This window comes from Bacillus sp. FJAT-29790 (genome assembly GCF_019039215.1).
Taxonomy (GTDB): domain Bacteria; phylum Bacillota; class Bacilli; order Bacillales; family Cytobacillaceae; genus Cytobacillus.
The window spans coordinates 1,999,044-2,056,714 of the sequence record NZ_JAHNZZ010000001.1; the positions used below are offsets into that span (position 1 = coordinate 1,999,044).

The window sequence follows — 57,671 nt, forward strand, 5'->3', positions numbered from 1 at the left end:
TTGGATACGAGTGCCTTAAAGTCAGCATCATTGGGATTAGCAGGATTGGATACGAGTGCCTTGAAAGCATCAACAATGGGATTAGCAGCAATAAGTTCAAATTGGATTCTATCCGATTCAGTGGTTAATGCAATGTCTTTAGTAAATAAAGATCAGGATGCAAAATATATATTTAGTAAAATACCAAAAGATGACTATCAAATATCTCAAAGTTTTGATGATGATAGGAAAGAATTAGAATTTGTTCTTGCAGACAAAGAAAATATTAAATCTATACCAGTGAGGGATATACCAAGGGTATTGGCAGTTACAGATATTGTCACAAGTCTTACAGCTAAAGATGTTTTTAATCTTTATAGACACTTAGTGGAGTTTCCAATGCTGGGTTTGGAACATCCAGTAGGAAGAAAAATTTTTGATAAAATCAATATGAACTTAATAAAAGTCGAGAAATTAAATTTATTCCGTGCAAGAAGTCGAGATATAAAAACAAGAAAGTTACCTTTTACCGATATTGAGATGTTTAAAGCCCCACACGGTGTATCTAGCCAAGGAAGATTTAATTTTTTTGGTCAAGGAGAATTGTATACTTGCGATACAAAAGAAGTGGCACTAAGCGAAATTGTTTCAGATAATCCTAATTTAAGGTACGACATAATTGAATGGCAGCTAATGCAACCAGTAGGGTTGCTAGATTTATCAGACTCTGAATCTCCTCTTGTGCAATACTGCAGTTTTGAAAAGAAGACTCCAAATAGGCAAGAGTACTTACTACCTAACTTTTTAGCACAATGTGCAAAGTACTATGGAATATATGGAATCATTTATAAGAGTGTAGCTCATCCGTATGCATTAAATTATGTCTTCTTTGATTATGAACAAAGATGGTTTAATACTGTAGATATGGAGATTGACAAAACATGCAATTAACTACAATAAAATGATTTTGAATTATAAAGAGCATCTCGTTCTATGGGACTTTTTAGATGTACCACAAGCTATTTCAACAGACCAAGGGTCGGAGAATTAGTAACTAAATAATAATGCTTAAAATGTTACTTAACCAGCCAGCGTTAATAATGCGGTGAAATTAGAAAAAGGGATAAGTGAAGCAATTGGCCAGACTAAAAGTATGTAACAAAACCATTTGAAAAGAGCTGGCTTACTTTATATTATGGAAGTCAGCTTATTTTTTATAATGTGTCATTCGTCAAAGATAGAATTCATCTGTATTTCTCCATCAAAAGAGATAGCCTTATCGCCTTCGGGAATATCTACCATAAGGTAGGAAAAAGGTTTTAATGCTTCTTTTTATATTTCATTTTCATTAACTGCTAATCTTTCCAATTGCCAATTCTGATACATCTAATCAATCCCTCCCAATAATAGGAATTCTTGCACTGCAGTAAAAATGCAGTGTGAGCCAGCCTTTAAGAAGTGAGTTCTCTGGATGATACTAAAGTAAAAAAAGAATTGGAACCCCTGTACATTTTATATCCATAGCATATATTAAGCGAAAAGCTTGTCCACAGTTGGGCTGGTAAATCCTTTTCCTCCAAAGATTTGTAAGTTGAAACAAATATGAGGAACGTTAAGATGAAGATCTCGTATAACAAGTGAAGATATGATAATTCAAGGAGTAATTAAGGGGTACGTTTCAAGTTTATTTGGAGAAGGAGATTTAGAAATGAATCAAGTTGTTAATCTGGGTGTAGCCAAAATAGAAAACTAGGTTCAAGCATATTTGAATTAGGATAAACTTATCATGCAGTCCTTGAGTTACAAAGCCTAAATAGCTACCTTATATAATGGCTATCAAGGCTTACTAGCGTCTGTTAGCATCATAATGAAGTGTGCAATTGTATTCCTACTCTCTAAAAACCTTTGTATTAAAAACCTTTATATCTTTTTATTTAATTTCCTTATCATAGTCATAAGTTTCAAAAATTTCTTTTGTTATTTTATAAATAAGTCTTGATTCATTTAAGTTTCTTTCATTTAATAAATCCACAATTGAGTCAATGATTTCCTTTTTACTATAATATTCATCTGCAATTAAATTTTGAACACTAAATAATGTTTTTACATCTACTTCTAATCCATTTAATATTTTTTCTAAAGTTTCTAAGGTAATATTTCTTTCTCCCCTCTCTACTCCTGCCAAGAATGAGGTTTGAAAATCAGCTTTTTCAGATAACCCCTCTATTGTTAATTCTTTCATTTTCCTTAGTTCGCGAATATTTTTTCCAACCAATTTTGCTAAGTTTTCCATTTTATCACCTCTACTTAAGAGTAGGTGAGGCACTTAGCTATAAACAGATACATATGAGTACATTTTCCATTGATTATTGTACTCATAAGTACTATTTTAGAATAGTTAACAAAAAAATAGAGAGGTGCATAACTATGAATGATTATTTACCATCAAATATAGTAATTGAGAATGTTATACAATTTAAAATGAGAGGAAGAGTAGCATACCAAGGATATGTATCTTCTCAGATTGCGGTTAATTTTTCTTATTCTAAACCTTATAATCACCCTTCTGGAAAAGGATATCAAAGACCAATCAATAAAGTAAGAAGTAAAGATTTTGCCAACTATTTATCTAAAGGAGAAGACTCTTTATATACACCCATTCTACTTAATGCTGCTGGTAATTGGGAATTTCAAGCTTATTCTAAAGACCGTCCACTTTTTGGTAGATTGGTTTCCAAGAAAAAAGCTTCTTTAATGGATGGTCAACATAGATTAGCCGGAATTGAAGAATATGTTAAGAAAACTGATACTACACTTAATATTCCATTCTTAGCATTTCATTACCTTGATGAAGATGAAGAAATTAAGCTATTTGATGTAATCAATACTAAAGCAAAAGGTATAGGTACTTCTTTAAGTCGATATCTAAACAGAAATAACGACGATCTAAGTTGGGTTGCAACCAATCTAATACTCAGACCTGAAAGTCCTTTTCATAGTAAAGGAACACTTATCGGTAAAAGAACAAAAGAAAAACATATAACTCTTCAAAATCTTTATAATATCGTTACTTTATTGATTAAAAAATCGGACTTAGAAGACCTTTCAAAAGAAAAAATATTGGGCCTCTCATTGTTTTACTTTAATGCAATAAAAGATATTCTCCCAGGGGAATGGGAAGATTTTAAATCTTATAGATTAACACATATCATCGCTTTAAATGCTTTAGCAATGGCCGGAAACGAAATTATCTCAAATAATTTCTTGTATAAGAGCCAACAGCCTAATTCTAGTAAAATTTTATCTATGTTAGGAAATCTGAAACAAATTGATTGGTCAATAAATGGAGATTTACAGTATCTAAAAGGAGTAAGTGGTTCAAGAATTTTATCCCAAGATATACTAAATTGCATAAGATAGGTTAAACAAATTAAGACCTAAATAAAAAAAACAATTAAATTAAAGGACATTACATATATTATATGACTAATATGTAATGTCCTTTCTTATTCCACAATCGCCCGATTGTTGAATTAGCTACTTCAATATCCACCGAACAATATATTACCTTTTTAAATTATCTTCTAGTTCTTTCTCGATTTCTTCATCGCTTACTCTCTGTTTCCAACATCTTGGATATTAAGATGATTTGAAATCTGTTTTAATTGATATTTAATAGTCGAAAGGCTAAATACGACATATAAGATAAATAATACAGCTACAATGCTCCAAAACATTGATTTCCCCCTCATAAACCTACTAATGGATAGATTTCTTTTCCTTCCTTATGTTCCGTTAAATGGCCCTTAAATCGAAAATTTGCGCTTATCCTTCTTCTTCAAGGATAGCGCCCTTTAATGGAATAACTCACTTAATTCTTCTTTAACTAACGACCCCGTTAGCAAAATTATAAAGGCAGCTTGTGAATATTTCTCAAGCTGCTTTTTATTACTAAAATATTATTAAGATCTTATATTTTAAGATTCTGGATCAAAAATACCTCTGTTAATAAATACATCCGATATTAAGTAATTGATAATTTGTCCATTCATATACTTACAATATTGATGATAATCATCATTTTTATTATTATCAGCAAAGTCTGATACAATTTTAAACGCAATAAACTTCGGAACAGGATGTTTAGATAAATAGCATGCACGATACAATCCATAAATCTCCATATCTACCCCAAGTAATTTTCTCTCGTTCCTAATTAAACCTTTTAAAATCTTATCATTCGCAATCACCGCATTACCACTACTCATTGGACCAATATGGATGCTAGGCGGATTATTGGGTTTATTTCCTGTATAAGAACAATAAAACTTACTAAAGATTTCATTTTCGAACTTCATTTCTTTTGCTATAGATACTAGATTTGAACTTGCATTAACATGAGAAGTTGTTGGTAAAAATACTGTTTCACCGTTTTCTTCTATATATTTACCAGTTTCATGAGAATAACAAGTACTTGCAAAAATAATGTCCCCTAAATTCACTTGATTCTCTATACCCGCAGTTATTCCAAACATCACTATAACCTTAGGTTTATAATAGTCAATCATTTTTGAAGTCACAATAGCAGTGTCAGTAGTTCCCATATGATCAGGGGTATTACAAATTATTTTAATTTCTTCACCATCAACATCTAACTTACTTTTAAAGAAAAACACACTAGAATCTGTATGATTTCTTTCACTTACTAAATCCCAGCCTAAAGAAAATAATACCGATAGTTCGCTTTCTAAAGCACATATAATCCCTAAATCATAATCATACTCTTTTAGTTTGGTTGCTGCCATTTGTTTATTAGTGATTAAATGTTCCAAAGAATGGACCAATGGTGCATGCCAACTATCAGATATCCCATCATATTTAGCTACTTTAAATATTGTTTGTTGGAAACGTCTCTCAAAACTTTTATAACTGTTGTCATGAGCTGTTAATACTAATACATACGTTGGAGACTTTATACCGTTTCTTCGCTGTCTATGAGCTGTTATAGTTGCTTGAATCTCTTGTAATAAAGATAACCCTGCGTCCTCTTTAACACCTTGATTTTCAAATTCAGGAAGCTGAATATCTAGTATAAGTAAATCATAGTATTCGTTAATCAATTCTCCACGAGCACTATTCAAATAAGTACACTGTTTTATTGTTACTTCAGAATAATGAGTTTGAATGAAACCAGACACTTTAGTATATTTTTCCTCATTATCCTCAACAATTAATACTTTAATCATTAAAGTTTTCTTCTAAAATACTTTTCAACTGATTTTCCCAATCTGATTTTCCAGTGTCATAATAAATCATATCGATTAGATTAGTAGAGTATTCCTTAGCTAAGTCTTCATGTAATTCGTCAAAGCTTTTTAAGTTGTCACTTTCTCCAAAATTTGCATATTGTGTAATAACAATTACTGGAGTTTTGATTCGTTTTCTTTTCATATCACTTAATATAACTTTACCTGCAAATTGTACTGGTTTCCCGCCACTAGATGATGAATTCTTATCAAAATTAGGCATTGTCATATCAAGTAAAATTAAATCGTATTCTCCTTTTAATATTTTTCTAATTCCACTGTTAAAAGAATTAGCGAAATCTAAATTTATGTTTTCTATTTGGCTTTTTAAATAAGACTCTATTTTAAAAATTTTATTTGGATCATCTTCAACTATTAATATCTTCAAAAATAATCCCCCTTGTGTCTAGAGAAATATAAATAAAGTAGTTCTCATCATCGTCAATTCCAAAATCTAGATTGAATGTAGGGGTTTTAATATCGTATCTTAAAACCTTTACAATTTTGTATAAACCAGAACCGCCTTCTTCAGAAGCTCTTGCTAGAATATTTGACTCTTCATGAGTTGAGATATAATTTATTTCAGACAATTTATCTTTTAATACTTCTCTTCTATTCAAAATTTCTTGAGCATCTAAATTAATAGGGTTAATACACTCAATTTTCAAGAATGGACTTTCATACTTAATTTCCAATTCAAATTTAAATTCATTATGAAAACCACTTCTCTTAACAATATTGTCAAAAATTGCATAAAATAGTTCATTAAACCACTTTAGATACTTTCCTTGTACTTTTAATTTGTTTGTATTTATTTCTATTGTTGAATCAATAGATATATTAAAGTTAGAGCTCTTAATATATTCTAAAGCAATATTTACAGGCAGTTCTAAAGTAAAATTATCAATATCTACTATATTTTCTTTAGTAAACCAGTTTGAAACATGCTTAATTTGATATTCAATTTCAGTCCTTAAATCAATAATCTTATTGTTAAACTCTTGAAGGTTTAATTGCATACCAGTCATTTTATTAATTTCTTCAATTTCAATAATAAAACTATTTATCGCATCTAATAAATTATATTTAAAATCAGTATTTAAATACTCTCTAACAACATTAAGATTGCGCTCAGTATATTCCCAAAGCATTTCTATTATTTGATCAATAAATGTATCGATAGTTAAATTTTCTGTATTTACATGTTTAGCATATAAAATTATTAATTCAACCTGCTTGATATAATAATTAAATAATGCAATAGTATCGTTTAAATCTGTTGAAATTTGTAATTTAGCATCTTTTAATAAATTTAATAAATCATCAATATTCTTATTAAAAGAATTAAATGCACTAATCACATGATTTCTATTACTTTGGTTTACATTTAATTTTTCTAACCAATATTGATTAACTTTATACTTATTTTCGTATGAATTAAATAGAGTTAAAAAGTAATCCTTTTCAAAAAGTTTCCTAAATTGCGCAATAATTGTTCCATGTCTAATACCCAAACTCAAATAAACATTCAATCCATACTGTTTACTAAAAATGAATGTATCTCTTAATTGAAAAATCATTTCATTGTAAATCTCAGAATAACTGTTTCTTTTAAAAGTATTTCCATCCTTCTCATTTTCACCATTAAAATAGAACTCAACTGGTAATCCTTTTGACTTCGAGCTACTAAAATATTCAGTGATTCTGTTGAAATTATTATCTATTAACGATAATGCTTGTTTTTTGATTCCCTCAGTATCAACATAGATTTTACTTTTTTCAAGAGCTGCTGTATGAACTCTTATTTGAGATTTTTCATTTAAATCTCGAATTTCTTCTGAATAATCATTTTTATTATCAGGATCTATTTGAGTTAGAATTCTACAAATTTTTATTCTTTCTTCTTCAACCTGCTCATATGTCTCAAAATAGTAATATTGTGACATATTATCAATTGTACAATATTCTTTTAAAACAAAGATTAACTTCTCTTTAGGATATTTACCTAGGTCAAAAGTCATTTCACTTATAAGATTCACATCATTTTCTACAAGGAAATCTTCTAAAAAGTTGTGTTTTCTTATTTCTAAATTGTGGTCGGTATACCTGGTTAACAGCTCAACAAAAATTAAGATATTTATATTTGAATATGAATATTCCTCTTCAAGTAAAGATTCATACATGAAAATTAAATCAATATCGTGAATTACCTCGTATTCTTCTAGGTATGAATCGATCAATAGATTGAGAGCTACTTCAAAATTCTCAAGACCTATATAGGAATTTATTTTACCTTTAAAAATTTCTGGCTTATATATAAATGAATCTGAACTTATTTTATTGAAAGATTTTAATGCTTCCTGATAGTCTTTCTTTAATAGATATATATTTCCTAATAATCTATGCTTTCTATTTTCCTCTATATCCAAACTTTCAATTTGATTTAAATCTAGCTGACTATAAGCCTTGTGTATTTTATAAGTAATACTTTCAGGATAAAAGTTTAATTCTATGTACTGATCCTGATAATAACTTTCTTTAAAAAGAGAAGATAAAATCTGAGGTTTTAAGAAACTTGAATATTTAAAACCTTTTTTAAAGATTGGAATAGATTCAAATATCTTCATTCCATATTTTTGATTTGTAATTAAGCTTAGTAATTTCCATGCCCATTTATTTGTGTTATGGGCAATACAAATTTTTAATATTTCATCAATTTTTTCCTCAGAAACTTCCCTATTTTTTGTACTATAAATTTCCAGTAACAAATTAATTATTCTTATATAAAATTTAGCTTCAGAATCCTCTAAATTATTTATATCTTTAACTAAAAGCGATTTAGCATAAATCTCATAAACACCTATTTCATAAGGTAATGTTTGTAGTATCTCCTCACATATTGCTATTGAATCATCATAATTTCCTTGAGAATATGAATTTAGAGCTAAGATTAACATTGCATTTTCTTCATTTGTTGTTTCAGTATAATCATTTTTTAAAATACGATAATATGGAGATAAATTATTTGGATAAATAGAATACAAAATATTATAGGCTTTATTTAATACAGCATCATCCACTTTTTTTATATCACTATCAATTAGGTTTTCAGTGATTTTTAGTAAAGTAAAATATCTGTCGATTAAAGATAAATTCTCTAGTACATTTAACAATGAGTTTAAATCGATATCTTCAAAATCCTCTGCTATTGAAAAATGGAATAGCAAGAAGTCAGATAAGTTATATTTCTTAACCCAAGACCAAGTTTGAACCATTCTTTGTAATTCAATTTCAAAGCGAGCAGGTGAAACAAGTTCATCTGACTTAATATGTAATATCCAATTAAGAAACTTATAAAACGAGTTTAGTTCGCTATTTTGAAGAGTCTCATAATAACCTTCAGACGTCTCCTTGTCTGTAACATTGAATAAATTGATTTTATTTTCTATCAACCAAATACTATTTCCATAAACCGATTCAATTTCAATAAGTAATTGGTTACAATAGCTATAATTGGCTTTAAAGTATTCTCTAGAGTACTCATCTGTTTTAGCTAGAAAATCAGATAATGTATCTTTATACATTGAGATTATCTCCAATTGCCATAGCATTTCAACAGTATAGTTATTAATGTTCTCTACAAGATACTGAAAAATATGAATATTCCTTTGTGGAAACAATGTATTATTATAAATTTTTCTTAATTTTGGATTTTTACTGATCATTAGTAATTTCGATTTGATATTACTCTTATTTAATCGATATTTTAGCTGCTTTATATTCAAATAGCTATTTGTTCTTTTAAAGTTTTTTGTCATAAAATATCCCCAATCTTATTAAGGAGTGTAAAATGATTATTGATTTTATTGATTTTTCAAACGCACAACATATATCTCTAGTAACAACCTCAATAACTGCAGTAATAACGCTTACTACTTTATTTTTTACAATTAGAAATAATAAATCAAATAACTTCGTTAATTCAGTAAATAAAGAACGAATTGATTCTTTAAAAAATCTAAAAGTAAATGTAGCTGAATTTAATAGCCTTTTATTTTCAATTATATATGAAAATGGTTCTAAGGAAACAAGTTACATAATTAAATTAAAATGTTTAATTGAATTTCAATTAAATTCAAAGAAATCATTTGAACTAGAAATTATCTCACATCTTAACAACATTGTTAAACTTCATACTGTGTTACGTAATCCAAAAGATCATTCTAAAGAAGAATTATTATCTATTTTCAGTGATTTAAAAATCAATATTCCTGCAAACTTGATTTATCTTAATAATAAGCAATTTATAACAAGTCTATTAAAGATAGAGCAAAATTTATTTGAAGACTTGATAAATAAGCATATTAAAAATGAATGGGAAAGAATAAAAAAAGATAGTAGAGCGTGAATATTTCCTAATATTTAATTCAAATTTAAAAGCATAGATTTCAGTTCCATGATATCTATGCTATGTTTACTTCTAAGTAAAGTACTCAGTTCGTTTTCAACTTCTTTCACCGCATCTTGAATCTGAGTACTCCATTGTTCGTAGGTAACAGTTAATGTAATGGTATCAAGCCATGATTTTGTAAATGAAGGTTTACCTGCTATGGGAATAGAAACCTTTATATCAGGGTTATTTGTCGATATATAAAATGATGCATAGCCCCCCATTGAAAAACCAGATATGCCAATTTTAATTGTAATAATTCTCTCTTAATCCTTAAAGTATTCACTTAAGTTCTGTATATTGATTGCTGATTGTTCAATAACTTCGTGCATATGGACGTAGGTATTCAAGCCAGTATCTCGTGGAAAAACTTGAGGAAATTTGTTGCTCTCATTTTTTCCCTTTATTTCCCTTTCTTTCCCCATGTCCTTTACAATCCATGCTTATGTAATAAAATCCTTTCATTGCAAGCATATATCCAAAATCGATAGCTTGTTCACGATGCCCCGTGAATAAAAAATACCAACGGACAACTATATATTTTCTCCTAAAAAATATTTAAAATTGGAATATCATTTACTACACTTGTCTCCTTTATTATTTTTTTCATAAGTAATCATCTATATCGCCTTTATTATTTCATGAACCAGCTATTTTTCACAAAGTTATTCCGTTAAATGGCCCTTTAATTGAACAATACAGCTGAAGTTTAAGGGTTGAAAGTAAAACCCTATCAATACAAGGAATTATTAAAGTTTGTTAAATTTCGAACTTTATTTCAAAGTCACAATTAAATCGTGTTTTGATCTATCTTTTTTAAAACACGATTTTTCAATTTGTTCTTTTATCAACACTTATGGAGTTAATCACTTTTTTCAAGCCAACACTATTTTCCAGTACTAAACGAACATACTTTCGTATATAATAAATACGAAGGTATGTTCTTTTTTTAGGAAAAGGTGATAACATGATGAAGGAAAAAGTGATTTTCCTTGCAGATATCCAGTCGTTTTATGCTTCTGTTGAAAAGGTTAAGAATGATGCTTATAGAAATCAACCTCTAGTAGTAGCTGGAGATCCAGAAAGAAGATCAGGAATTATTCTAGCAGCATGTCCTTTAGCAAAGAACTTTGGGATTAAAACTGCGGAACCATTATGGCAAGCCCAAAATAAATGTCCAGAATTAGTTATTGTTAAACCTCATATGCAAGACTATATAAATGTCTCATTGGCTATAAGTCAGATTATGGAGCAATTTACCGATTTAGTAGAACCATTTTCAATTGATGAGCAATTTTTGGATATTTCCGGTAGCTTAAAAATATTTGGAAATGAATATATTATTGCTCATAAGTTACAGCAAAAAATACTAAATGAAACTGGATTATATGCGAGGGTTGGAATTGGTAAAAATAAAATCCTTGCGAAAATGGCATGTGACAATTTTGCCAAAAAAAATGAAAATGGAATATTTAAATTAGATGGAACAAATATGGATGAGCTTTGGAAATTGCCTATTGGCAAAATGTTTGGGGTTGGAAGACGAATGGAAAAGCATTTGCAAGGAATGGGCATCTTTACAATTGGTCAATTAGCAAATTCCCCCATTAAAATTTTAAAAAAACGTTGGGGAATTAATGGAGAGGTACTTTGGCAGACGGCAAATGGGATTGATTATTCTCCTGTTACTGTAAAAACATTCGATCAACAAAAAGCAATTGGTCATCAAATGACCTTACCAAGAGATTATTCAGAACTAGAAGAAATCAAAATCGTTTTATTAGAACTTTGTACTGAAGTAGCTAGAAGATGTCGAGTTAAAGGATATATGGGAACCACTGTTTCATTTGGCGTTAGAGGAGCTGATTTTGACTTTCCTACTGGTTTCAATAGACAAATATCCCTTCCAATTCCGACGAGTTTTGACTTAGATATTTTCAAGGCGGCATATGATTTATTACTTAAACATTGGGATAAACAGCCTATAAGAAGTTTGGGTGTCTCATTAAGTAACTTACAAACCTCCGATTGCTATCAGATTGACTTGTTCGATAACTATTTAGATCGGGAAAAGTTAAATCGTGCGTTAGACGCTATATGGGACAAATATGGGCGTACAGCCATATATAGAGCCTCCTCATTAACCAAATCGGGTCAGGCTTCTGAGCGTGCAAAAAAAATAGGTGGACATTACAAATAGAGGTGATTATAAATGGCAGTAAATAAATTGAGCAAAGGGTATAATTTACGCTGGGAATCGAGTCGAATGATGCTACCTGAACATAGGGAGCAGCTATTAGGGGAAAAACGAAAACAACAAGAGTTTAAACCTCCTTTACTAGATAATGATCAACTACAGGAGATCAACTGTATAATTATTAAATCCATTGAACAGAAGCGAGCAATTACGATTACCTATGCAGAAAAATACGGACCTGCAGAGTTCTGGGGATGGATCCAAAAGGTAGATACAATTGAAGGTTGGTTAAAAATTATCAATGAGGAAGATATCCTAATCCTTTCCTTTAAGAGAATCTTACAAGTTGAAATCAGCTAACATGGAAGACACCAATTCTAATCGGTGTCTTCCATGTTAAGATCGCTTGTGTCTACACCATGAAGATGAAGCTTTCGAAGAATACGAAGATTATGATGAAGAAGTTTTTGATGGCGCTCCTTCATCTCCTCAAAATCCTGCCGATAAACACTGGAACGCGCTTTCTCATTATTCAATGCTTTTGTTAGTCGCGAAATCTCAAGTTCACTTTTTTGTATCCTTCGATCTAAAAGAGAAATTTCGATCTGAAGCTTTTCTTTATCCTTATGGTGATGATCTATCTCTTGCTGAATTTTGCTTTCCTTTTGCGATATAGCCCAATTCTCATCCCATAAAGATCGCAGATGAGGTTTATACAGTGCCGCTCGGCTAAGACCCGAAATATCAACAAGTTTAACGGCAGTAATTCGACAATTCTGCCCCTCTAAATCATGAAGATACTGAATGGCCCATTTTACGCGCTCTATACTTTCTTCTCGCTTTTTTTGCTGAAGCTCTCGTAATCCATCATTCGCCATATTATCACACCCAATCGGGTGATTTTGTAAGATTATTCAGTTTTGCCTCAAGTTTGTTGTCCTTAAATTGAGCAATTCCCTTTTCGCAAATAGATAATATTCTTTCAAGATAGCTCAAATTCCTAACGGCATTTTCAAAATGAGCAGATCGGCGGGGATCTTTGGCAGTGCGGTCTATTATTTCTTGCCAATAAGCATGTTCGGTTTTGTAATCATCATAATACTCAAGTTTCGGAACAAACCAATCACAAGCATAGCATTCAAAATGGACAGAGGTTCCTTTAGGATTGCAGCCAGAAATGTCACTACAGATCCCGACACCTTTTTTTCCATTAGCTTCCCATGTAAGATAACGTCTTGAATCTTTAGAAAGCTGCTTTATTGTTCGATCATCCAGATTCAATATTTTTCCGCGGAATTCAACAGGACTATCATTCGGGTTACGGAGTCCAGAAATACCGAGATGAATTGCCTTGTGTTGCTCTACAAGTTGATGGGTGTAGTGTTTCGTCATTACCTCATTTTTGTGCCCAGTTAGCCGTCGAACTTGTTCAGTGGTATAACCTACAGTGTATAAACGGTCAGTAACTGTATTATGACGAAATTGATGGGTTGTCGGAATAACTAATAAGCCGCTTTCATCACGAAAATCAAAAATTAAAGCTAATTGACATAAAAGCAAGTTTATTTTAGGTCGTTGCCAATTTGTTATATTAGTACTTGACCGAGAGGAAAACTTAACTTCAAGATTCCCATTTTTCCCCTTAAAACTCCAATTTCGAATAACAAATAAGTAATCTGTTTTAGCCCCTTGAACAGTTGGGTATTCCACAAGCAGCTTTTCGGTTTGCTTCTGAAGGTCTCGAATTAAATCAACTACATATTTACCATGACCCGTATAAGCTACAGGAATCATCTTTACTTCCTCACGATCAAATCCTCCACTCTGTTTAAAAGTCGGAATCTGAATAACATATTCACCATAGAATGATTTCAAACAATCTCGTTGCATAGATAATATTTCGGTAATTCGATTCGGAAAGGATCGTAAAAGCCAGTAAACTGTACGGAACTCTATAGGAATGTTGTTACTCTCATTTTTCATGACCAGATCCCAAGAGCGAAGTACTTTTTTTGATAAAGGTTTTCTTTTGCTTTTTTCTTTAATAAACGGAAACGGATTTTTATTCTTTGTTGGTACTATATTTGGCATTTCATCAAAATCCGTTAATTTCATAAAAAAGTCTTGGAGAGCAGCATAATGTTTTTGCTGATTAACTATTGATGAATTGTCTTGCCTCAAGAAATATTCGTATGCATTCACATGATCGCGGTTAATTTCCGCTAAAGGTATACCGGAATGGTATTGAACAATATATTTAAGAAATCGGGAAATTCTTAAGCATTTTTGAAAAGTATCATATATTGAGGTTTCTGAGAATAATGCATAATATTTAACCCACTCTTTGTATTGACTTGGAGCTTGATAAAAAGTAATTGTGTAACTTGCTTTTGGTAAAGAATCTTTATGCTTTTTACTGAAATACCAAGAATCATCTGAAAAATTGAAATGTCCAAATTGTTCAATTCTCCCTATAAGAAGTTCCTTTAGATTTTTAGTATTGCCTTCAAGGTATTGCTGATTATGAATACTTTTCTGCATTTTTCGGAATCCTTTTCTCTATGAATTTTTCGATTTTTACTATGGTTTCCTTATACAAGGAAAGTAGGTGAGACTCAGCTTGATAGTCGCGATATTCTTCGTAATTTTCAATTCTTTGTTGCTTCATTAATAGAATCATGTCATTGACATAAGATTGTTGCTCAGAGTATAGCTTTTTCCACATTGGAAGTTTTTGAGGGCCAGTCAATAGGAGGGAACACCCCACACATGAGCGTTTATGACAGGGACCGAATGAGACATGTTTTACACAACTACCGTGACCTTCTGGTGTTTCTCGCGCACCAGTCAAAATTTCTTTTTTGAGTTGCTCCAATTCAGAAGATGTATAAGAACGTTGAATATCTTTATCGATCGAGTTAAAAAGTTCCTCAAATAGTTCACGATCTAATTCAGCTATCTTTTTTGCATCAACATCTTGATAATACTGACGTGTGGTATTCTCAGACATGTGACCAAGAATTTCCCCAACCTCTGAAATAGAGCTTCCTTCAGTTAAGAGTTTAACGGCTAATGTCTTTCGACATTGATGGTTAGAATAATGCCATAACTCTCCTGATTTATCTTTAATGTTATGCCGTTTAATACAACGGTTAATAGAGTTCGCAATTGTCGAACCTGCATGCCCAGCAATTAATAGGTCTTTATCATGCCTGCGACTGTTTGCATATTTAATAAAGATATAACTAGTGTTACCTTTCCGACGAAGAATTTCCGTTTCCTTAATCTGTGCTTTGATAACATCAACAACTTCTTCACTTAACAGTGGAACACTATGATATTCATCTAGACCCATTTTCCTGCGTCTTCTAAGTATTTTATATGTAACAAATCTCAAATAATAGATAGCCTCAGTTTCGTTATATGTTAAACAGTCTTCTTCGAGTTTAAGTACTTCCGAAGCTCTCATCCCAGTATTCATCATAATAAGCCATGTTCGATAAACATGGAGGGGACATTCATGTATAACATCTGATAATTTATCCGCAACTTCATCAGGAATGTATTCACTATTTTTTACAAAACCACTGATATTTCGATATTTGAAACGGCGAAATGGATTCCTAAGATTTTCCTTGTTTTCTTTAGACTTTAGCCAATCGTAATATATTCGAATCGAAGAAAAGGACAGAAAAATAGTTGTCAATGCATACTTTCTATTCCCGTTTTCCTTTTTCTCTTGTTGAAGGATATCAAAAATTTGTAAAGCATCAATATAAGTAGTCTGAAGAACCGATTTATAGCTTGGACATACTTTTTGAAGCGTAATACAAACACGTATGATGTTTGAAAATCTTCTAAAAAGAGCTTTGGCATCTTCACCTTTTTCATACCAAAAGAGTAGATAATACTGAAACTCTTTTTTAATTGGGTTATTCAAACCAATAAAATTAAATTTCATTAAACGTTTTGTTTGTACATCCATATAAGGTATAGCCCATGAATCAGCACCTATATTTATTATTTCTTGTTTTTTTACTTTCTTAGCTCGCCAGTTGTTTATAATTGTTAAGAAAAATTCTTGTTGCTCTTTATCCAACGATGCAAATTCAATTCTAACTAAAAATGCAGCCTTGACAAGTCGATGAAAACTAATTTCTTCGCCTTCTTCAGCAAGACTTTCAATACAATAAGATAAATATGAACGAAACTCGTCAGGTAGTTCTCCAATAGCAAGAATCATAAATCTTTTAAAAGTAAGTGTTTTACCAATTTTATAGACCTGATGACTGGATCGTTGTTGAAAAACTTCTTTTAAAATAGTAATAACATTTTCATAAAATTGATCTATCGCCTTAATTAATAGCGGCATTCTTTTTAGGCTCCGAAACCCTAAATAATCAGATTCATGAATATAGTTACAGAATGCTGATCCAGTGAAATACTTACCTCGAGCTACAAATTCTAATCCGCATGAAATAACGAGATCAACAAATAAATCTCGAAAAACATTCTCGGCTAAAAGATAAAGAACGTATCCTGATGTTTCACCATATTTTTCAGGCAAGTTACGAATATATTGAACATCTTTTGTAATTAAAGCATTTTCCCATTCTTGTATATATTGCTTTAGTAAATCAAATGATTTACTCCATTTAACCTCTAACTTAACACCATTAACTGCTAATAAATAACGAATGGAACCCCTCGTATCAATAAGTTCAATCTTTGTCATGTATTTTGTCACCTTTAGTTAAATGACCTGTAATTGATGCAATAACAGGTTTAATTCGTTCCATAATTTTTCGTTTTTGCGTCATGCTATAACCTTTCTCATAAGGTTTAATACTTCTCTCACTTCGCCATCCCATTTCTTCATCAATGAAAGTTTTTGTGATCCTTAGTTCAGGGTTTTCTCTCATTAATTCAACAAGTTGCTGAGCCCGAGTACTGCGTCCACTATGTGTCCGAATTTCGCTTTTGACCAAACCAGCCCTTTCACCGGCACCTTTTAAAATACGGAGAAAATTACGTGTTTTAAGAGGGCTTCCTTTATATTTACCTTGATTATTAAGAAAAAGATAATCATATCCTAATATATCTGCTTCAGCTCGTTCAGTAGTTATGTATGTTTGAATCATTTCAGCAAGATGCGTATATATATATAGTTTACGTTCAGTAGTTTTTGCCCTTGCACGGTTCTCAATATTTTGTTCCCTCACGATATCAAGAGAAGGTTCAAAAGGATCAAATTGATCAAGCTTTAGACCCAACAGCTCTCCAATACGCATTCCAGTCTCTACACTAATGGTGAACACCGTTTTATCTCTAAGAGTGCGGAATTCTTTGCAAATAGCTGTGATTTCTTGTTCAGTGTACCACTTAAGATGGTTTCTTTTTTTTTGGTATTTCACTCTTGAAAGTACGGTTTCATCGATATCAAAATTCCATATTTGACCATAAAGGAGTTTCGTATTCACCAGAGGAGCTTGCTTGGTTCTTTTGCTACTGTAAAGAACGGGATTCATTGTAACTTTTCGTTCGTCTTCTAACCAATGGTAAAAAGACTTCAATACAGTTATGTAAGTACTCAGAGCTTTAAAGGTCATTTGGCCTTCAAAGTTAATGACTTTATCCCCTAAACCTAAAAGATCTTTAATATATTCCTCAATAACCCTTTTATTCGTTACCTCATAATAATGCAAACCATTCGCTCTTAGGTAACGAAAGTATCTTAAGAGCGCGTAAGCATAGCGTTCTCCTGTTAAATAACTATTCATACTTACTAGATCAAGCCATAAACAAGGATCTTGAATAGGGATGCCGTTTTCAGTGATCATGTATCTTAAATCATTTTGATTTCTTGCAATCTCAACTTGAATACCGTAATGTTGTTGACTCTTACCCAATAAAAACTCCCCCACTATAATAGTAAATTAAATAGTTTACAATTATATTTTTGTCTATTATTCTTGCCTTCTCTAACTATCAGTAATAAAGTAATTCTTGTAAACTATTAATTATCGTTGACAAGATGATAACAGAACATATCCACGCACAATATTTGATTTTCTGGCATCGTACAGTAATTGAACATGACAGCCTCCTTCTAAAAAACACTAAACTGAATAAGAGAAAGCACAGGGCGCAAGAGCTAGACAATTATCTAACTCGAAAAAATTTTTTACAATCAAAAGAACACCCGTTCTATTTATGTATATCCATTATGATAAACGAATATACGTTCGTTTTCAATGGCAATTTTACGACCCTTTTACAAAATTAGGGTTTCCATCATTATGTCCAGCCTAAATAGCCGTAGGTCCGCCCCATTTCCCCCTCAAAACCGTTATAATACAAATGAGGTGGAACCGCATGGATCGAAAATTAATTTTTAAAATGGTGGAAAATTGCTTAAAACAATATAATCAAAACGGATTGTTCTCAGCAGACAGCAAAGAATATGACGAAATTTATCATAAAATCCTTGCCCTTAAAAGCAAAGAAAAGGAAAGTACTTTGCATGATATTGTCAATGACGTGGTTTATGGCTTTTTGACGGACTCTCCATACTTTTAGAGGCTTCTTATGAGGTTGATTAGGAAGAGAAGAATAAAATGCACCTTTTCCGCCAACGAACAGCTGGCAGGAAAGGTGCATTTTCACCTATTTTTGATTAAACATCCGTCTCCCTAACCGCTCAAACAAGCGCGGAAAAAGAGTATAAACGATACTCCCCGCATTCATCCAGCGGGGCAAATTGATTTCCCGGATAGGCGTCAGCATCGCATCGACCACTTTTCTGGCCACATACTCCGGTTTCAGCATATATTTTTGCACATTTTTTACGTATGTTCCTTTTTCATCGGCAATCGTAAAAAAATTCGTTTCAATCGGTCCGGGGTTAACAGCTGTCACATAAACATGATGTCCAGAAAGCTCCATCCGAAGGCTGTTTGTGTATCCGAGAACCGCATGTTTTGTTGCCGAGTAAGCGCTCGATTTTGGGGTCGCGATCTTCCCGGCCTGTGAGGCAATATTAATAATATGGCCGCTTCCCTGTTGCCTCATTCCGGGCAAAACCATGCTCGTACAAGCCATTAAGCCAACAACATTGACAGCAAACATCCCTTTGATTTCATCGATTTGGGCCTCATATGCTTCCCGGAAAATCCCGAACCCAGCATTGTTAACAAGTACATCAATATGGCCTCTTTGAAGGAGTATTTCCGAAAATACGGCCTGAATATCATCCGTATTAGAAACATCTAACTTATACACATCCACTTCTACCTGATAACGGGATTGCAGCTTTTCTTTCAACAAATTCAGCTTCTCAAGGTTTCGGGCGAGAAGTACAAGATTTGCGCCCCTCTCCGCACAAAGAGATGCCATTTCCGCTCCGATTCCCCCTGAAGCCCCTGTAATAATGATATTTTTATTTTTTAAACGATCTGCCAATATGTCACCTCATTTGACTGCCGTATAGACAAACGCTTTCTGCTCTTTATTTATATAAATCTCGCCTAATGAATGTAAATAGTCTAGCTGGGCGATGGTTTCCGAGATTGTCAGAGATAGCTCCCGTTCATACACGGCTGGAAAAAGACGCTGACAGATTTCAAAAACCGTTAGGGCCTCTGTTTCCAGCCATTTTCGTACATGCATCGCCCGGTCATGCTGACGGGCCAGCCTTTTCTCGATCAGCTCATTGACATCATAAATTTCATCACCATGACCTGTATAAACAAGCTGAATAGGGAGCGGCAGCAGCTTTTTCAATGATTCATTGTATTGCAATTGAGGCTTAGGGCGCTCTATTTTCCCAGGTAAGGGTGGTTCTAATAAGGGATTAGGCGAGATGTGGGCAAGTAGATGGTCCCCGGCAATATAAACCCCATCCTTTTCACGAAATAAACCAATATGGCTCTGGGCATGCCCAGGTGTTTCAATAACCGTCCAATTATCAAGGCCAGGTGGCTTATCCCCTTCTGTCAGTTCCCCTGTAAGAGATCGGTTGCAGGAATAACGCAGCGACTTTTTTAACAATGGGATCAACGCTAAATATTGTTCAGGAATCCCTAATTTAGTAAAAAGCTCATAGTAAAAGGCATCATGTGCTTTCAAAAATGCCTCTGTACGGAATAACCATCTTTCATTTAACCAATGGCCATACACATCTATAGACGACGGAAAAAATTCCAAAAGACCTGCGTGATCAGGATGGTGGTGGGTCAGCACGACCTGTTCAATATCATTGATTGTTAATTCCAAGTCTTTCAGCTGTATATTTAGCGCCTCCCACGCCTCCTCCGTTTTTGGTCCAACATCGACGAGCGTCAGCCGATCTCCTTTTACAACAAAAACATTTACATCCCCAACAGCAAAAGGGGTCGGAAGAACGATTTTAGCTATACCGTCTTTCCACTCTGCCATTTTTTCAACTCCTTAAAAGATTGCTATGAATGGACAAATTTATATCCATACATTTCTAATCACTCTCATATAATAGAATAAGTGTAACTTTCTTTTTGGTAACTGTCATTATTTTCACATAGCTTTCTTTCGATACAGGCATTATAGGAATCATTGTTACATTTCAATAGTAGTGTATTTTTCCAAAATGCAGGGGGAGGAAAAGTGAGAGCACAAAAAAATAAAAGGATCTGGCCGCGAATAACAGCAATGATTGCTCTATTCATTTTGATCGGCACAGGCATATATGGCTATGCTGTATACCATTCTTTAACAGATGTAGTTGCAACGATGCATCAACCAATTAAAAGGGAAAAATCAGAAAAGCGAATGGAAAAAATAACCTTAGAGAAACAAGATGCCTTCTCCATTCTTATGCTTGGAATCGATGAAAGTGAGGGAGATCGGGGCAGATCAGATTCGATCATCGTTTTAACTGTCAACCCTGATCAAGCTTCTGTCAAAATGCTTAGTATCCCGCGTGATACAAGAACGGAGATTGTCGGACGTGGAAAGGATGACAAAATTAACCACGCCTATGCATATGGTGGAGTAGAGATGTCAATTGCAACAGTGGAACATTTTTTAGACATTCCAATTGACTACTATATGCAAATAAACATGGAAGGTTTTCAAGAGATTGTTGATTCGATTGGCGGGGTTACTGTCAATAATGATTTAGACTTTACCGTTGACGGCGTTCATTTTCCTCAGGGAGAATTAACGTTAAATGGGGAAAATGCTTTAATGTTTTCCCGTATGAGGTACGATGACCCTAGAGGTGATTTTGGCCGTCAGCTTAGACAGCGTGAGGTTCTTAAAGCTGTTATTAAGGAGGGGGCAAGCCTCTCATCATTAACAAATTATCAAGAAATATTTAGTGCATTAGGTAAGAATATCAAAACAAACCTAACGTTTGATGATATGGTTCGTATACAGAAAAATTATCGCGGGGCAGCGAAAACGATCGAACAGATTTCCATAGAGGGCAGTGACGCCACTATCGATCACATTTACTATTTAATTGTTCCAGACAAAGAAAAGCAACGTGTTCAAACTGAATTGATAAGTCATTTAGAACTGAATAAATAAAGACTGAAAAATATGTTTATATGTATATTTTATTCTAAAATAGTTATAAATAAAGGCTGTTTTCGCATATATTGTTGTTTTAGCCTACAAAGTTTGCCCGTTGATTTCCGCTGCGGGCACTCAACTCAGATTATTAAATAAAAATCGCATTATAAAAGCAACAAACCTTATGAAAACAGCCTAAATAAAAAAGATCAGGCAACTACAGCCGCAAAGCAAGCGGCTAACCAACGATTGCTGATTACAAAAAGAAGTAACCACCCATTATCCTTGGTGAGGGAGGGAAGGTTACTTCTTTTTGTTTACGGTTTCTTCCAAAGTTTTAAAGAAGCCCTTCTTTTTCCAAATATTCTTTAGCTACTTCTGCAGCGTTAATGCCCTCCACATTGACTTTATAATTCATTTCACGCATTTCATCGTCATTTATTTTTCCTGCCAGCTTATTTAAGGCCTCTTCTATTTCCGGATATTTTTCTATTGTTTCTTTTCTAAGCATTGGTGCCCCTTGATAAGGAGGAAATAGATGCCTATCATCTTCAAGGACAATCAGTTTATGCTGCCTTAATTCACTGTCTGTTGAGTAGGCATCAACTAGGTTAATGTCTCCAGTTTTTATGGCACTGTATCGCAGCTTCGGTTCCATTGTGATTATGTTTGAAAATGAAATTCCATAAAGCTTCTGGATACCACGGTAGCCATCTTCCCGGTCAGCAAATTCTAGAGTAAAGCCTGCTTTGATGTTATCCTGGGCATTCTTTAAATCAGAAATGGTCCTTAAGTGATAATTCTTAGCCGTTTGCTCAGGTACTGCTAAAGCATATGTGTTGTTATAGATCATTGGTTTCAGCATTTCCATTTTGAACTTCATTCGCATTCCTGTTCTTGCTTGTTCATACACTTGCTCGCTATCAGTACTTACAGCCGTTTCCTTTAAAAACTCTGAGATGGCTGTTCCAGTAAACTCAGGGTAAATATCGATACTGCCGGATTTCAATGCATTAAACACAAATGAGGTTTTCCCAAGGCCCGGTTTTAGTTCGACATTCAAATCAGTATCATTTTCAATAAGGAGTTTGTACATATTAATCAATATTTCCGGCTCTGAACCAAGTTTACCGGCAATGACAATATCTCTTTGTTCTTCCCTATTTACAAGCGGAATAACGATAATCAGTACACCCACTACTGCAAAAACTCCTATAGTGGTTAGCGAATTCTTAAATGTTAATCGCTCGAACCCCCGAAGCAAAACGTCAAATAGGATCGCTAGTAAGGCTGCCGGGATCGCGCCAAGAATGATGAGCGTTGTATTGTTTCGGTCAATACCAAGCAAGATGATATCCCCTAACCCACCAGCTCCAATAAGTGCAGCTAATGTTGCCGTACCAACAATCAATACCATCGCTGTGCGGATACCCGCCATAATAACAGGCATAGCGAGAGGAAGCTCTACTTTTAATAATCTTTTTCTCGAGTTCATTCCCATTGCCCTAGCAGCTTCGGTTAATGAGGGATCCACTTCCTTAATACCTGTATATGTATTTCTCAAAATAGGAAGGAGTGCATAAACGACAAGGGCTATAATGGCAGGAATCTTACCAATCCCAAATAGAGGAATCAAAAGCCCGAGAAGTGCTAATGATGGGATCGTTTGCAAAACGGCTGTTATTCCAATGATTCCTTCAGCTATTTTTTTCTTTTTCGTTAAATAAATTCCAAGGGGAATAGCGATTATGACTGCAAAAAAGAGGGCAATAAAGGAAATCTGAATATGTTCAAGCAACGAACCAACAAGCTCGCCTTGTCTTTCCGCAAAAATAGCTGCAAACTCACCCATTGGCATTGTCCCCTTCCTGCAAACGATCAGCTAAAAATTGAATGACTGCTTGTCTGTTTATTGTTCCGATAATCTCACCATCTTTTTCAACAGCCAATTGATCTTGGTGTGATAAAAGCGCCAATGTCTCTTTTAATGAAGCTGACGCAGCAATTACTTCATTCTGATTTAAGTCTTCCAATATTGGCTTCATCATTTTTACAAGGTTAATGTCCCCATTTAATAAGTCTTGCCGATTTCCAACGAAATCTCTTACAAACTCATTTTCAGGATTTTGAAGTATATCTTTTGGTGTACCTATTTGTACAATTTCACCATCTTTCATAACACATATTCGGTCCCCTAGCTTTAATGCTTCCTGCATGTCATGTGTGACGAATACAATGGTTTTCTTAATCCTATTCTGAAGGTCCAACATATCATCCTGCAATTTTTCCCTAGTGATGGGGTCAAGGGCACTAAACGGCTCGTCCATTAAAATAATTTCAGGATCTGCAGCTAAGGCCCGAATAACACCAACTCTTTGTTGCTGACCTCCAGAAAGTTCTTTAGGTTTCCTGCTGCGGTATATTTTCGAATCTAATCCGACCATTTCTAAAAGCTCATCAATCCTTTGGTGAATCATTTTACGGCTCCATTTTCGTAGCTCCGGAACAATTGCTATGTTCTCTTCAATCGTCATATGCGGAAATAGCGCAATTTGCTGAAGGACATACCCAATATTCCAACGCAATTCATGAATGTCATATTCGCTTATCTTCCTTCCATTGATAAGAATCGTCCCATCAGACAAATCAATTAAACGGTTAATCATTTTAAGTGTCGTTGTTTTACCGCACCCACTAGGACCGATAATGACAAAGAATTCCCCCCTTTTTATATCGAAATTCAGGGATTTTACAACTTTCGTATCGTCTTGGTATCGCTTAGATACATTTTCAAATCGAATCATAATCTCTCTCCTTAATCCCTAAGATTTGACAGGGTTCATTCTTTTTATTTCCGTCTCAAAATTCTAGCTGGCTAAACCAGTGATGTTCATTAATTATTTATTCTTAGATTAGAAATTTTACCACATTTTAGATAAAAGAATCATTTAATATGCAATGAGAATCAATCGGAATGAGTATGACTCCTAGATATTCGGTAAGGATGTGCCATGCTATGAGCTATGAGCGATGTCCATGTAATCAAATTTAAAAGGCCAAGGATAAATTTCCTTGACCTTTATTAAAGAAATAATTAAAGAAACCCTTTAACATCCACCTATTCCTCAGACGTTAAATCAAGTGAGAATGTTGCAAACCCTTCGCTAGATGGCCCAATATATTTTATGTTTTTAAATTGCTTTACGAAGTCTTGTGCTTTCGGTGATGATTCAAACACAGTTTTCGCTTTGCCTTTGATTTTCGCGATTGACCAGTTTTGGTCGGCTGATGGGTTTATTGTTTTATTCTCCTGGATATAGTTGGTGATGATTTGGCGATTTTCATCAGGTGCTTTCAGAATCACTTCGCCCTTACTGACACCAGGGAAACTTGCACTCGATGCTCGGTAGTTATTGGTTGCGACGATAAACATTTGATCATCTATAACGGGCTTACCTTGATAAGTTAGATTAACGATTCGACTTGATTCTGGATGAATTAACTTCTCTTTTGGATCATACTTGGCTGGCTTGGTGACATCGATTTGGTATTGAACTCCATCAATAATATCAAAATTATAGGATCTAAAATCAGGGTTGATCAGCTGCTGCTCTCCACCTCTAGATGGATCAATTTGATTAAATTGCCCAGCGCTCATTTCCAGCCATTCTTTGAGCTGTGCCCCTTTAATCAATACAGCCTGAGGCGTATTCGGGTACAAATACAAATCCGCGACATTTTTTATCGCCAATGTTCCAGAAGGAATATTCGTATAGTAATCCGGACCCATACGCCCACCTGCTTTAAATGGTGCTGCCGCTGAGAGAACAGGTATACCTGTATACTTACTATAGGCTGGGTCTTTTAGTTTGCCTACTAAATATTCAGTTTGCGCGTTATTCACAATTTGCACAGAAGGATCATCTTGGACGAGCGCAAAGTAGCTGAAAATGGGCGCTGTTGTTTCACCAACCGGTTGATTTACATATTTAATAGTTGCCTCATGTTCTGGTAAAATGGCTTTCATTAATTTCTCGTCTGTTTGAACGAGAGAGTTTCCATTTTCATCCGCGATCGGCCTAACGGAACTTTTACTGCGGGTTACGCTCCATTTTCCACTTTTCTTCTGTAATTGCAGGTCAATCAAGCCAAGATGGCTACCGAATGCGCCAGCCATTACAACAGGTTTCCCATTTATCGTTCCTTGTTCAAGATTTGTATTAGGTAAGTCTTTATATAAAGGGCCGGGGAATAGATTATGTGAATGCCCAGTTAATACAGCATCAATGCCTTTAACTTGAGTCAAATAGTAAGCAGCATTTTCCATGTCAGGTTGATATGGTTCGGCGCTTATTCCCGTATGAGCAAGGGCAACAATTACATCGGCGCCTTTCTTTTTCATAATCGGAACACATTTTTTTGCTGACTCCACAATTGATTTTGTTACCACTTTTCCTTCTAAATTGGCTTTATCCCATTCCATGATTTGTGAGGGAACAAAGCCAATAACTCCTACTTTGATTGTTTGTGTTTTTCCGTGATCATCTACAACCCTTTTATTAAAAATGGCATAAGGTTCAAAATAAGGTTTATCTTTTTTGGCATGGTATACATTTGCATTCACAATAGGCATTTTTGCGCCTTTAATTGCACGCTTTAGAAAATCTAAGCCATAATTAAATTCGTGGTTACCTAATGTTGTGGCATCATACCGCAACATATTGAAAGCACGATAGATAGGATGTACTTCGCCCCTTTTTAAACCAACTTTCGCAACATAATCACCTAAAGGATTACCTTGGATCTCGTCCCCATTATCAAACAACATCGAGTTTTTCACTTCACTTCGTGCTTGTTTGATGAGGGTGGCTGTTTTTACCAAACCTACTTTATCGTCCTCTTTTGTCTGATAATAATCATAATTAGCTAAGTACATATGCAAATCTGTTGTTTCAAGCAAACGCAGCTGAACAGTATCTTTTTCCCTTGCTGCATATGTTAGTGAAGGAAAGAGCTGTCCTAAAATGACGAATAATACGAGGAAAAAGAAAGAAAACTGTTTAGTCAATAGAAAGACCTCCTTTTTGGGAACATATCCATATAAACGAATGTAGTATTTGTTTAAATTATCTAGAATATGATTTTACAAAGGGATTTTTAAACTCAGAAGGGGGTATTCTTTAGATATTTCAGCAAAAACAATCACTTTTCGAATTTCATGAATTAGAAGGTAAGAATCAATATTATTAGGAGTATGGGTATGGGAAAACAAAACACAAGTCACTCCGCTTGGATTGGTTTTTATTATCTATAGGACTGCGCAAAAAGTCCCCGCGGAGATTAAATATCCACGAGGACTGCTATTTTTCAACAAGAACCGCTACATATATCGTGTAGTTCTAGGCTCTTGGCGGCTATTCATCAGAACATCGGTTAACTTCATCCTGCCCAGTGCTTGACACCGAATTTTCGTAGTCAGCTATTTTTTGAACACGAATATGGTGTCGGCCACCTTCGTATTCGGTTTCGAGCCAGATTTTTGCAATTTCTCTTGCTAAACCATGACCCAGTACACGCTGACCCAATGCTAGTACGTTGCTGTCATTGTGCAGTCTTGTGTATTTTGCGCTAAATGTATCTTGTACATGAGCGCATCGAATGCCTTTCACTTTATTTGCCATAATCGACATCCCGATTCCTGTTCCGCATATTAATATTCCGCGATCCACTTCCCCTGAAACTACTTTTTCTGAAACTGCTAAAGCATAGTCCGGATAATGGACTCTTTCTTCGGTGAATGCACCTAGGTCCACATATTCAATCCCTAACTCTTCTAGTTCTTGAATGATTTCCGCTTTCATTGGTAATGCCGTATGATCGCATGCAATTGCAACTTTCATCTTTAGTTCCTCCAGCTTCATTGATTAATCGATTAATCATAGGGGAATAATTGGTGCTCCAATTAAGAACACCCTATTTATCAGATAGTGTTTTACTCGTTAACAAAGTTGATTCGCGTTTAACAAGCTCTACTGGTATCTTGATGATATTATTCGCATGTAAAATACCGCTATCAATCATCTCAATTAGTTCTTCAGCAGCACGTTTCCCAAGTAATTCTTTATTTTGATTAATTGACGTGAGAGATGTGTATTTTGCAATACTAATATTGTCATAGCCAACGATTTTCACATCGTTTGGTACTTCGATTCTATTTTCATTTAATGCTAAAAATGCGCCGAAAGCAAGCCAATCCGTTGTCGCAAATATACCATCATACAAAAGTTTCCCATTCTCTATTAAGGATTCGATTGCTTGTTTTGCCTGGTCAATACCGACTTCTAATTTTAAAATATTATCCTCTGTTACATCCATTCCGTGTTCAGCCAATGCTTTCACATAACCATTTATTCTTTCTTCAGTTGAAAACACATTGCGATAGTCTCTTATTAATAGGATGTTTTCACAACCTTTTTCGATTAGCTCCTTACCCGCTAAATAGCCGCCACGATGATTATCAGAAGTCACAATCGAAACACGATGAAGTTTTGGCTTCCGGTCGATACATACAATCGGCAACCGGGTTCTATTTTGCAAAAGCTGGTCACTTCCTGATAAATAGATTAAACCGTCGACTCCTTTAATCTCTAAATCCTTAAAATATTGCAGTTCCTTTTCCTCGTTCTCAGCAGAGTTGCAAATAAAAACTGAATATCCTTTTGGGTCACAATAATTTTCGATTGCCAAAACTATTTGGGCAAAAAATTCATTTGTAATGTCCGGCACAATAACCCCTATCGTTTTTGATTTACGGGTTCTTAAACTTTTAGCAACAGCATTTGGCCGATAATCATATTTATCAACAAGATCAAGAACCTTTTTCTTCGTTTCCTCAGAGTATCTCCCGGTATTGTTCAACACTTTTGAAACAGTTGCACTTGAAACCCCCGCAAGTTCTGCGATTTTCTTGATGGTGATTTTTTTATCCATGATCTCATGCCCCGTCACTATATTATTTTATCATTTAAATAAAATTATATAGCGCTATCATTACAAAATCAAATGGTCCTTATCGCTCACCCGATCTTAATGACGTTTTCCCTCTTTAGTTGATCGTAAATATGACTTGCTGCACCGAGAACTCCTGCTGCATTTACGTCTTCTGCGTATTCAAAGTTTAACCCTCCGGCTGGAAACGGTCTCCTGCACGATTGGATTACTTTTTCCTCAAGCCGCTCCTTTGGAAAATTCTTCATTCCAACGACTCCCCCACCAAGGATGACAAGATGAGGATCGAATATATTAATCTCGGTTGCAATCGGAATTGCCAACGCATGAATAAAATCTTCAATAATTTTTTCATGAGCGCATTTAGTGAAAATCTCTTCAAACGGAACATCGGAAAAATGCTCTTGATGAAGGGCAACTAATCTTTTCCCTGAAGCGATTACTTCTACACATCCAATATTCCCGCAGCCACACACATCCCCATTTTGATAAACTGGAATATGCCCTAATTCCGCAGCAGCCCCATTTTTCCCACTTAAAAACTGATCGTGCAAATAAATTGCATTTCCAAACCCTGTTCCAATGTAAAACCCTAATACGATGTCGTCCTTCATTACATTTCGTTTGGAAATTTCATATTTTAATAGATGATTTACATCATTATCAATATAAACTGGAATTTTTAAATAATCTTGCAATGGGTCCACGATATTCACATTGCATAACGATTCCATAGTTGTTGTCGTTAATATTCGTTTTTTATCCTTGCTTACTACAGACGGGAAGCCCATTCCAACCGCAAGAACTTTCTTTCCACTAACATATAATTCGATATATTCGTATAAAAAACGTTTAAGCGATTCAATTGGATCCTTCACATCTACAATATCTTTTGTCTTTCTTTTCAAAAAGAAATGAAGTGTTCCGTCTGAAGTAACCGCTCCAATTCTTGTATGAGTTCCCCCAATATCTACACCAATTACATATGTTTGCTGTTCAATGTCCATGTCAAGATTCCTCTCTAAATTTGCTTCACTCTAGTCGGTGAGAGACTTTAACCTTGCATAAGATCCTTTACTTCATTCCCAAAAGTATCCATCATTTTATCCCAAGCTTTATCAACATCTTTATCCAGATTAAACAGTCCCGAGCTACCAATGATTAGCACCTCAGCACCAGCATCAACGAGTTCTTTAAATGTATTTTTATTACATGAACCATCGATCGTAATTAAATATTTATAGTTATTCTCTTCTTTAAGCTGTTTTGCCTTTTGGATTTTCTCTATCATTTCTGGAATATATTTTTGTCCAGCAAACCCTGGATCAACAGTCATGATCGTTAATTTATCAATATGGTGAATATATGTCTCAATCGCTTCGATTGGCGTTTCTGGATTTAAAACAACTCCGAACTTCTTTCCTCTTTCTTTAATCTTTTGAATCGCTCTAAAAGCTTTTCCATTAATCGTTTCCGCATGAAGACTAATATAATCAGCTCCAGCATCAATCGTCATTTCCACAAAGTCTTCCGGCTTTTCAACCATTAAGTGCGCATCAATCGGCAATGTGGAGATTTTTTTTAACTCTTGAATAAAAAACGGTGATAACGTAATATTTTTCACAAAATGTCCATCCATAATATCTACATGGTAAAAATCGGCTCTTTCATTTAAAATCTCTACTTGCTCTTTAAAGTTCGTTAAATCCATACACATTAATGACGGAGAAAATTTTTGCATGTTGATTTAGCCTCACTTTTTCTATTATCTCTTATGCTTTCTTTCCACCAAATAACCGATCCAATGCAACAGCACCGATAATAAGCGATCCCATTACGATTTGTTGATAGTAAGTAGATACGTTCAAAATGTTCAAACCATTATTGATAACACCAATAATAAGTGCTCCCATGACAACACCGATAATTTTACCTTTCCCACCAAAGAAGCTTGTTCCACCAATGATGGCTGCTGCAATTGCAAATAGTTCGAAACCAGTTCCTGCAAGTGGTTCTGCCGCTCCAATTCTGGCAGTTAAGACAACACCTGCGATACCCGCACAAATTCCTGAAATTATGAACACAACAATCGTATGCAGCTTAATATTTATTCCTGAGAACCAAGCAGCTTGCGAGTTCCCGCCAAGTGCGTAAATATTTCTTCCCATCCGTGTTTTGTTTGTCACAAACGTTAATACTAAAGCTATAAGGATAGCAATGATTACAGGAATTGGAACAAACCAAAGCCAACCGGCAATCCCTTGTGTAAATTCACTTGGCAATCCATACACAGGGCGAGCATCTGAAATAATAAGTGTTAACCCTCTGAAAATCGATAATGTTCCTAAAGTAATAATAAACGGATGCAAATTTGTTTTTACAACGAGGAATCCATTGATAAATCCTAGTAAAGCACCTACAATGATTCCACCAATAATAATCGAAAGTACAACGGGAACTCCTGCTACGAGCAATTTGGCGGTAATCATTCCGGTCAACGCCATAATCGAACCTACTGAAAGGTCAATTCCTGCTATTAAAATTGTAAAGAACTCACCAGCACCAACGATAATATTAATCGAACTTTGTAAAATGACTTGCGTTAAATTCGATACCGTGAAAAAATACTTCGGTGAGAGGATTCCTAGGACTAGTATGATCAACACTAGAATTCCGAATGTTCCATAGTTCTGCCATATTTTATTAAACTTGTTCTGCATGTCTTCCCTCTCCTTAAGATGTTGCTTTCGCCATAATTTTCTCTTCGGTAGCCTCATCACTTGTTAAGATGCCATTGAGTTTACCCTCTTGGAACACAGCAATTCGATCACAAATCGCTAGCAATTCAGGTAATTCTGACGAAACAACTAAGACACCTTTACCGTTATCCGCTAGATCACGCATAATTTTGTAAATATCACTTTTCGCTCCAACATCAATTCCTCTTGTTGGTTCGTCAAAAATGAATAAGCTTGATCCTGCTGCCAACCATCTTCCAATGATAACCTTTTGTTGGTTACCACCTGATAACTCGGTAATGTTTTGGTGAACCGAGGAACACTTAATCGATAAGTTTTTCTTCTGTTGCTCAGCCCATTCCATTTCTTGAGTTTTTTTCACTAAACCAGATAATCCTCCAAATTTTGAATCGTTAATTAAATTCGAAATGGAGATGTTTTTCCAAATTCCAAAATTTGGAAAAAAACCAGTTTCTCTTCGATTTTCAGTAATATAAGCAATTTTATTTTTTACTGCGTCATATGGATTTTTTAAATTTAAGGATTTACCATTTAAGGTGATTTCACCTGTTTTCATAGGATCCGACCCAACGATTGCATTCATTAATTCTGTACGTCCAGAACCAATCAATCCTGCAAATCCTAAAATCTCACCCTTCTTTAATTGAAAACTAATATCTTTAACTTTTTCATCTTTTCTTGTTAAATTTTTCACTTCAAAAACAACTTCATTTTTCCCGCTATGGCTCTGATTTTTAGTGAGGTACCTTGATTGCAGCTCTCGGCCAACCATTAACGTAATAAGTTCATCAATTTCTGTAGTGGCTAAGTCTTTCGTTGCAACGAATGTTCCATCTTTAAGAATCGTAATCCGGTCACCAATTATCTTGATTTCTTTTAATTTGTGAGAGATGTAGACAATGCCTACACCCTCACTTTTTAGTTGGCGAATAATCTCAAATAATTTTTCAATTTCTCCATCTGTTAGAGACGATGTCGGTTCATCCATAACCAATACTTTCGTGTCAGCAGCAAGTGCTTTTGCGATCTCCACTTGCTGCTTTTCAGAAATTGAAAGTTCACCAACGATTTCGTCTGGGCGTCGATTCAATCCAACGCGTTCTAATAGATTCGTAGTTGTCGTTTTCATATACTCGTAATCTACGGTTGAAATTCCAAAGGTTTTCTTTGTTGGAATTTTTCCAACAAATATATTTTCAGCAATTGACAAATCATCAATGACACTCAATTCTTGATAAATGATGCCAATTCCATTACTAGCAGCCACTTTCGGAGTAACCTTTGAAAATTTATTTCCTTGAATAATGATGCTACCTTCAGTAGGCTCATAAATCCCACATAATATTTTCATTAGCGTAGATTTCCCCGCCCCGTTTTCTCCTAACAAAACATGAACTTCACCAGGTAGCAGGTTAAAATCTACATCTTGTAATGCAGGGATTCCAGAAAACTCTTTCGTGATTTTTTCCATTTTTACCATGTAATCCATGATAGACACTTCCTAAATTAATTTTTCAGCTTATTCACTTACAACATAAGAAGGAACCGTGACAAGTTCTGCTGCTTCATCTAGGGATAGTACTTTATTATCTTTAATTGCCTTCACAAGCAATCTTAAGCTCTCTTTTCCAATCTCAGCAGAATCTTGTGCAATTGTAGCAGTTAGGTTTCCAGCTTTCACAGAGTCAATTGCTTCTGGGGCACCGTCTGTTCCGACAACAATAATTTGATCTTTCTTACCTGCATTAATAACAGCTTGAAGAGCACCAAGGGCCATTGTGTCGTTAGCAGCATAGATTGCAGTTAAATCAGGATATCTTTGAATCATATTCGTTACAACGTCAAGTGCTTTATTACGATCCCAATCTGCTGGTTGGCTAGCAACTAGTTCGATCCCATCTGTTGATTCAAATACACCTTTTGCACCATTTTTCCTTGCTTCACCTGAAGCGTTACCGGATTTTCCTTCAACGATCGCCACTTGCCCTTTTTGAATCTTTTCTACAATAAAGTTTGCAGCTTGCTCACCGACTTGTACGTTGTCGGTTGTAACAAACGCGTTCACGTTACCGCCAGATTTCACAAGCTCATCCATATCTAATTTTTCATCAATATTAACTGTTGGTATTTCCTTTTTATATGCATTGACCGCTTGAGGAATTAGGTTTACTGGTGATAAAGGAGCAAAACCGATTCCATCGTAGTCTTTATTTAGCAAGTCTTCAAACATTCTCAATTGACCTTGCATGTCATCTTCAGATTGTGCTGCAAGTATTTCAACTTTTACTCCAAGTTCTTCAGCTTCTTCTTTAATACCTTCTTCCATTTTTGTCCAGAATGGATTTGACAATGTTTTCAAAATAATTGCAACTTTTATCTCATCATTATCTTTAGCATCATTTGATTTCGGAGCTGAAGTCGGCCCTGAATTACATCCAACTAACAAAACAAGGCTTAGTAAAAAAGCGAATGACATAACAAATATTTTTTTCATTTATATGTACCCCTTCTCTATTCAATATTTTTTTGAAAAATAATGTAATCAAAAGACAAGTTAAAATTTCCATAAGTTCTTCTTTAATGCTAATTGTTTTACTCATTCACCTCCTTTAATTTGAATAAAGAACTTTGCTAAAAGTTAGAAATAGCTGAAGACACCGCTTACAAATTTGATTAATCGATTAACCATTGGTGACAGTTATAGCAATTGTAGTGCAGAATACGGATTGCTACGGATTGCCTACTACTAAACTAGGAAACTTTCTTAAAAAAATAATTGGTTAAACGATTAATCAAAGTGCCCACATAAGGAATATTATTCGCTACAAATTAACCAATGTTAGGAAATCGATTAACCAGAGTAAGTAATAGCGGAAAGCCCTTACAAAAATAATAATAAACAATTTTCAGATTTATGTCAACGAGTATTTTTGTCTTTTGCAATGGAGCATTTTTGATGGTGTTAACTGATGATAACCGGTTTTCCCTGCTTTTCAAGGCCGGAATTTTTTTTGCTAGAAGAGTTTTTAAGCCAGCGTGCCTGTCCTCCGAGGTTTAAATGTAGCAGTTAATAAGCACCCACATCCGGTTAGCCTTAAAATATACCAGCATTACTCTAAATTTTAGAGTCAGGCACTATTCGTGTACACTTTTTGGTTTGATACACATGGAATGGATATTTAAAAAGGATAATAGAAAAGGAACCAAGCATTTAAAACCTTGGTTCTCTTCATAAAGAGAAATTTATTCTCTACCGATCTAAAATCATAGTAATGTCGCAAAATTACAGTGGTGTTAGGCACCAAACGCTCTAGGCAATGTCTCTTTAAGGAGTTTAGTAGATTTCTTTACCGCCGTTAATTGATCCATTGTTTGATCCTCATTTTCAAGACTAATTGGTCCATCGTAACCCATCATCCCAACCACAGAAAAGAATTCACTCCACCAAAGGGAATCGTGTCCACATCCCAGAGCTACAAAATTCCATGTACGATCAGAAAAACGATCAGTGGTTTTTGTATCAAGAAGGCCATCCATTCCAACTAATCCTCTTTCAACTCGCACATCTTTTGCATGAATATGATAGATAGCATCCCCTAAATGCCTAGCCGCTAAAATGGGATCTCCACCCATCCAAAACAAGTGGCTTGGATCAAGGTTCATTCCAATCATTTCCCCAACCTGGCTTCTTAATTGGAACAAAGTAGCTGGATTATAAACTAATTGGCACCCATGATTCTCTAAAGCAATCTTGTCAATCCCATATTCTTTTGCTTGTTTAACCGTTTTCTCCCAATATGGAAAGGCGACTTCATTCCACTGCCAGTTCAGAATTTTCGTCGTTTCTGGAGGCCAGCTTGTGGTGATCCAGTTTGGCAATTTTTCATCGGGTCCTCCACCGGGAAGTCCGGACATCATGACAATTTTCTTTACCCCTAACAGCTCTGCAAGCCTGAATGTTTTATCTACTATTGCCTGATGTTCTTTTCCTTCTTCATTTGGGGCTAACTGATTTCCAGAACAATTTAGTGCTTCTATTTCAAGTCCCTTATTTTTTATTGCATTTACAAAATCCGCTCTTTTTAAAGAACTTGCCAGTAATTCATCTACATCCAGATGAGGGACCGCGGACCAATTACCACATCCAAATTCTAAAGATTCATAGCCTAATGATGCAGATGTATTAAGCATTTCTTTGAAAGATAGAGACCCTAAAGAATCGGTTACAAGACAAAGTCGCATCGTTATCAAAAACTCCCCTGCTAAATTAATATTTTTCCACTAGGGTTCGTTAGTTAAACTTTATTTCTAAGAAACTAAGAGTTTTGAAGTGAAAAGGACTCTAGATTGTCCCCTCAATCCCCTTGATTTATATTTACAGCCCTGAAATCATCGAATGACCTGAAGATACGTTAACGAATGTTTCTTTTTCAATGGATTCAAAACATGCATCGATCACTTTCAAATTCCGAACCGTATTTTCCACCATTTGGTTAGGCATGCCCCCGTCTAGCACACATTGTGAGAAATATTCGACTTCAAGGACATATTGATGTCCAATCAACTTCTCCTCCCTCTGAATTCCATCCATTGTATTGATCACGATAGGTGCTTCACCATTAAACATTTGTGGTACAAAGGCTCTGGGCACTCGTAAGCTGCCTTGTGTACCAATAATCTCATAATAATCGATCCTTGTTCGATCCATGGCAGCATCGAATAAGGCAGTAATACCATTTTCAAACTCCATTATCCCTGCTACAGACATATCCACTTGACCTTCAGGATCCTTTTGGTTCGAGGCAAAAACCCTTCTAGGTTCAGCGTCTAAAATATTTCTGATAGAGTGAATACAGTAACACCCTACATCATACAGACTGCCACCGCCTAATTCCGTTTTCATACGGATATTCCCAGCCCGATTTTCAAGAAAAAATGAAAGGCTAACCTTCATTATTTTCACATCACCAATTTCCCCTGAAGCAATTATTTCTTTTACTCGTTGGTGTTGCGGATGAAATTGATACATAAAAGCTTCCATAAAAATAACGCCGTTTTTCTTACATACTTCTATCATTTCCTCCGCTTCATTTGCGGTTAATGCTGCTGGTTTCTCACATAGTACATGCTTCCCTTTTTCTGCGGCTTTCTTTACCCATTGCGAATGAAGTGCATTTGGCAGCGGAATATACACAGCATCGATAGCTGGATCATCTAACAATTCATCATAGGATTCGTAAATAGCAGGAATTCCGAATTTCATTGAAATATCCTTTACTTTCGGATTAGAACTAGCGATGGCAACGACTTCTGCGTTAGCGGCATCTATAAATGCAGGTAATAATTCTTCTTGGGCAATTTGCGCGGTACTCAGGATTCCCCAACGAACTAATTTTGTCATTTATATCAACTCCTTAATATTTGTTCTTCTAGCGTTAAATAACTTATTTAGTTGTAAGATTAAGAGAATTTAACTTTACCTTTTTACCTGTTTTGAAAGATTCAGTGGCAGCCACAGCAATTTCTAATGCTGCTTTCCCATCCATCTCATTGCAGGACGTACCTCTTAAATTCATAATGGAATGAACAAACTCATTAAGCTCCATTTTAAATGCCTCATTTAAGGATGGAGGAAAATTAGGGCCCAAATCATGTTTGCCCATCGCATCTAATAAAGTAACTTCCTGTTGGCGAATTGTAGGGATTTGAATGGCCCCTTCAGTTCCGATTATTTCACAGCCGATATCAAATCCATACGGGGAATTTCGGCTTGACTCGATATCGCCAGCTGCGCCAGACGAAAATTGTAAATACGTAATGGCTTGGTCAACATCGCCATACTCTTCCATAAAAGTGTTTACAACAATACTACCCGTAGATAATACAGTGGTAACTTCAGATCCCATCAGGTACCTAGCTATATCAAAATCATGGATAGCAAGATCCAAGAATATTCCTCCACTATGTTTTAGAAATTCAATTTGAGGAGAAATAGCATATTTACCTGGAGGATTATCTCTAGTAAATCCCTTGAAATAGATAGGCTTTCCGATATCTCCCGCTTCAATTCGCTTTTTCGCTTCTATGAAAGCGGGATGAAATCTTCTCATAAAGCCTACTTGGCAGAGCACATTATTTTCTTTGATTGTTTCAATCACTTCTGTCGTTTCCTCAATTGTTTCGGTAATGGGTTTTTCTACGAATATATGCTTCTTATTTAGTGCAGCTAGTTTTACCATTTCCGCATGCGTTTTGGTAGGTGTTGCAATAATGACTGCGTCAAGGTCAGGATCCTCAAGCACTTCCATCGGATTTTTCGCCCATCGTTCTACTCCTAGTTCTTTGGCTACCTGTTCCGCTCGACCCTCAAATGGATCTACAACATATTGCAATTGCACCCCGTTAATATGATTAGCAAGATTTTCTGCGTGGATCGAACCAAGTCGACCTAACCCGATAACCGCTACACGAATATTCTCTGTCATTCTTCATCTATCCCTTCATCGACCTAAACAAATTTGAATTCAATTATTTAATGTTCTAACAATAAGTTATCACTTAGCCAGCCCTAGAAACATACCGTTCTGTTAGACGTTTTTGCATAATTGTTACATTTAGATTGGAAAAAATATATTTTTTTGTTTTAATTAGATTATATGTTGGTAATTTTCCGAAAAACATTTGGTTATCTTTCGAAAAATGATCCTGCTTTTTTACACGATGGCTATAAATAACAGTTACTAAATGAAGAAAGGAGTGAGAGTAGATGAACCTCTATAATCTTTCGTCTTTATATAGTGCGTTACGAATAATGGATATCCAATTAGATATAGTTGAAAAAGGATGGTCATACCCAAATCATCAACACTCTTATTTTGAATTTATTTACTGCATTTCCGGAGAATTCGAACAATGGGTCAATGGTGAAGTTTATTTATTAAAACCTGGTGACGCTATTTTAGTGAAACCTGATTTGTATCATCACTCCTTAACCCATATAGAAGCAGAATATTTAGTCTTTCACTTTGATATTGAGATGAAAGAAGTCCACTCTGTATTTCAGTTAGTAAAGAATCCACGTATTTTTTCTGAGGAAATGGTGAATGATCGGGAATCTATTACTCACTGGGTTACTAATTTCATTGAAGAGTTTAAAATAAAGCCACAAAAAAAAGCACCTAACTTAATGCAGGAGGATTACCTTGAAAACATGCATTCAGCTGTTAGTATCTTACGTCTTCATTCGAGAGTAATCGAATTAATTAGTGTTTTAGCTCAACATTTCCTTTCTAAAGAACGTCTACAAGACAGTGATATACCGCCCTCTCAAATAAAGATTGCTCACGAAGTAGCTAACTGGCTTGAAAAGAATTTAAGTAATAAAGTTAAGATAGAGGATCTAGCTAAAGAGCTGAATTTACATCGTTCTTACCTAAGCCAATGTTTTAAAAAGACTTACGGAATGTCACCTTCGAATTACCTCATTCGTATTCGAATACGTGAAGCAAGACGACTTTTGCTGGAAACAGATATGCCAATTGAATTAATCAGTTACCAATTGGCCTTTTATTCCGCAGGGCATTTTAGCCGTACATTTCGTTCTTTAATGGGTTTGTCACCTCTACAATTCAGAAAAGATAAAAAAATCACTATGAAAAAAATGAAGAAGTCCTTAGTGAAGAATGAACCGAGGAGAATAAATCATTGTTTGTTCTCCTCGGATCAATCGTTTTAGTGAATTTTAACTATATAAAAATAACCTTTTGCTGAAAAATAATTTTCAATGACTATTGATACTCCACCCATACAGCACCATTATCAGCGGAACGGACACAGTTCTCTATCCAACGGACACCTTCCACACCAGCTTCAATTCCTGGATACCAAATATCGTTCAAGGTTTCACCACGATCAAATGCTTCCATCGCCATCGCAAAACGAGAATACAGATTTGACCATGCTTCAAACAATCCCTCCGTATGCCCGCCACTAATGCGGTCATCTGCTAATGCTTCCGGATAGAGATAGTCCATTCCGCGTTCTAAAATCTGTGCTGGTTTACCCTGTATTTCATAGCGAAGCTGATTAGGCTGCTCATCCCACCATTCAATACTAGCTTTAGAACCGGTGACACGGATCTTTTGTCCATGCATGGAACCAGCATTTACACAAGAAGACCACACTGTCCCAATGGCACCGTTATCATATTCCATTATGGTATAGGCATTGTCCTCCAGTGGTGCACGGCTCTTAACGAAGCTCTGGCGAGTACACATCAGTTTTTTAATTTTCATTTCTGGCATCATTACCTCAGACAAATAAAATGTGTGTGTTCCTAAATCACCTAGTACATAACTCGGGCCTGCAACTTTTGGATCAACACGCCATTTCGTGCTTGGATTATTCAATTCAACAGCTCCAGAGTGAAAACCGTGCGCAAACTGCATGTTAACAATGCGTATTTCACCCAAATCTCCATTTGCGATCATCTGTCTCGCCTGTTCAATCGCCTGATGGCCTGAATAACCGTATGTAATGCCAACGACACGATTTCTCTTCTTTGCAAGAGTTTCTAGTTCTTTTGCCTGTTCGGATGTAAAACACAGCGGTTTCTCACAAACTACATGTAAACCAGCGTTTAGCGCCGCCTTGCAGATTTCAAAGTGTGTGCTATTTGGGGTTGCAATAGAAACAGCTTGAATGCCATCTTCACGTTTATTCTCTTCTTCAAACATCGTTATGTAATCAGGATAACACCGCTCAGGAGCAACATGTATATTCATTCCAAAGTCTTTACCACGTTCGGGATCAATGTCAAATGCACCAGCAACCAATTGAAAATTATGATCACGAAGTGCGGATGAACGATGAATGTAGCCAATTTGACTTCCTCGTCCACCGCCTACCATTGCCCAACGGATTGGATTCCCTATCGTTTTTTCACCATTAATCATTCATAGTCCCCCTGTTGAATCTATTATTTTATGCTTAATAACCAACACTTTTTAAATAGGCGATACTCTGACTAACATCTCGTAGACTAGTATCGGAATTTCTAGGATCACGCTCTTGCTCAATTGTGATATATCCATGATAATTAATTTCCTTCAGTGTTCTATTAATAGAATCATAGTCAATAATACCTTGCCCAATCGGGCACATAACACCCTTGCCACAAGCATCGAAAAAGCGAATATGCTCCCCCATCACTTGCTGATAAATATCTAAATCAATATCCTTAAAGTGGACATAATCCAGTCGATCTGCACAGTCTCTCAGCCACTGCACCGGATCCATTTTTGAGTAATACAGGTGCCCCGTATCGAGGCAAAGTCCAGCCGTATCATACGGAATATCCTGCAAAAGTTTCTTAATTTCGTCTTCAAATTCAATATATCCACCTGCATGAGGATGAATGACAGATCGCACTCCATATTTTGTCCATGCTCGCTCTGCAAGTGTCCGAATGTGTGCCATCATATTATTCCAATCTAGTGCAGATAAACGCTTCGCTTTATCAGGGTGGCCAGCATTATAATCCCTCTCTTCATGGCCCCAGTCAATTAATACCAAATAAGGGGTTGAAAAGTGTTGTCCATTTTCCTGTGACGAGGGCGGAAGTTTGGTAATCAGTGAACAGATATCATCCACCTGATGCAATAAGTTTTCCATGTTTGATTCTCTTACTAAATCATCAAAAATCGTTCCAGCAATAATTGACAGATTATTCTTTGAGAGTTCTGATTGTACCCGTTTGATGTCCATTGGAATATAACCATAGGGTCCCAATTCAATGCCTTTATAACCAGCTTGTGATGCCTCTTGTAATACCCGCTCCCATGGCGGAAGATAGGGGTTTTTAGGATCATCCACGCCCCAGGAACAAGGGGCTCCTGCAATTTTAATTGTCATGTCAAACACCACCAAAGAATGTTAAATTTTTTTGTTATCACGACAGCTTAAACCTTAATACACAGATCCCACGAATGATTCTACAAATAGCCATTTCATCAAGTTAAGCTTTTTTATTTTTACGAGAATCAATTAATACAGCGCTTACAATGATAGCGCCCTTTAAAATTTGCTGCCAATAAGACGATACCCCTAATAAATCTAAGCTATTATTCAAAACACCAATTATCAATGCACCAATAATCGTCCCAGGAATTGTTCCAACACCGCCAGAAAGACTTGTTCCGCCAATCACCGCAGCTGCGATAGCATCTAACTCAAAAGAGATACCCATGCTTGGCTGACCTACACTAACCCTTGCCGTTAACATCATCCCTGCAATAGCTGATAGCAAACCTGCATAAGCATAAATTAAGATTAAGTATCGATCCACATTGATCCCACAAATTTTAGCCGCATGAACATTGCCACCAATTGCATAGGTGTATTTACCAAACTTTGTTTTGCTGAGTAAAATATGTGAAATGATACCAATTGCAAGAAACACGATTATCGGGAACGGAATGCCCGCAATTTCCCCTTTACCTAAAAACATGAAAGATTCAGATAAATCCGGGACAGGTCTCCCATCACTGTACAACAAAGCCAAGCCTCTCGCGGCAGTCATCATCCCAAGAGTTGCTATAAATGGCGGTATCTTTCCTTTTGCGGTAATGATTCCATTTATGCCTCCACACGCAATCCCGATTCCAACACCGAGTGCTAATGCCCCTATAAGTGAATCACCTGGGTGAGCAAAACTTGCCACCATTACTGATGTTAAAGCAATAACAGAGCCAGAAGATAAGTCAATCCCTGTTGTTATAATTACGATTGTGACACCCATTGCCACAATACCGATGAAGGAAATTTGACGAACGATATTTAGCAGATTCTGAGTTTTAAGAAATGCGGGTGACAGAAAAGACATAAGAATAACCATCGCAAGCAAAATAAAGACGATACCATACTTCCCAAGAAACGGAAACACCTTATCTTGCCAGACATTTTTATTGCTACTTTCTTTAATTGGTGAAACTGGGCTACTTATTGGATTACTCAAATGAAAACCCTCCCTATTATTTTTCTAATAAACACTAACTATATGCTAGTTCTAAGATTCTTTCCTGGTTTGCTTCTTCTCGTGCTAATTCTCCTTTTTTTTGCCCTTCATGCATAACAATTACTCGATCGCTCATTCCTAATACTTCTGGCATTTCAGACGAAATCATTATAATAGCTTTTCCTTCTTGTGCTAATTTGGACATCAGCTTGTGAATTTCTGATTTAGCCCCGACATCCACACCCCTTGTCGGTTCATCTAAAATAAGGATGTCTGGATCATTTAACAGCCATCTTGCCAACAACACTTTCTGTTGATTTCCACCGCTCAAATTCATAATGAGCTGATTAATATGTGGTGTTTTAATATTTAATAACTTCACCTGTTCATTGCATTTTTCATTGATTAATTTTCTATTAATATATCCAAACCGTAAAAACTGATTAATATTTGAGATAATCATATTTTCCTTAATGGAAATGGGGAGAAAGGCACCCGTTAACTTCCGATCTTCTGTTAATAGGGCCATCTTGTGCTTGATCGCTTCTTGTGGGGATTTCATCTTTACTTTTTCACCATATATGTAAATCTCGCCAGAATCTGGAGGATCTATACCGAATATACTTTCAATTACTTCTGTTCTACCTGACCCCATTAGCCCAGCGACTCCTAGAATTTCGCCTTTTTTTAATTCAAAACTAACATCTTTAAACTTACCTTTTTTAGTTAAGTTTTTAACTTCTAAAACAACTTCTTTGATTTCTGCCTTTTCTTTATGAAAAACTTGTTTAATCTCTCTGCCGACCATCATTTGAATTAACATGTCCTGATCTAATTCATTTGCACCTTTCGTTCCGATATATTGTCCGTCTCTAAAAACCGTTAATTCATCACAAATTTGAAAAATCTCATCCATTTTATGTGAAATATAAATGATAGAAACTCCCTTTTCTTGCAAAGAACGAATAATTCCAAATAATTGCTCAACCTCTTTATCTGTTATCGCTGATGTCGGTTCATCCATAATAATTAAATCAGCATTATATGAAACTGCCGTAGCGATCTCTACCATTTGCATATTCGCGATGCTCAAGTCCTTCATCTTGGTGCTAGGGTCAATTTTAATATTAAGTGTTTCAAATAACTTCCTTACCTCTTCTATCATTTTTTTATTGTTAACCCATCCTGTTTTACCAAACGAATACTCTCTACCTAAAAAAATATTCTCTGCCACCGTCATGTGTGGGATTGGGCTTAATTCCTGGTGAATCATTGAAATACCGTTTTTAACGGCTTCTTTCGGACCAGATACTTTTAATTCCTTTCCTTTAAACTTAATTGTCCCTTTGTCTGGGGTATAGATACCGAATATTATTTTCATTAAGGTAGATTTTCCTGCACCGTTTTCACCCATTAAGGCATGGACAGACCCTTTTTTAATTTTTAATCGAATATTATCTAACGCTTTTACTCCAGGAAATTCCTTTGTTATGTTCTCAAGTTCTAAAATATACTCAGTCACTTCTTTCACCGCCTAAATCATATTTTCAGTAAAGGTTGCTCAGTAATAATCTGAGCAACCTTCATAACTTGATTACTTTTCCCACTTTTTGATATATTCATCAACATTATCCTTAGTAACTAATCCAAATGGGATATTTATGAATTTCTCATCAACCTTTTCACCATTTATTGCTTTAATAGCTGTTTCAATTGCACCTTTGCCTTGACCATATGCATCCTGAAAAGCAGTGACATTTAATTTGCCATCTTTAACATATTGTAGAGCGTCAATTGTACCATCAATACCAGCAACAATAATGTCTCCACGCTTTCCGGCATCATCTAAGGCCATTATAGCGCCAATAGCCATTTCATCATTATTCGCAACGATGGCATCAAAATGTTCACCTGATTGAATCCAGTTCTCCATCAATGTGATCCCCTCAGCTCTTTGCCAATCAGCTGTAGCTTCCCGTACAATATGGATATCCGGGTGATTCTTAGCAACATCTTTATTCCCTTGAGTTCTCTTAACGACTGCCTCTTGTCCCAAGGCACCATTCATAATTCCGATATTCCCCTTATTTCCTAATAGTTCTACCACTTTTTCCATTTGAATAGTGCCTGCCTCTAGAGATTCAGAACCAACATAAGCGTAGATCTTTTTCATCACCTTTTCATCAGGTGCTCTGTTAACAATGATTACTGGGATATTCGCTTCATTCGCAGCGTCAACCATTGGTTCAATTGCATCTGTATCTACTGGGTTTATAATAATGGCATCGACTAATTGAGTTATAAAAGTGTCAACCTGTGAAAGTTGTAGGCTGGAATCATTCTTCGCATCCACCATTTTAACTTCTACACCATCAAGTTCCTTAACATATTCGTTAATCCCATCATATAAGTAGGAAAGCCATTTATCATCAAATACAGGCATTGCTGCCCCGATGACAATTTTCGTCTTTTCTTTACCCCCTGAGGTCTGATCGTTACTTCCTGAAGTTTTATCTGATCCACACCCCGCTAGTAAACCTGCTAGCAAAACAAAAGTCATTAACAAACCCATTAATTTCTTACTCATAATCATTTCTCCCCCTTAAATTTCTTCCCTTGTATGTAAACATCTATGAAGTCATCCAATAGTTCCATTTCTTTAAAAAGTGGTTTTAAAAAAATCCATCCCTTGGTAGACCAATACTCCTATATTCTTTAATTTCCTATTCCCAATTACTAGAAAATTAGATTAAATTAATAGGGAAGGTTGAATTTCCGAAAATTATTCACCTCCTTTCATGATTTGACTAATCTTTTGTTCTTACACCTCTCCTTGATAAAAATTGTAATATTTTGATCGTATATTCAAAATTTTCTTGCTACCAAGATAATTAAAGCGGTTTCATTTGAGTTACAAAACTAACTTACCCTTACTTTAATCATTAAACTTGTGATCTTTTGAATACATGTTGGTAATATTATGATACTTTCAAAAACACTTTCAGTCAATTAGTTTTTTATGTTTTCTAATAATTTTATATAGTAAAATATTTGACCTGAAAAGCTCGCCGATTAGCGAGCTTGATAAAAGCGCAGATAAAGGGTGATTGTTAATAATTAATAATAGAGATATAAGGCGTTCTGAAAGTTATAACAAGGGTTCATTAAGTTTTTCAATGTGCAAAAGTTAGGTTAGATTATTTTAAAAAATGCAGCACACTACTATATTCATTCGTTCGATGCCATATTTACTCAAAATCAATCCATACGGAGCCTTTGTCAGCTGAACGCACACAATTTTCTACCCAGCGAACCCCTTCCAATCCCGCATCAATATCCGGATAAATCAGTTTACTTAAGGCTTCTTCATCTCCGCGGTTTTTTGCATCAATGGCTATAGCAAACTTAAGATAAATATTTGCCCATGCTTCTGATAGACCTTCTACGTGTAAAGCCCCTAATCGTTCATCTGCATTACAAATATCATCTAAGTATGGCATGGCTCGAATCAAGGTTTGGCTCGGTTCGCCTTGAATTTCGTAAGTTAGTTCTCCCGGCTTACTATCCCACCATTCTAAGCTGGCCTTTGAACCCACAATGCGAATCCTATGACCATCCATACAACCAGCGTTGATAGAAGATGTCCACAGTCTTCCTACAGCACCATTTTCATAGTGCATTAAAACATAGGCATTGTCCTCTAACGGTGCACGACTATGGATAAAGCTTTGCCGATCACATAGTAGCTTTTTAATTTTCATTTTTGGCATAATTAACTGTGACATGTAATATGTATGTGTGGAAAGATCCCCCAAAACAAAACTAGGCCCTGCAATCTTAGGATCAACACGCCACTTCTGTGCAGCATTGGTTTTATCTCCATCATCTTTTGCATTAAACCCGTGGGTATACTGCAAGTCTACCACTCGTATTTCACCAATTTTGTCTTGCTCAATCATTGCCCGCATTTGAAGAAGCATTTGATTACCAGAGAAACCGTATGTTACACCAACAATTTTACCTTTCTCCTCTGCCAATGCTTTAATTTCCCGTACCTCATCTGTAGTAAAAAACAAGGGTTTTTCACAAATGACATGTAAATCAGCATGCAGCGCTGCTTTACAGATTTCATAATGTGTACCATTAGGAGTTGCAATAGATATTACCTCAATGCCGTCTTCTCGTTTTGACTCCTCAGCAAACATAGTTTTATAATCCGGATAGCAACGATCCTCAGCAACACCAATATTGATTCCAAAGTCCTTTCCCCTAGCATATTCAATATCAAATGCTCCAGCCACTAATTGGAAGGCTGTGTTGTCTCTTAGTGCTCCGATTCTGTGTTTATAACCAACCTGCCCAAGTCTTCCCCCGCCAACCATGGCCCAACGCAGCGGTCTTTCAATTTTTCTCTCTCCATTTAACATAATAAAACTCCTCTCATTCGAATATATTTCATTTGAAAATTCATTCTCTTTTTGTAATATAATTATAGGTAGACCCAGCTTTGAAAGATGATTTCTCTAATAGATATAAAATCCTACCGAAAGATCCCATCAATTTCCCCAATTTCATCACGTGTTAGTTCCACATTCAACGTATTTAAGTTGTTTAATACTTGTGCACCCCGCTTCGCACCTGGAATAACAACATCAATTGAATCACGCGTTAAATACCAGGCAAGAACGATATGTGCCACTTCGGCATTTTTTGCAGCAGCAATCTTGCGTAATTGTTCCACCTTTTCTAAGTTTCGTGTAAATGCCTCTCCTTGGAAGTGCGGCATATCACTGCGCAGGTCTTTGGCATCGAACTTCGTACCTTTCGTATATTTTCCTGCAAGTAGTCCGGATGCCAACGGGAAAAACGGCACGAATGAGATATTATTTTCCTTTGTATACGGTAGAAACTCTTTCTCCGCCCCGCGTTCTAGTAAGTGATATCCACCTTGAAAAACATCTACATAGCCATCCTTATTTGCTTCCTTCAACTGTTCGATTGAAAAGTTGGAAACACCAATTGCTCTGATTTTTCCTTCGTCTTTTAATTCTTTTAAAGCTCCCACTGCTTCGTCTTTTGGTGTCTGTTCATCAGGAAAGTGAATGTAGAACAAATCGATATAATCCGTTTGAAGTCGTTTCAAGCTATCTTCTACAGCTTGCTTCAAAAATATAGGTGAATTATCCATCACAATATCTTCCCCGACGAATTTATGTGCTGCTTTAGTCGCGAGGATGATGTTCTGGCGCATACTCGATTCTTTTAATACTTCACCAATTAATTCCTCAGATCGCTTAGGGCCATAGATATAGGCCGTATCTAAAAAATCAACACCGTTATGAAGCGCAGTACGCACTAGTTCTTTTCCAGCCTCTTCATTTAAATTTGGGTAAAGATTATGTCCACCAACCGCATTCGTCCCTAGTCCTATCGGAGTAATCGAAAAGCCTGTCTTTCCCAGTTGTACTTTTTTCACCATTTTACTACCATCCTCTCTATGTAAATGAACTTTTCCAAGTGTTAAATACGGCAGTGTTAAACCCATCAGGTACCTATTGATTTATTTCTAAACCCACTTGAACTGAGTCTTTTCGTCTCCAATTGGTAATAAAAATTGTCGCTATTAATCCTAATGCTGCAACAAAATAAAATCCTGCTGCAATTCCCATTTGCGAATTCAGCATTCCAGCAAAAAATGGTCCAGCGAAGATGCCAAGTGCATACAACGCCTGGTACAACCCCATCGCTGTGGCCTTTTTTTTATGTGGAATCGATTCTATCGACATTCCTAACAGTAATGGAAAAATGATTCCGAGAGCAAAGCCATTAATGCTCTGAAAGATACACAGCCAACTTTTTGACGTGACTAATGGGGTAGCCAGCGTAAAAAATGAGGTCAGAAAAAACAAAATTTCCAATGTTCTCCATTTACCAAAAAATGAGACAAATACCTTACTCATAAATAGAGTGGCAAAGGCGTGAGGTATCATAAATGAAAAGATTACTAGACTAAGATCATTAGACTGAAAACCGATTTTTAATGCGTAGGTAGGGATAAAACCAAACATCGTCGTAAAAATAATGCTGTGAGCTAAAATTGATAATAAAGAAGTTTTTAATAGCTGTGGTTCCTGAAAAACGGATATAAGATCTTTCATTTTCACAGGTTCTCTCACTATTCCTTCTTTCGGTTCAAAAATAAAGAAGGACATTATTGTACCAAAGACACCAAAACCTAAGCCAATCCAAAAAGGAACATGCCATCCCCACTCGTTTACAATATAACCACTTAGAGCCATACCCAGAGATTGCGCTAAGACAATAATAAATGAAATACTACTCATCGCCCGATGAACTTCTTGATTTACAAAATAACTAGCGTATAACACGGTAAAAACAACCCATGTCGCTGCGGCAACTCCAGCAAAACAGCGGGCAATAAGGATCCATATTAAACTATCTGTTACTGAATATATCAAACAACTTATGGTACTAATTAACATCCCAATGATAATAAATGGTTTTCTTAATTTAATAACATCCGAAAAGATTCCAATTGGAAGCCGTAATAAAAATTGCATAAGCCCATAACTGCTTAAAACAATCCCAATAAACGTATATTTCCCCCCAAGCGATTCCATATAAGGGGACAAGGTAGGTATATAAATAAAATGCGAAAACCAAAAAATAAAGGATACTAATAAAAAAATATTTTTATCTTTAGTAGGATTAAACATATTCTAACGACCACTTCCATCGCAACGTTGCCTTTAAAGCTAAACAAAATTAAATCGACTCATCGGCAATGACAAGCTGAATTTCATTCTTTTTAGCGTATTCTTGATAATCCTCGCTTGGTATTTTATCAGTAATAAGGTAATCAATTTCATCTAATCCGCAATAGGTCATTAAACCATATTTGCCAAATTTCCCATGGTCCACTAATAAAAATACTTTTGAGCTTCTTTCAACCGCTGTTTGTTTTATTTCACTTTCCAGGGGAGATGCATTTGTCACATTATACGATGACGAGATACCCGTTGAAGCCATGAATGCTTTGTTAATATTATACGATTTTAATAAATCGTTTTTCTTAAAGCTGACAAATGAATTTGTTTTGCGTTCAAGAACGCCGCCAGTCGAAATAACATTTAAATTCTCATATGGGCGCGCATTGAGAATAAAGTCGAGATTATTTGTAATAATCGTCAAATTTTTAACCTTAATAAATTCAATCATTTCTAAAGTTGTTGTCCCAGAATCAATGAAAATAACATCTCCATCTTCAACATATGTTGCTGCGGATTTAGCAATTAATTCTTTTTGTTTTTGATTACGTGATTTTCGATCACTAAATGATACTAGTGTTGTATCATTCACAGCTACTCCGCCATAAACCTTTTTAATTTCTCCAAGTTCAACTAGCTCTTGAATGTCCCGTCTAATCGTGTTTTTGGATACATCAAAAACTTTAACAAGCTCATCCAAAGATACGGTTTGATGTTCAAAAACATAATCTTCAATTTGTTGAATGCGTTTTGTCTTGATCATTTCTACACACCTTTGTTTAGTTTCCATGTAATAAATTTTGTAAGGTGAAATAGGGAATGCCTTACTTTTCGACTCACCTAAGACATCCCCTTCTATTACACCTTATGACTTGTCTTAAATAACCTCATCTTCTCTTTAACAGTTTCAATAATTGCCTTTTTACCCGGTGTAAGAATGGTCCTTGGATCGTAAACTTGGATGTCATTAGCTAATACTTGACGAACAGCTTGTGCCCACGCTTGCAAACATTCTGTATTTACATTTATTTTCGCGTGACCGAGTTCAATTGCTTTCTCAATTTGATAATCAGGTATGCCTGAGCCACCATGCAACACGAGTGGAATACCTGTCAAATCTGAAATTTGTCTCATCTCATCAAAGCCTAGTTTAGGTTCCCCTTGATATGGTCCGTGAACAGAACCAAGAGCTGCCGCTAATGCGTCGATCCCTGTTTCTTTTACAAGTCGGAAACATTCATCAGGATCTGCATACTTGATTCCACCTACAAGTCCATCTTCCATCCCGCCAACTGTTCCAACTTCTGCTTCAACGGATATTTGTTTAGTATGTGCATATTCAACAACTTGTTTCGTCATAGCAATATTTTCATCAATTGAAAGATGAGAGCCATCAATCATAACAGAGCTAAATCCAGCATCAATCGCCTGTTTACATCTTTCAACGTTCATGCCATGATCCAAATGCAATGCAACTGGAACAGTTATTGACATTTCTTTAACAAGTCCTTTAACCATTGCAACAATGGTATGGAATCCACCTAAATAATCAACGAGTCTGTCGGAAGCTGCTAAAATGACTGGCGCACGTTCTATTTCAGCGGCCTGTAAAATAGCTTGTGTCCACTGTAAGCTGTTAATGTTGTATTGCCCAACCGCGTAGCCGTCTTCTCTAGCTTTTAAAAGCATTTCCTTCATTGATACTAAATTTACTTCTTTCATCGTTACTAAAGCCACTTTTTTAGCACCTCCCCTTCCCAAAGTTAGCTACCATTCATTTATTTTACTTGTAATTGACAATCGTAATACTTTGATACGACTTTGAGTGTTGTATCTTTAGCTGTTTTGATTGCTTCTTCCGCATCTAATTTATAATATTCTGGCCGGAATAATTCAACAGATACAACATCTGAATAACCAATATCCTTCAGTGTTGATAAAATACTACCTAAGTCGATCGCACCTAATCCAGGCCAAACCCGGTCTTCATCTGTTAAAAAGCCAATTGGGAAATCTTCCGTATCATCAATATGCAAAATAAAGATTTTTGATCCCTCAGCTTTTTTCAAATCCTCCAAGTCGGAGCCCATGGCATGGAAGTGGAAACAGTCAAGGACCAGTCCTACATTTTCACGATTTACCATTTCGATAATATCATACGCTTGACCGAATGTATTGACTGTACATTGTGGATGTCCAACAAATTCAACGGCAATTTTAATCCCATACGGCTCAGCAATATCTGATAACTCTTTTAACACTTCAACACAACTGGTTTTAATATCTTGTTTCAATATCTTTTCTTCTGTTACAAGTGGAACAGCCACGACATATTTAATACCTAATTTCTGACCCGTTTCCATCATCTCTTTAAATTCATTAATAATTTCCTTATATCCAGCTTCATCTCGATTATTAAAAAAGACTAAAGCGTTAAATGCTAACGGTTTAATGTGGTGCGTTTGAAAGTAGTCCACTAAATCATCAATTGATTTATCTTTCAAATACTCAGGTAATTTGTCCATTGTACGTATTTCAATATAATCGTACCCATGTTTTTCACAATACTCTAAGTCTTTCACGAGATTAGAGTTTTCAAGTGTAGTAGCCTGATTAAAACATAATTGCATAAGTAACACTCCGTTCCATTATTTCATATTCCCGATCGTGTATATCATATAATTGAAAATTTTTAGAGTAAGCATTGTTATCATTGCTTTTAAAAATACAAGACTACGGAAGAATAAGGTTATACATATAATCCTTCTTTAATGGATTTCAACGTTACTTCATTTGACCATTCTGGTTTATCAGGATAAGCAAATACTGCATTTGTTACAATTCCATCGAATTTAATTTCTCTTAATTTCCGGTATAATGCATCGAAATCAATTTCCCCTTCACCTGGGTTCAAATGCTGGTGTATCGTTACATTTGCATTAGGGGGATTAATAATATATCGTAACCCAAATGCTGCTTTATGATTAAGCGTATCTGCAATTAGAACATGTGCAAGTAAATCTCCCGCTTCATCTATGTGTTTAGCTACATCGCCAATGCCATCATCATAGAAGAAAGCATGTGGGACAGAATATACTAACTTAATCCATTCTTTATCTAGTGCACGAATCATTCGAATTGCTTCTATATTCAACTCAATAAAATCATTAGGATGTGATTGTATATTTAGTTTAATCCCTTCTTTTTCAAAAAGTGGCATTAGCTCTTCCATTGATTTAACAAAGGCGGCTTCACTTTCAACCGGACGGCTTTTGTCACCGGCAAATTCGGTGTTCATCAAATCTACTCCTAATTCAGAAGTAATTTCTATAGAACGTTTCCAATTCTTCACTGCTGCTTGACGCTCTTCTTCATTTGGAGAAGACCATTGTTGAACAGGAAGAACAGAAGAGATTTTAACGCCAGCATCTGTACAATATCTTTTTAAGTCTTTTATGAGCTGCTTATTTACCTTTGGATATTGATAAAACCAAATAAAGTCTTTACGTGGAGATAACTCTACATATTCATATCCTAATCTTGCAACTGTATCGATCGTATCTTTTAAATTAGTATTGTCGCGATAATGTGATGGATCATATGCTAAACGCATGTTAAATTTCCCCTTTCTTTAGTGGGCATCAGTGTTATTTTTCAAATGTCATTAAAATTGCTTTTCTATTAATAATTAAACAGTTTTGCAAACTGTTTTTTCACTATAAAAGGCCGGTTTTTCTTGAAGTGTAACTAGTTCTTTTTCCCCTGTCTGTTGTGCTTTCACACACGCATCAGCTGTTACAGCGGCAATATAGCCATCCCATGATGTCGGGCCATTAGGCTCACCCGTCTTTTTAATTGAATCCATGAAGTCTTGTAATTCCGTATCATATGCGTCGATAAAGCGCTGTTTCCAATCCATTAGGATATTCGTACCTAATGTAGCATCTTTACGGAAGCTGATGCTTTCTGGTTCTGGTAATTTCACAATGCCCTCTTCACCAACCACTTCACATTGAATATCGTATCCGTATTTGCAGTTGACAAACACTTCAACCGTAATGGCTATACCACTATTTGTCTCGATAATAAATATTTGCGGATCTTGTAAATGTTCTAAAGCATTCTTTGTTCTTTTTGGAAAAACAGCCTGTACGGTTTTGTAATCATCATTCACTAACCAATGCAGGACATCAATTTCGTGAATTAATGTATCAACGACAGCCATTTCTGTCGAATATTTCTCATCTACTGTTGGATTACGGTGTGCAGCATGAATCATTAACGGTTCACCAATGAAATGATTATCAATTGCTGCTTTTAATTGCACATAACCACGATCATAACGGCGCATAAAACCGACTTGCACGAGGCGTTTGCCATGTTTCATTTCAGCTTCAACTATGCGCATGGATCCTTCTGCTGTTGTGGCTAAAGGCTTTTCACAAAATACATATTTCCCTGCTTCAATTGCCGCTAAGACCGTTTGTTCATGTGCCGGCCCCCAGCTTGTTACAAATACGGCATCCACATTTTCTGCTGCAACAAGCGTTTTATCATCTGGATATACGTTTGCATCCAATTCAAATTGTTCTACAGCTTGTTGCGCTGACTCTTGATTCACATCTGTCACAGCAACAATTTTCCCACCGGATAATGTATTTGTTACTCTTTTAATATGCTCTCGGCCAATTGCGCCAGTTCCTACCACACCTATTCTTAATGTCATAACTAGTACCTCCAGATTGTTTATTTGATTCCGTTTAATTCGTAAAGATATTTATTCTCGGTATAATTCGAATACCTTAATTACTTAACATAGTTCAAATTCAATAATCGCTTACAAAAGGAGTATGTAATTCACTCTACTCTCAAGGCGGCTTCACCACTGTTACTAGGCCATTTTTGATACTGTTTTCCGGTCGTCATTAGTTCATTCCGTCCCCGGGCTCCGCCGGTGTCATTTCCCCCCTTGCCTGTTACGCATGGATGAGCAACTTTTCATCTATATATCTCCGTGCAATCAAAGCATACTCTAATGGATGGGCAATGGATGGATCTTGTTCAGCCTCAATTACAATCCATCCCTTATACTTGTGTTCCAACAGCACACTGTACACTTTTGTAAAATCGATGCAGCCGTCACCTGGTACTGTAAACATCCCGCTTAAAAATGACTGTAAAAACGATTTTCCTTCTTGCTTACAATGTTTCAACACTTCTTTTCGGACATCTTTAAAATGAACATGTTTAATACGATCAATATGCATATTTAACAATGTCTTGTATTCGCCGTCAGAAACGAAAATATGGCCTGTGTCGAACAGTAAATGTACATGATTCGGATCAGTGTTTGCCATTAATCGGTCAATTTCCTCGATCGTTTGAACACCCGTTCCCATATGGTGGTGATAAACTAATTTCAGATCATAATGCTCAGCGATTTTCCCAAGTTCGTTTAGTCCGTGGCATAATTTTTCCCATTCCTTATTCGTGAAGTAGGGCTTTTCAGAAAAGACATTTTTGGTTGTACCTTGAATACTGTACGTTTGCTCCGATACAACCGCAGCATAGGCGTTGACTTCTTTTAAATATTCACAATGGTTGTGGAAGGCTTTAGACGCCTCCTCCACACCATCACGAATAATAAAACTACTAAACCATTGACCAGCTATTTTTAAGTTTCGAAGTTGAAGTTCTTTGTTTAAAACTTTAGCTTCAGGGAAGAAGCCGCCGACTTCGGTCCCTTCGAAACCAGCCACCACAATATCACTTAATAGGTGCGATAATGTGTTCTCTAAACCGATTTCCGGAATATCATCATTTCTCCAGCCGATAGGAGCAATTCCCCATGAAATCATTCGCTCTTCCATAAAAACCTCCACTTAATATTGCATTGCATTCCGCAGTTTTTGTTGTTTAAATTCATATGCTTTCTGAACACCTTCTTGATTGGACACTTCTGGTACGCCAAGATTCCACCAACTGCCTTCATATCCATCTGTCATCGTTTTTGGCAGTACCTTCATTTCTATTAAAGTAGATCTATCTTGTTTCTTCGCATCCTCAAGTGCAGCTTTTAATTCTTCAACTGTATTCGCACGATATGCTTTAGCTCCGTACCCTTCAGCTACTTTGGCATAATCAATATTTAAAATTTGGTTATCATCAGTTCTGAATTCACAGAAATAGCTGCCATTGCCATAATCCATTTGTAAATTATTAATACAGCCATAGCCAGAATTATCAAAAAGAAGGACATTAATTTTTTTATTGTACTGAATCGCTGTAATAAATTCAGAGTGCAGCATGAGAAAACTGCCGTCGCCGACGATTGAGTAAACTTCTTTTGCCGGATCAGCTAATTTTAATCCTAATGTACCTGATACTTCATATCCCATGCATGAATAACCGTATTCAAGATGGTACGTGTTTGGCACGTTTGAATGCCATAAACGCTGTAAATCACCAGGAAGTGAACCGGCAGCACAGATAATGATACTGTCAGGATCGATGGTGTCATTAATAGCAATTAATGCAGTAGTTTGAGCTAATTCGGTGTTTAAAACATCCGCATATTCATTTAATACTTCTTGCGAAAAATGATTTTTAATTTCTGGATCAAATTTCTCTCTAGTAAATGTCACTTTACTTAGACGATCACGTTCTGCTAACCATTCTTCTTTTAATTTAGTAATCTTATCGCCAAACTCACTCATGTACCCTTCTAACATTGGGATTAATTGCTCGAAGGTTGTTCTGGCATCAGCTACAACTGCGAATGCATCTAATTTATAGGCCTGCATGCGACTAACATTGATGTTTAAGAATTTTGTTGATTCAAAATCAAATAGAGTTTTAGATGATGTCGCGAAATCCGTAAATCTCGTACCTACACCAATTATTAAATCTGCTTGGCGTGCTGCTTTATTTGCCGCAAGCGTTCCAGTGATCCCTAGTCCCCCTAAATTGTTTTTAAATGAGGATTCTATCGCTGATTTACCAGCTTGAGTCTCTACTAATGGGATGTTATACTTTTTTGAGAATTCAACCAACGCTTCGCGTGCTTCCGAATATTTAGCTCCGCCCCCGACAACTACCAATGGTCTTTTGCTCGCCTTAATTAATTCCACAGCACCTTTTAATTCCCGTTTAGTTGGCAATTTACGATCAATGTAATGAACGCGTTTTTCGAAGAATTTTTCATCATAATCGAATGCTTCCCCCTCAACGTCTTGTGAAATACAAATCGTTACAGGGCCTGCTTTTGCTGGATCTGTCATCACTTCAAATGCTCGGATTAAACTAGACATCAACTGCTCAGGCCGAGTTATGCGATCCCAATATCTTGATACTGGTTTTAATGCATCATTTGTTGTGACAGCAATACTGTATTCTTGTTCAAATTGTTGTAAAACTGGATCAGGCTGACGTGTAGCATACGTATCAGCTGGCAACAGCAATATCGGAATATTATTTGCAAGTGCCGTAGCCGCGGAAGTTACTAAATTGGCTGATCCCGGCCCACTGGAAGTTGTAATTGCATAGATTTTTTTTCGCAGCATTTGTTTACTATAAGCGATGGCTGCATGTGCCATCCCTTGTTCATTTTTCCCTTGATAAACCTTCAAATGCCCTGAATCTTGTTCTAGTGCCTCTCCAATTCCTAATACATTCCCATGACCAAAGATATTAAATATCCCTTCAACAAAAGGAATTTCTTCCCCATCAATATGAACATATTGTTGGTTCAAAAATTTAACCAAAGCTTGTGCTGTTGTTAATCTAATTGTTCCCATAAATGTTCCACCTCTTTGTATTAGCTCATTTTAGGACCTTACAGAAATTAATTCTTCAATTTCCTTCACTGTCGGCATAGCCTCTGACGAACTATGTTTGCTTACGACGATAGAGGCTGATGCACTGCCGAATTTTAAAGCGGTTTCAATTTCTTTTCCTGTGATCAATGCGTATAAGAAGGCAGAGGCATATGAATCACCCGCACCAAAGGTTTTTAAGACTTTTGAAGGGTAAGCACGACCTTTGAATATTTCTCCTGATTTCGTATAGGCAAATGAGCCCTCTACTCCATGTTTGATAACAATTAAATCAGGTGAATGCTTAAACAAAGAATTGATTGTATCTTCGTTTCGTCCAGCTGATTTATTTTCCAACACATCGAATTCATCGCGAGTACCAATGACAACATCTGCCAGCTCTGCGACAATGGAATAATAAACTGCGGTTTCTTCAGCCGATTTCCAAGTATACGGACGGTAATCCAACTCAAAAACTACTTTCACGTCATTTTTCCTAGCTAAATTAACTGCTTTTAACACCGCTTCACGGGATGGACTTTTTGACAGGGCTGTCCCCGAAACAAGGAGGATTCTTGATTTTTTTATGTAGTCTTCGTTAACTTCAGATGGGGTTAAATAAAGATCTGCCACATCATCCCGGTACATTAAGATACTGCATTCTTCGGGACTTTTAATCTCTGTAAATGCTAATCCTGTTTTATGGCCCTCTTTATCTATCACCATATTAGAAGTGTCAATTCCGACACCACGCATATACTGTTCGATAAAGCGGCCATGTTGGTCATCAGAGAGTTTACCAAT

General features: G+C 35.7%; 48 protein-coding genes (1 of these 48 only partly in view). 8 read left to right on the top strand and 40 right to left on the bottom strand.

Going from position 1 to position 57,671, the window contains the following annotated elements:
• Positions 1–930: RES family NAD+ phosphorylase (locus BGM26_RS09560; RefSeq protein ID WP_254119180.1), on the top strand; the 930-nt coding region annotated here is incomplete at its 5' end.
• Positions 931–1,909: 979 nt separating this feature from the next.
• Here the strand turns inward: BGM26_RS09560 and BGM26_RS09565 are convergent.
• Positions 1,910–2,272, bottom strand: a complete 363-nt coding sequence (locus tag BGM26_RS09565; RefSeq protein WP_217039600.1) for a helix-turn-helix domain-containing protein — start codon at positions 2,270–2,272, stop codon at positions 1,910–1,912.
• Positions 2,273–2,406: 134 nt separating this feature from the next.
• On the opposite strand from BGM26_RS09565, the gene BGM26_RS09570 reads away from it, so the two are divergent.
• A complete protein-coding gene (locus BGM26_RS09570) occupies positions 2,407–3,399 on the top strand; it encodes a DGQHR domain-containing protein (protein ID WP_217039601.1) in 993 nt (330 codons plus the stop codon).
• Between the two features lie 191 nt (positions 3,400–3,590).
• On the opposite strand, the gene BGM26_RS21690 is transcribed toward BGM26_RS09570, so the two are convergent.
• The 4 genes from BGM26_RS21690 to BGM26_RS09585 form a co-directional block, all read right to left on the bottom strand.
• Positions 3,591–3,716 carry a hypothetical protein gene (locus BGM26_RS21690; RefSeq protein WP_302053227.1) on the bottom strand — a complete coding sequence of 42 codons (126 nt, stop codon included), beginning with the start codon at positions 3,714–3,716 and terminating at the stop codon, positions 3,591–3,593.
• 240 nt (positions 3,717–3,956) lie between these two features.
• The gene (locus BGM26_RS09575; RefSeq protein ID WP_217039602.1) at positions 3,957–5,225 is read right to left on the bottom strand and encodes a phosphorylase family protein; all 1,269 of its coding nucleotides are present in this window, start codon (positions 5,223–5,225) and stop codon (positions 3,957–3,959) included.
• A complete protein-coding gene (locus tag BGM26_RS09580) occupies positions 5,218–5,673 on the bottom strand; it encodes a response regulator (protein ID WP_217039603.1) in 456 nt (151 codons plus the stop codon). The genes BGM26_RS09575 and BGM26_RS09580 overlap by 8 nt, the downstream gene beginning before the upstream one ends.
• Positions 5,654–8,869 (bottom strand): hypothetical protein, encoded by a 3,216-nt coding sequence (locus BGM26_RS09585; protein ID WP_217039604.1) that lies wholly within the window; start codon positions 8,867–8,869, stop codon positions 5,654–5,656. The genes BGM26_RS09580 and BGM26_RS09585 overlap by 20 nt, the downstream gene beginning before the upstream one ends.
• A gap of 266 nt (positions 8,870–9,135) precedes the next feature.
• Here BGM26_RS09585 and BGM26_RS09590 point away from each other — a divergent pair, with 266 nt between their 5' ends.
• The 3 genes from BGM26_RS09590 to BGM26_RS09600 all read left to right on the top strand — a co-directional run bounded on the left by BGM26_RS09590 (position 9,136) and on the right by BGM26_RS09600 (position 12,292).
• A complete protein-coding gene (locus tag BGM26_RS09590) occupies positions 9,136–9,693 on the top strand; it encodes a hypothetical protein (RefSeq protein ID WP_217039605.1) in 558 nt (185 codons plus the stop codon).
• 1,012 nt (positions 9,694–10,705) lie between these two features.
• Complete coding sequence (locus BGM26_RS09595; protein ID WP_217039606.1) at positions 10,706–11,935, top strand: DNA polymerase IV; 1,230 nt, start codon at positions 10,706–10,708, stop codon at positions 11,933–11,935.
• 12 nt (positions 11,936–11,947) lie between these two features.
• Complete coding sequence (locus tag BGM26_RS09600) at positions 11,948–12,292, top strand: YolD-like family protein (RefSeq protein ID WP_217039607.1); 345 nt, start codon at positions 11,948–11,950, stop codon at positions 12,290–12,292.
• A 17-nt stretch (positions 12,293–12,309) separates the two neighbouring features.
• Here BGM26_RS09600 and BGM26_RS09605 read toward each other — a convergent pair whose 3' ends face one another.
• From BGM26_RS09605 to BGM26_RS09620, 4 genes are read right to left on the bottom strand one after another with little or no spacing between them, the layout of a single operon-like run.
• Positions 12,310–12,810 (bottom strand): DUF6262 family protein, encoded by a 501-nt coding sequence (locus tag BGM26_RS09605; protein WP_217039608.1) that lies wholly within the window; start codon positions 12,808–12,810, stop codon positions 12,310–12,312.
• Positions 12,811–12,814: 4 nt separating this feature from the next.
• Positions 12,815–14,473 carry a site-specific integrase gene (locus BGM26_RS09610; protein WP_217039609.1) on the bottom strand — a complete coding sequence of 553 codons (1,659 nt, stop codon included), beginning with the start codon at positions 14,471–14,473 and terminating at the stop codon, positions 12,815–12,817.
• Positions 14,454–16,667, bottom strand: coding sequence for a tyrosine-type recombinase/integrase (locus BGM26_RS09615; RefSeq protein ID WP_217039610.1), 2,214 nt, complete (start codon positions 16,665–16,667; stop codon positions 14,454–14,456). The genes BGM26_RS09610 and BGM26_RS09615 overlap by 20 nt, the downstream gene beginning before the upstream one ends.
• On the bottom strand, positions 16,654–17,841 hold the full coding sequence (locus BGM26_RS09620; RefSeq protein ID WP_254119182.1) for a tyrosine-type recombinase/integrase: 1,188 nt from the start codon (positions 17,839–17,841) through the stop codon (positions 16,654–16,656). The genes BGM26_RS09615 and BGM26_RS09620 overlap by 14 nt, the downstream gene beginning before the upstream one ends.
• Positions 17,842–18,307: 466 nt before the next feature.
• Here BGM26_RS09620 and BGM26_RS09625 point away from each other — a divergent pair, with 466 nt between their 5' ends.
• On the top strand, positions 18,308–18,511 hold the full coding sequence (locus BGM26_RS09625; RefSeq protein ID WP_217039611.1) for a YqzH family protein: 204 nt from the start codon (positions 18,308–18,310) through the stop codon (positions 18,509–18,511).
• 87 nt (positions 18,512–18,598) lie between these two features.
• On the opposite strand, the gene BGM26_RS09630 is transcribed toward BGM26_RS09625, so the two are convergent.
• A complete protein-coding gene (locus BGM26_RS09630) occupies positions 18,599–19,393 on the bottom strand; it encodes an SDR family NAD(P)-dependent oxidoreductase (RefSeq protein ID WP_217039612.1) in 795 nt (264 codons plus the stop codon).
• Between the two features lie 9 nt (positions 19,394–19,402).
• Complete coding sequence (locus BGM26_RS09635; protein ID WP_217039613.1) at positions 19,403–20,368, bottom strand: MBL fold metallo-hydrolase; 966 nt, start codon at positions 20,366–20,368, stop codon at positions 19,403–19,405.
• A gap of 249 nt (positions 20,369–20,617) precedes the next feature.
• Here BGM26_RS09635 and BGM26_RS09640 point away from each other — a divergent pair, with 249 nt between their 5' ends.
• Positions 20,618–21,499: an LCP family glycopolymer transferase gene (locus BGM26_RS09640; protein ID WP_254119499.1), complete on the top strand. Its 882-nt coding sequence runs from the start codon at positions 20,618–20,620 to the stop codon at positions 21,497–21,499.
• Positions 21,500–21,821: 322 nt separating this feature from the next.
• Here the strand turns inward: BGM26_RS09640 and opuFB are convergent, their stop codons facing one another.
• The 13 genes from opuFB to BGM26_RS09705 form a co-directional block, all read right to left on the bottom strand.
• Entirely contained in the window at positions 21,822–23,336 is a 1,515-nt protein-coding gene (gene opuFB, locus BGM26_RS09645) for an osmoprotectant update ABC transporter permease/substrate-binding subunit OpuFB (protein WP_217039615.1), read from the bottom strand.
• Entirely contained in the window at positions 23,329–24,288 is a 960-nt protein-coding gene (locus BGM26_RS09650) for an ABC transporter ATP-binding protein (RefSeq protein ID WP_217039616.1), read from the bottom strand. The genes opuFB and BGM26_RS09650 overlap by 8 nt, the downstream gene beginning before the upstream one ends.
• Before the next feature lie 314 nt (positions 24,289–24,602).
• Complete coding sequence (locus BGM26_RS09655) at positions 24,603–26,552, bottom strand: bifunctional 2',3'-cyclic-nucleotide 2'-phosphodiesterase/3'-nucleotidase (RefSeq protein WP_217039617.1); 1,950 nt, start codon at positions 26,550–26,552, stop codon at positions 24,603–24,605.
• Positions 26,553–26,898: 346 nt separating this feature from the next.
• Positions 26,899–27,384, bottom strand: coding sequence for a ribose 5-phosphate isomerase B (rpiB, locus tag BGM26_RS09660; RefSeq protein WP_217039618.1), 486 nt, complete (start codon positions 27,382–27,384; stop codon positions 26,899–26,901).
• 73 nt (positions 27,385–27,457) lie between these two features.
• Entirely contained in the window at positions 27,458–28,474 is a 1,017-nt protein-coding gene (locus tag BGM26_RS09665; RefSeq protein WP_217039619.1) for a LacI family DNA-binding transcriptional regulator, read from the bottom strand.
• 86 nt (positions 28,475–28,560) lie between these two features.
• Entirely contained in the window at positions 28,561–29,499 is a 939-nt protein-coding gene (alsK, locus tag BGM26_RS09670; protein ID WP_217039620.1) for an allose kinase, read from the bottom strand.
• Between the two features lie 47 nt (positions 29,500–29,546).
• The gene (gene alsE / locus BGM26_RS09675) at positions 29,547–30,233 is read right to left on the bottom strand and encodes a D-allulose 6-phosphate 3-epimerase (RefSeq protein WP_217039621.1); all 687 of its coding nucleotides are present in this window, start codon (positions 30,231–30,233) and stop codon (positions 29,547–29,549) included.
• Positions 30,234–30,264: 31 nt separating this feature from the next.
• On the bottom strand, positions 30,265–31,212 hold the full coding sequence (alsC, locus tag BGM26_RS09680; protein ID WP_217039622.1) for a D-allose ABC transporter permease: 948 nt from the start codon (positions 31,210–31,212) through the stop codon (positions 30,265–30,267).
• 13 nt (positions 31,213–31,225) lie between these two features.
• On the bottom strand, positions 31,226–32,740 hold the full coding sequence (locus tag BGM26_RS09685; protein ID WP_217039623.1) for a sugar ABC transporter ATP-binding protein: 1,515 nt from the start codon (positions 32,738–32,740) through the stop codon (positions 31,226–31,228).
• Positions 32,741–32,770: 30 nt separating this feature from the next.
• Positions 32,771–33,745, bottom strand: coding sequence for a D-allose transporter substrate-binding protein (alsB, locus tag BGM26_RS09690; protein ID WP_217039624.1), 975 nt, complete (start codon positions 33,743–33,745; stop codon positions 32,771–32,773).
• Between the two features lie 800 nt (positions 33,746–34,545).
• Entirely contained in the window at positions 34,546–35,493 is a 948-nt protein-coding gene (locus BGM26_RS09695; protein WP_217040726.1) for a sugar phosphate isomerase/epimerase family protein, read from the bottom strand.
• A gap of 133 nt (positions 35,494–35,626) precedes the next feature.
• Positions 35,627–36,652 (bottom strand): Gfo/Idh/MocA family protein, encoded by a 1,026-nt coding sequence (locus tag BGM26_RS09700; protein WP_217039625.1) that lies wholly within the window; start codon positions 36,650–36,652, stop codon positions 35,627–35,629.
• A gap of 43 nt (positions 36,653–36,695) precedes the next feature.
• Complete coding sequence (locus BGM26_RS09705; protein ID WP_217039626.1) at positions 36,696–37,736, bottom strand: Gfo/Idh/MocA family oxidoreductase; 1,041 nt, start codon at positions 37,734–37,736, stop codon at positions 36,696–36,698.
• Between the two features lie 281 nt (positions 37,737–38,017).
• Here BGM26_RS09705 and BGM26_RS09710 point away from each other — a divergent pair, with 281 nt between their 5' ends.
• Complete coding sequence (locus BGM26_RS09710; RefSeq protein WP_217039627.1) at positions 38,018–38,986, top strand: AraC family transcriptional regulator; 969 nt, start codon at positions 38,018–38,020, stop codon at positions 38,984–38,986.
• Positions 38,987–39,038: 52 nt separating this feature from the next.
• On the opposite strand, the gene BGM26_RS09715 is transcribed toward BGM26_RS09710, so the two are convergent.
• The 16 genes from BGM26_RS09715 to iolC all read right to left on the bottom strand — a co-directional run.
• Positions 39,039–40,205, bottom strand: a complete 1,167-nt coding sequence (locus tag BGM26_RS09715) for a Gfo/Idh/MocA family protein (protein WP_217039628.1) — start codon at positions 40,203–40,205, stop codon at positions 39,039–39,041.
• A 34-nt stretch (positions 40,206–40,239) separates the two neighbouring features.
• Positions 40,240–41,163 carry a sugar phosphate isomerase/epimerase family protein gene (locus BGM26_RS09720; RefSeq protein ID WP_217039629.1) on the bottom strand — a complete coding sequence of 308 codons (924 nt, stop codon included), beginning with the start codon at positions 41,161–41,163 and terminating at the stop codon, positions 40,240–40,242.
• A 103-nt stretch (positions 41,164–41,266) separates the two neighbouring features.
• Complete coding sequence (locus tag BGM26_RS09725; protein ID WP_367949331.1) at positions 41,267–42,232, bottom strand: ABC transporter permease; 966 nt, start codon at positions 42,230–42,232, stop codon at positions 41,267–41,269.
• Between the two features lie 67 nt (positions 42,233–42,299).
• The gene (locus BGM26_RS09730) at positions 42,300–43,787 is read right to left on the bottom strand and encodes a sugar ABC transporter ATP-binding protein (RefSeq protein ID WP_217039630.1); all 1,488 of its coding nucleotides are present in this window, start codon (positions 43,785–43,787) and stop codon (positions 42,300–42,302) included.
• A gap of 72 nt (positions 43,788–43,859) precedes the next feature.
• Entirely contained in the window at positions 43,860–44,852 is a 993-nt protein-coding gene (locus tag BGM26_RS09735) for a sugar ABC transporter substrate-binding protein (RefSeq protein ID WP_254119186.1), read from the bottom strand.
• A 661-nt stretch (positions 44,853–45,513) separates the two neighbouring features.
• The gene (locus tag BGM26_RS09740) at positions 45,514–46,695 is read right to left on the bottom strand and encodes a Gfo/Idh/MocA family protein (protein WP_217040728.1); all 1,182 of its coding nucleotides are present in this window, start codon (positions 46,693–46,695) and stop codon (positions 45,514–45,516) included.
• Between the two features lie 110 nt (positions 46,696–46,805).
• A complete protein-coding gene (locus BGM26_RS09745; RefSeq protein ID WP_217039632.1) occupies positions 46,806–47,744 on the bottom strand; it encodes an aldo/keto reductase in 939 nt (312 codons plus the stop codon).
• 73 nt (positions 47,745–47,817) lie between these two features.
• The gene (locus tag BGM26_RS09750) at positions 47,818–49,002 is read right to left on the bottom strand and encodes an MFS transporter (protein WP_217039633.1); all 1,185 of its coding nucleotides are present in this window, start codon (positions 49,000–49,002) and stop codon (positions 47,818–47,820) included.
• A gap of 49 nt (positions 49,003–49,051) precedes the next feature.
• A complete protein-coding gene (locus tag BGM26_RS09755; RefSeq protein ID WP_217039634.1) occupies positions 49,052–49,816 on the bottom strand; it encodes a DeoR/GlpR family DNA-binding transcription regulator in 765 nt (254 codons plus the stop codon).
• Positions 49,817–49,911: 95 nt separating this feature from the next.
• Entirely contained in the window at positions 49,912–50,775 is an 864-nt protein-coding gene (fba, locus tag BGM26_RS09760) for a class II fructose-1,6-bisphosphate aldolase (protein WP_217040729.1), read from the bottom strand.
• A 56-nt stretch (positions 50,776–50,831) separates the two neighbouring features.
• Positions 50,832–51,683 (bottom strand): 2-keto-myo-inositol isomerase, encoded by an 852-nt coding sequence (gene iolI, locus BGM26_RS09765; protein WP_217039635.1) that lies wholly within the window; start codon positions 51,681–51,683, stop codon positions 50,832–50,834.
• A 119-nt stretch (positions 51,684–51,802) separates the two neighbouring features.
• A complete protein-coding gene (locus BGM26_RS09770) occupies positions 51,803–52,666 on the bottom strand; it encodes a sugar phosphate isomerase/epimerase family protein (RefSeq protein WP_217039636.1) in 864 nt (287 codons plus the stop codon).
• Positions 52,667–52,741: 75 nt separating this feature from the next.
• The gene (gene iolG, locus BGM26_RS09775; protein WP_217039637.1) at positions 52,742–53,779 is read right to left on the bottom strand and encodes a bifunctional inositol 2-dehydrogenase/D-chiro-inositol 1-dehydrogenase; all 1,038 of its coding nucleotides are present in this window, start codon (positions 53,777–53,779) and stop codon (positions 52,742–52,744) included.
• 250 nt (positions 53,780–54,029) lie between these two features.
• Positions 54,030–54,923: a myo-inosose-2 dehydratase gene (gene iolE, locus BGM26_RS09780; RefSeq protein ID WP_217039638.1), complete on the bottom strand. Its 894-nt coding sequence runs from the start codon at positions 54,921–54,923 to the stop codon at positions 54,030–54,032.
• Between the two features lie 12 nt (positions 54,924–54,935).
• Positions 54,936–56,849, bottom strand: coding sequence for a 3D-(3,5/4)-trihydroxycyclohexane-1,2-dione acylhydrolase (decyclizing) (gene iolD / locus BGM26_RS09785; RefSeq protein ID WP_217039639.1), 1,914 nt, complete (start codon positions 56,847–56,849; stop codon positions 54,936–54,938).
• Positions 56,850–56,879: 30 nt separating this feature from the next.
• Positions 56,880–57,671, bottom strand: partial view of a 5-dehydro-2-deoxygluconokinase gene (gene iolC / locus BGM26_RS09790; protein ID WP_217039640.1) — the 3' portion only. Its footprint extends 186 nt past the window's final position; 792 of the gene's 978 nt are visible here — the last part of the coding sequence; its start codon lies off the right edge, out of view — the gene reads right to left on this strand; it ends in the stop codon at positions 56,880–56,882.

Bases quoted from the DNA above. Each gene is read 5' to 3' on its own strand.
- BGM26_RS09565 (WP_217039600.1), bottom strand. From the start codon at position 2,272: ATGGAAAACTTAGCAAAATTGGTTGGAAAAAATATTCGCGAACTAAGG.
- BGM26_RS09570 (WP_217039601.1), top strand. From the start codon at position 2,407: ATGAATGATTATTTACCATCAAATATAGTAATTGAGAATGTTATACAA.
- BGM26_RS21690 (WP_302053227.1), bottom strand. From the start codon at position 3,716: ATGTTTTGGAGCATTGTAGCTGTATTATTTATCTTATATGTCGTATTT.
- BGM26_RS09575 (WP_217039602.1), bottom strand. From the start codon at position 5,225: ATGATTAAAGTATTAATTGTTGAGGATAATGAGGAAAAATATACTAAA.
- BGM26_RS09585 (WP_217039604.1), bottom strand. From the start codon at position 8,869: ATGTATAAAGATACATTATCTGATTTTCTAGCTAAAACAGATGAGTAC.
- BGM26_RS09590 (WP_217039605.1), top strand. From the start codon at position 9,136: ATGATTATTGATTTTATTGATTTTTCAAACGCACAACATATATCTCTA.
- BGM26_RS09595 (WP_217039606.1), top strand. From the start codon at position 10,706: ATGAAGGAAAAAGTGATTTTCCTTGCAGATATCCAGTCGTTTTATGCT.
- BGM26_RS09600 (WP_217039607.1), top strand. From the start codon at position 11,948: ATGGCAGTAAATAAATTGAGCAAAGGGTATAATTTACGCTGGGAATCG.
- BGM26_RS09605 (WP_217039608.1), bottom strand. From the start codon at position 12,810: ATGGCGAATGATGGATTACGAGAGCTTCAGCAAAAAAAGCGAGAAGAA.
- BGM26_RS09610 (WP_217039609.1), bottom strand. From the start codon at position 14,473: ATGCAGAAAAGTATTCATAATCAGCAATACCTTGAAGGCAATACTAAA.
- BGM26_RS09615 (WP_217039610.1), bottom strand. From the start codon at position 16,667: ATGACAAAGATTGAACTTATTGATACGAGGGGTTCCATTCGTTATTTA.
- BGM26_RS09625 (WP_217039611.1), top strand. From the start codon at position 18,308: ATGGATCGAAAATTAATTTTTAAAATGGTGGAAAATTGCTTAAAACAA.
- BGM26_RS09635 (WP_217039613.1), bottom strand. From the start codon at position 20,368: ATGGCAGAGTGGAAAGACGGTATAGCTAAAATCGTTCTTCCGACCCCT.
- BGM26_RS09640 (WP_254119499.1), top strand. From the start codon at position 20,618: ATGATTGCTCTATTCATTTTGATCGGCACAGGCATATATGGCTATGCT.
- opuFB (WP_217039615.1), bottom strand. From the start codon at position 23,336: ATGGGTGAGTTTGCAGCTATTTTTGCGGAAAGACAAGGCGAGCTTGTT.
- BGM26_RS09650 (WP_217039616.1), bottom strand. From the start codon at position 24,288: ATGATTCGATTTGAAAATGTATCTAAGCGATACCAAGACGATACGAAA.
- rpiB (WP_217039618.1), bottom strand. From the start codon at position 27,384: ATGAAAGTTGCAATTGCATGCGATCATACGGCATTACCAATGAAAGCG.
- BGM26_RS09665 (WP_217039619.1), bottom strand. From the start codon at position 28,474: ATGGATAAAAAAATCACCATCAAGAAAATCGCAGAACTTGCGGGGGTT.
- alsK (WP_217039620.1), bottom strand. From the start codon at position 29,499: ATGGACATTGAACAGCAAACATATGTAATTGGTGTAGATATTGGGGGA.
- alsE (WP_217039621.1), bottom strand. From the start codon at position 30,233: ATGCAAAAATTTTCTCCGTCATTAATGTGTATGGATTTAACGAACTTT.
- alsC (WP_217039622.1), bottom strand. From the start codon at position 31,212: ATGCAGAACAAGTTTAATAAAATATGGCAGAACTATGGAACATTCGGA.
- BGM26_RS09685 (WP_217039623.1), bottom strand. From the start codon at position 32,740: ATGGATTACATGGTAAAAATGGAAAAAATCACGAAAGAGTTTTCTGGA.
- alsB (WP_217039624.1), bottom strand. From the start codon at position 33,745: ATGAAAAAAATATTTGTTATGTCATTCGCTTTTTTACTAAGCCTTGTT.
- BGM26_RS09695 (WP_217040726.1), bottom strand. From the start codon at position 35,493: ATGCGACTTTGTCTTGTAACCGATTCTTTAGGGTCTCTATCTTTCAAA.
- BGM26_RS09700 (WP_217039625.1), bottom strand. From the start codon at position 36,652: ATGACAAAATTAGTTCGTTGGGGAATCCTGAGTACCGCGCAAATTGCC.
- BGM26_RS09705 (WP_217039626.1), bottom strand. From the start codon at position 37,736: ATGACAGAGAATATTCGTGTAGCGGTTATCGGGTTAGGTCGACTTGGT.
- BGM26_RS09710 (WP_217039627.1), top strand. From the start codon at position 38,018: ATGAACCTCTATAATCTTTCGTCTTTATATAGTGCGTTACGAATAATG.
- BGM26_RS09715 (WP_217039628.1), bottom strand. From the start codon at position 40,205: ATGATTAATGGTGAAAAAACGATAGGGAATCCAATCCGTTGGGCAATG.
- BGM26_RS09720 (WP_217039629.1), bottom strand. From the start codon at position 41,163: ATGACAATTAAAATTGCAGGAGCCCCTTGTTCCTGGGGCGTGGATGAT.
- BGM26_RS09735 (WP_254119186.1), bottom strand. From the start codon at position 44,852: ATGAGTAAGAAATTAATGGGTTTGTTAATGACTTTTGTTTTGCTAGCA.
- BGM26_RS09745 (WP_217039632.1), bottom strand. From the start codon at position 47,744: ATGGTGAAAAAAGTACAACTGGGAAAGACAGGCTTTTCGATTACTCCG.
- BGM26_RS09750 (WP_217039633.1), bottom strand. From the start codon at position 49,002: ATGTTTAATCCTACTAAAGATAAAAATATTTTTTTATTAGTATCCTTT.
- BGM26_RS09755 (WP_217039634.1), bottom strand. From the start codon at position 49,816: ATGATCAAGACAAAACGCATTCAACAAATTGAAGATTATGTTTTTGAA.
- fba (WP_217040729.1), bottom strand. From the start codon at position 50,775: ATGAAAGAAGTAAATTTAGTATCAATGAAGGAAATGCTTTTAAAAGCT.
- iolI (WP_217039635.1), bottom strand. From the start codon at position 51,683: ATGCAATTATGTTTTAATCAGGCTACTACACTTGAAAACTCTAATCTC.
- BGM26_RS09770 (WP_217039636.1), bottom strand. From the start codon at position 52,666: ATGCGTTTAGCATATGATCCATCACATTATCGCGACAATACTAATTTA.
- iolG (WP_217039637.1), bottom strand. From the start codon at position 53,779: ATGACATTAAGAATAGGTGTGGTAGGAACTGGCGCAATTGGCCGAGAG.
- iolE (WP_217039638.1), bottom strand. From the start codon at position 54,923: ATGGAAGAGCGAATGATTTCATGGGGAATTGCTCCTATCGGCTGGAGA.
- iolD (WP_217039639.1), bottom strand. From the start codon at position 56,849: ATGGGAACAATTAGATTAACAACAGCACAAGCTTTGGTTAAATTTTTG.